At 59.7% G+C, this 56,695-nt stretch carries 56 protein-coding genes (2 of these 56 running past the window's edge); 36 read left to right on the top strand and 20 right to left on the bottom strand.

All coding sequences use genetic code 11. From position 1 onward, the window contains the following. From ADN00_RS10815 to ADN00_RS10800, 4 genes are all read left to right on the top strand, one after another. Positions 1-1,719 carry the 3' portion of a glycoside hydrolase family 31 protein gene (locus ADN00_RS10815; protein WP_075062988.1) on the top strand. The gene continues 939 nt to the left of window position 1, outside the view, so the window shows 1,719 of its 2,658 coding nt (coding positions 940-2,658); its start codon lies off the left edge, out of view; its stop codon occupies positions 1,717-1,719. A 614-nt stretch (positions 1,720-2,333) separates the two neighbouring features. Further along, the gene (locus ADN00_RS20135) at positions 2,334-4,397 is read left to right on the top strand and encodes a hypothetical protein (protein WP_075062987.1); all 2,064 of its coding nucleotides are present in this window, start codon (positions 2,334-2,336) and stop codon (positions 4,395-4,397) included. Positions 4,398-4,830: 433 nt separating this feature from the next. Then, positions 4,831-6,309, top strand: coding sequence for a hypothetical protein (locus ADN00_RS10805; RefSeq protein WP_152966328.1), 1,479 nt, complete (start codon positions 4,831-4,833; stop codon positions 6,307-6,309). A 124-nt stretch (positions 6,310-6,433) separates the two neighbouring features. Next, positions 6,434-7,102, top strand: a complete 669-nt coding sequence (locus tag ADN00_RS10800; protein ID WP_082390063.1) for a helix-turn-helix domain-containing protein — start codon at positions 6,434-6,436, stop codon at positions 7,100-7,102. 64 nt (positions 7,103-7,166) lie between these two features. Here ADN00_RS10800 and ADN00_RS10795 read toward each other — a convergent pair whose 3' ends face one another. The 13 genes from ADN00_RS10795 to ADN00_RS10735 form a co-directional block, all read right to left on the bottom strand. Next, the gene (locus ADN00_RS10795) at positions 7,167-7,643 is read right to left on the bottom strand and encodes a YbhB/YbcL family Raf kinase inhibitor-like protein (RefSeq protein WP_075062985.1); all 477 of its coding nucleotides are present in this window, start codon (positions 7,641-7,643) and stop codon (positions 7,167-7,169) included. A 25-nt stretch (positions 7,644-7,668) separates the two neighbouring features. After that, positions 7,669-8,472 (bottom strand): DUF92 domain-containing protein, encoded by an 804-nt coding sequence (locus ADN00_RS10790; RefSeq protein WP_075062984.1) that lies wholly within the window; start codon positions 8,470-8,472, stop codon positions 7,669-7,671. A 126-nt stretch (positions 8,473-8,598) separates the two neighbouring features. Then, the gene (locus tag ADN00_RS10785) at positions 8,599-9,015 is read right to left on the bottom strand and encodes a VOC family protein (protein ID WP_075062983.1); all 417 of its coding nucleotides are present in this window, start codon (positions 9,013-9,015) and stop codon (positions 8,599-8,601) included. Positions 9,016-9,053: 38 nt separating this feature from the next. Beyond that, on the bottom strand, positions 9,054-9,956 hold the full coding sequence (locus ADN00_RS10780; RefSeq protein WP_075062982.1) for a PH domain-containing protein: 903 nt from the start codon (positions 9,954-9,956) through the stop codon (positions 9,054-9,056). Positions 9,957-9,965: 9 nt separating this feature from the next. Next, a complete protein-coding gene (locus ADN00_RS10775) occupies positions 9,966-11,150 on the bottom strand; it encodes a DegT/DnrJ/EryC1/StrS family aminotransferase (protein ID WP_075062981.1) in 1,185 nt (394 codons plus the stop codon). A 44-nt stretch (positions 11,151-11,194) separates the two neighbouring features. Beyond that, positions 11,195-11,647: a bactofilin family protein gene (locus ADN00_RS10770; RefSeq protein ID WP_075062980.1), complete on the bottom strand. Its 453-nt coding sequence runs from the start codon at positions 11,645-11,647 to the stop codon at positions 11,195-11,197. Between the two features lie 85 nt (positions 11,648-11,732). Continuing rightward, positions 11,733-12,341: a DNA-3-methyladenine glycosylase gene (locus ADN00_RS10765; protein ID WP_075062979.1), complete on the bottom strand. Its 609-nt coding sequence runs from the start codon at positions 12,339-12,341 to the stop codon at positions 11,733-11,735. Positions 12,342-12,372: 31 nt separating this feature from the next. Next, the gene (locus ADN00_RS10760) at positions 12,373-13,305 is read right to left on the bottom strand and encodes an NAD-dependent epimerase/dehydratase family protein (RefSeq protein WP_075062978.1); all 933 of its coding nucleotides are present in this window, start codon (positions 13,303-13,305) and stop codon (positions 12,373-12,375) included. 68 nt (positions 13,306-13,373) lie between these two features. Then, a complete protein-coding gene (locus ADN00_RS10755) occupies positions 13,374-14,177 on the bottom strand; it encodes a PhzF family phenazine biosynthesis protein (RefSeq protein ID WP_075063046.1) in 804 nt (267 codons plus the stop codon). Between the two features lie 552 nt (positions 14,178-14,729). Then, positions 14,730-15,932, bottom strand: coding sequence for an ABC transporter permease (locus ADN00_RS10750; RefSeq protein ID WP_075062977.1), 1,203 nt, complete (start codon positions 15,930-15,932; stop codon positions 14,730-14,732). 13 nt (positions 15,933-15,945) lie between these two features. After that, positions 15,946-17,214, bottom strand: a complete 1,269-nt coding sequence (locus tag ADN00_RS10745) for an ABC transporter permease (protein ID WP_075062976.1) — start codon at positions 17,212-17,214, stop codon at positions 15,946-15,948. Between the two features lie 10 nt (positions 17,215-17,224). Beyond that, positions 17,225-18,178, bottom strand: a complete 954-nt coding sequence (locus ADN00_RS10740; protein ID WP_075062975.1) for an ABC transporter ATP-binding protein — start codon at positions 18,176-18,178, stop codon at positions 17,225-17,227. 1 nt (position 18,179) lies between these two features. Continuing rightward, positions 18,180-18,362 (bottom strand): hypothetical protein, encoded by a 183-nt coding sequence (locus ADN00_RS10735; protein WP_075062974.1) that lies wholly within the window; start codon positions 18,360-18,362, stop codon positions 18,180-18,182. Positions 18,363-19,085: 723 nt separating this feature from the next. Between ADN00_RS10735 and ADN00_RS10730 the strand changes: the two genes are divergently transcribed. Beyond that, positions 19,086-20,324 (top strand): sensor histidine kinase, encoded by a 1,239-nt coding sequence (locus ADN00_RS10730; protein WP_075062973.1) that lies wholly within the window; start codon positions 19,086-19,088, stop codon positions 20,322-20,324. Beyond that, positions 20,321-20,983, top strand: coding sequence for a response regulator (locus tag ADN00_RS10725; RefSeq protein WP_075062972.1), 663 nt, complete (start codon positions 20,321-20,323; stop codon positions 20,981-20,983). Before ADN00_RS10730 ends, ADN00_RS10725 begins: the two co-directional genes overlap by 4 nt. On the opposite strand, the gene ADN00_RS10720 is transcribed toward ADN00_RS10725, so the two are convergent. Next, positions 20,980-22,113, bottom strand: coding sequence for a Rossmann-fold NAD(P)-binding domain-containing protein (locus tag ADN00_RS10720; protein WP_075062971.1), 1,134 nt, complete (start codon positions 22,111-22,113; stop codon positions 20,980-20,982). The two genes, ADN00_RS10725 and ADN00_RS10720, sit on opposite strands and share 4 nt — an antisense overlap. Before the next feature lie 186 nt (positions 22,114-22,299). Between ADN00_RS10720 and ADN00_RS10715 the strand changes: the two genes are divergently transcribed. From ADN00_RS10715 to ADN00_RS10700, 4 genes are all read left to right on the top strand, one after another. After that, a complete protein-coding gene (locus ADN00_RS10715) occupies positions 22,300-22,779 on the top strand; it encodes a CBS domain-containing protein (RefSeq protein WP_075062970.1) in 480 nt (159 codons plus the stop codon). Positions 22,780-22,783: 4 nt separating this feature from the next. Then, complete coding sequence (locus ADN00_RS10710) at positions 22,784-24,076, top strand: ArsB/NhaD family transporter (protein WP_075062969.1); 1,293 nt, start codon at positions 22,784-22,786, stop codon at positions 24,074-24,076. A 127-nt stretch (positions 24,077-24,203) separates the two neighbouring features. Further along, entirely contained in the window at positions 24,204-25,208 is a 1,005-nt protein-coding gene (gene add, locus ADN00_RS10705) for an adenosine deaminase (RefSeq protein WP_075062968.1), read from the top strand. Positions 25,209-25,383: 175 nt separating this feature from the next. Further along, positions 25,384-25,821 carry an OsmC family protein gene (locus tag ADN00_RS10700; protein ID WP_075062967.1) on the top strand — a complete coding sequence of 146 codons (438 nt, stop codon included), beginning with the start codon at positions 25,384-25,386 and terminating at the stop codon, positions 25,819-25,821. Between the two features lie 49 nt (positions 25,822-25,870). Here the strand turns inward: ADN00_RS10700 and ADN00_RS10695 are convergent, their stop codons facing one another. The 3 genes from ADN00_RS10695 to ADN00_RS10685 all read right to left on the bottom strand — a co-directional run bounded on the left by ADN00_RS10695 (position 25,871) and on the right by ADN00_RS10685 (position 28,320). Continuing rightward, positions 25,871-26,263: an SAM-dependent methyltransferase gene (locus ADN00_RS10695; protein WP_082390061.1), complete on the bottom strand. Its 393-nt coding sequence runs from the start codon at positions 26,261-26,263 to the stop codon at positions 25,871-25,873. 66 nt (positions 26,264-26,329) lie between these two features. Beyond that, entirely contained in the window at positions 26,330-27,688 is a 1,359-nt protein-coding gene (locus ADN00_RS10690; RefSeq protein ID WP_075062966.1) for an alpha-amylase family glycosyl hydrolase, read from the bottom strand. A 59-nt stretch (positions 27,689-27,747) separates the two neighbouring features. Further along, the gene (locus tag ADN00_RS10685) at positions 27,748-28,320 is read right to left on the bottom strand and encodes a TetR/AcrR family transcriptional regulator (RefSeq protein WP_075063044.1); all 573 of its coding nucleotides are present in this window, start codon (positions 28,318-28,320) and stop codon (positions 27,748-27,750) included. 467 nt (positions 28,321-28,787) lie between these two features. On the opposite strand from ADN00_RS10685, the gene ADN00_RS10680 reads away from it, so the two are divergent. The 11 genes from ADN00_RS10680 to ADN00_RS19525 all read left to right on the top strand — a co-directional run bounded on the left by ADN00_RS10680 (position 28,788) and on the right by ADN00_RS19525 (position 39,388). Next, entirely contained in the window at positions 28,788-29,213 is a 426-nt protein-coding gene (locus ADN00_RS10680; protein ID WP_075062965.1) for a hypothetical protein, read from the top strand. A gap of 159 nt (positions 29,214-29,372) precedes the next feature. Next, positions 29,373-29,825: an SRPBCC family protein gene (locus ADN00_RS10675; RefSeq protein WP_075062964.1), complete on the top strand. Its 453-nt coding sequence runs from the start codon at positions 29,373-29,375 to the stop codon at positions 29,823-29,825. Between the two features lie 34 nt (positions 29,826-29,859). Further along, the gene (locus ADN00_RS10670; RefSeq protein ID WP_082390059.1) at positions 29,860-30,879 is read left to right on the top strand and encodes a TolB family protein; all 1,020 of its coding nucleotides are present in this window, start codon (positions 29,860-29,862) and stop codon (positions 30,877-30,879) included. 49 nt (positions 30,880-30,928) lie between these two features. Then, complete coding sequence (locus tag ADN00_RS10665) at positions 30,929-31,498, top strand: adenylate kinase family protein (RefSeq protein WP_075062962.1); 570 nt, start codon at positions 30,929-30,931, stop codon at positions 31,496-31,498. Next, positions 31,495-31,989, top strand: a complete 495-nt coding sequence (locus ADN00_RS10660) for a GNAT family N-acetyltransferase (protein ID WP_075062961.1) — start codon at positions 31,495-31,497, stop codon at positions 31,987-31,989. The genes ADN00_RS10665 and ADN00_RS10660 overlap by 4 nt, the downstream gene beginning before the upstream one ends. Before the next feature lie 116 nt (positions 31,990-32,105). Then, positions 32,106-32,714, top strand: coding sequence for an inorganic pyrophosphatase (locus ADN00_RS10655; protein ID WP_075062960.1), 609 nt, complete (start codon positions 32,106-32,108; stop codon positions 32,712-32,714). A 253-nt stretch (positions 32,715-32,967) separates the two neighbouring features. Next, positions 32,968-33,714, top strand: a complete 747-nt coding sequence (locus tag ADN00_RS10650) for a pirin family protein (RefSeq protein WP_075062959.1) — start codon at positions 32,968-32,970, stop codon at positions 33,712-33,714. Between the two features lie 207 nt (positions 33,715-33,921). Next, a complete protein-coding gene (glyS, locus tag ADN00_RS10645) occupies positions 33,922-36,912 on the top strand; it encodes a glycine--tRNA ligase subunit beta (protein WP_075062958.1) in 2,991 nt (996 codons plus the stop codon). Between the two features lie 6 nt (positions 36,913-36,918). Continuing rightward, positions 36,919-37,821 carry a methylenetetrahydrofolate reductase [NAD(P)H] gene (gene metF / locus ADN00_RS10640; RefSeq protein ID WP_075062957.1) on the top strand — a complete coding sequence of 301 codons (903 nt, stop codon included), beginning with the start codon at positions 36,919-36,921 and terminating at the stop codon, positions 37,819-37,821. Positions 37,822-38,183: 362 nt separating this feature from the next. Next, positions 38,184-38,891, top strand: coding sequence for a DUF3800 domain-containing protein (locus ADN00_RS10635; protein ID WP_075062956.1), 708 nt, complete (start codon positions 38,184-38,186; stop codon positions 38,889-38,891). After that, positions 38,891-39,388, top strand: a complete 498-nt coding sequence (locus ADN00_RS19525) for a hypothetical protein (RefSeq protein ID WP_082390056.1) — start codon at positions 38,891-38,893, stop codon at positions 39,386-39,388. The genes ADN00_RS10635 and ADN00_RS19525 overlap by 1 nt, the downstream gene beginning before the upstream one ends. A gap of 134 nt (positions 39,389-39,522) precedes the next feature. Here the strand turns inward: ADN00_RS19525 and ADN00_RS10625 are convergent, their stop codons facing one another. Then, the gene (locus ADN00_RS10625) at positions 39,523-40,968 is read right to left on the bottom strand and encodes a hypothetical protein (RefSeq protein WP_075062955.1); all 1,446 of its coding nucleotides are present in this window, start codon (positions 40,966-40,968) and stop codon (positions 39,523-39,525) included. 229 nt (positions 40,969-41,197) lie between these two features. On the opposite strand from ADN00_RS10625, the gene dnaG reads away from it, so the two are divergent. The 15 genes from dnaG (at position 41,198) to ADN00_RS10550 (ending at position 55,871) form a co-directional block, all read left to right on the top strand. Then, positions 41,198-43,090, top strand: a complete 1,893-nt coding sequence (gene dnaG, locus ADN00_RS10620) for a DNA primase (protein WP_075062954.1) — start codon at positions 41,198-41,200, stop codon at positions 43,088-43,090. A 25-nt stretch (positions 43,091-43,115) separates the two neighbouring features. Continuing rightward, on the top strand, positions 43,116-44,771 hold the full coding sequence (locus ADN00_RS20490) for an RNA polymerase sigma factor RpoD/SigA (protein WP_075062953.1): 1,656 nt from the start codon (positions 43,116-43,118) through the stop codon (positions 44,769-44,771). Positions 44,772-44,824: 53 nt separating this feature from the next. Further along, a complete protein-coding gene (locus ADN00_RS10610; RefSeq protein WP_075062952.1) occupies positions 44,825-47,074 on the top strand; it encodes an adenylate/guanylate cyclase domain-containing protein in 2,250 nt (749 codons plus the stop codon). Further along, the gene (locus ADN00_RS10605; RefSeq protein WP_152966327.1) at positions 47,058-48,047 is read left to right on the top strand and encodes a hypothetical protein; all 990 of its coding nucleotides are present in this window, start codon (positions 47,058-47,060) and stop codon (positions 48,045-48,047) included. The genes ADN00_RS10610 and ADN00_RS10605 overlap by 17 nt, the downstream gene beginning before the upstream one ends. A 391-nt stretch (positions 48,048-48,438) precedes the next feature. After that, positions 48,439-48,951, top strand: coding sequence for a ribonuclease HI (gene rnhA, locus ADN00_RS10600; RefSeq protein ID WP_075063042.1), 513 nt, complete (start codon positions 48,439-48,441; stop codon positions 48,949-48,951). 11 nt (positions 48,952-48,962) lie between these two features. After that, on the top strand, positions 48,963-49,346 hold the full coding sequence (locus ADN00_RS10595; protein WP_075062950.1) for a hypothetical protein: 384 nt from the start codon (positions 48,963-48,965) through the stop codon (positions 49,344-49,346). Continuing rightward, complete coding sequence (locus tag ADN00_RS10590) at positions 49,333-49,866, top strand: GNAT family N-acetyltransferase (protein ID WP_075062949.1); 534 nt, start codon at positions 49,333-49,335, stop codon at positions 49,864-49,866. The genes ADN00_RS10595 and ADN00_RS10590 overlap by 14 nt, the downstream gene beginning before the upstream one ends. 27 nt (positions 49,867-49,893) lie before the next feature. Continuing rightward, entirely contained in the window at positions 49,894-50,442 is a 549-nt protein-coding gene (locus tag ADN00_RS10585; protein WP_075062948.1) for a flavin reductase, read from the top strand. Further along, positions 50,439-51,023 carry a hypothetical protein gene (locus ADN00_RS10580; protein WP_075062947.1) on the top strand — a complete coding sequence of 195 codons (585 nt, stop codon included), beginning with the start codon at positions 50,439-50,441 and terminating at the stop codon, positions 51,021-51,023. Before ADN00_RS10585 ends, ADN00_RS10580 begins: the two co-directional genes overlap by 4 nt. 30 nt (positions 51,024-51,053) lie before the next feature. Continuing rightward, positions 51,054-52,046 (top strand): aldo/keto reductase, encoded by a 993-nt coding sequence (locus tag ADN00_RS10575; RefSeq protein ID WP_075062946.1) that lies wholly within the window; start codon positions 51,054-51,056, stop codon positions 52,044-52,046. A 26-nt stretch (positions 52,047-52,072) separates the two neighbouring features. Next, complete coding sequence (locus tag ADN00_RS10570) at positions 52,073-52,537, top strand: GNAT family N-acetyltransferase (protein ID WP_075062945.1); 465 nt, start codon at positions 52,073-52,075, stop codon at positions 52,535-52,537. Positions 52,538-52,556: 19 nt separating this feature from the next. Then, a complete protein-coding gene (locus ADN00_RS20005; protein ID WP_075062944.1) occupies positions 52,557-52,772 on the top strand; it encodes a PLDc N-terminal domain-containing protein in 216 nt (71 codons plus the stop codon). Positions 52,773-52,843: 71 nt separating this feature from the next. Beyond that, complete coding sequence (locus ADN00_RS10560) at positions 52,844-53,965, top strand: 6-phosphofructokinase (protein ID WP_075062943.1); 1,122 nt, start codon at positions 52,844-52,846, stop codon at positions 53,963-53,965. Between the two features lie 225 nt (positions 53,966-54,190). Next, complete coding sequence (locus ADN00_RS10555) at positions 54,191-54,538, top strand: SH3 domain-containing protein (RefSeq protein WP_075062942.1); 348 nt, start codon at positions 54,191-54,193, stop codon at positions 54,536-54,538. Positions 54,539-54,566: 28 nt separating this feature from the next. After that, entirely contained in the window at positions 54,567-55,871 is a 1,305-nt protein-coding gene (locus ADN00_RS10550; protein WP_075062941.1) for an SDR family NAD(P)-dependent oxidoreductase, read from the top strand. A gap of 45 nt (positions 55,872-55,916) precedes the next feature. On the opposite strand, the gene ADN00_RS19770 is transcribed toward ADN00_RS10550, so the two are convergent. Next, positions 55,917-56,279 carry a hypothetical protein gene (locus tag ADN00_RS19770; protein WP_152966325.1) on the bottom strand — a complete coding sequence of 121 codons (363 nt, stop codon included), beginning with the start codon at positions 56,277-56,279 and terminating at the stop codon, positions 55,917-55,919. Positions 56,280-56,684: 405 nt separating this feature from the next. Further along, a protein-coding gene (locus ADN00_RS20000) for a hypothetical protein (RefSeq protein ID WP_160317515.1) crosses the window boundary here: on the bottom strand, positions 56,685-56,695 show its end. 133 nt of this gene lie beyond the right edge of the window; the window shows 11 of its 144 coding nt (coding positions 134-144); the start codon falls outside the window, past its right edge; its stop codon occupies positions 56,685-56,687.

The raw sequence follows: 56,695 nt of genomic DNA, 5'->3' as shown, positions 1-56,695 counted from the left end.
GAGTTCGCCATTGAGAACCCCGATTTCGCGCGCGCTTACCTGGAGATTCTGCACCACCGCAAAGAGCAGCGCGAGGGGATTGATTTTTGGTGGATGGACTGGCAGCAGGGCACGCGTAGCGGCATGCAGGGCCTCGACCCGCTGTGGTGGCTCAATCACCTGCATTTTTACGACCTGGGCCGCGATGGCCGCAAGCGCCCCTTTATTTTCTCGCGTTGGGGCGGGCTGGGCAATCACCGCTACCCGATTGGTTTCTCCGGCGACGCGGAGATCACCTGGGAGTCACTGGCCTATCAGCCCTACTTCACCGCCACGGCCGCCAATGTGGCCTATGGCTGGTGGAGCCATGATATTGGCGGGCACTTCAAGGGCTTTCCCAGCGCGGAGCTGTACACGCGCTGGGTGCAGTTTGGTGTTTTCAGCCCGATCTTCCGCCTGCACAGCACCAAGAACGCCTTCATTGACCAGCGCCCGTGGGGCTATGACGCGCGCGTGGAAGAGATCACCTCTGCTGCCATGCGCCTGCGCCACCGCCTGGTGCCGTACCTGTATAGTATGGCCTGGCGCAATGCCAGCCAGGGCAGCGCGCTGGTGCGCCCGATGTACCACACCCACCCGCAGCACGATGAGGCCTATCACCTGCCGCATCAATACTGGTTTGGCAGCGAGCTGATCGCCGCGCCGGTAACCCGCCCAGCCGACCCCGAGCTGGGGCTGGCGCAGCCGCTGGTGTGGCTGCCCGAAGGCAACTGGTTCGACTTCTTCAGCGGGCGGCAGTACGCGGGCGGCAAAATTCACAGTCTGCTGGCCGGGCTGGAAGAGACGCCGGTCTTCGCGCGCGCGGGGGCGGTGGTGCCGCTGGCCGGCGGCGAGAGCGCGTTGCGCACGGATCTTCCCGCCGAGCTGGAATGGCTGGTTTTCCCCGGCGCGGATAACACTTTTGCGTTATATGAAGATGACGGCGAGAGCACAGACTACCTGCGGGGCGAGCACGCCCTGACGCGGGCGGATGTGCGCTGGCAGGCAGACGAAATGCGCGTAACGATCTCTCCGGCGCAGGGGGCGGTTCACCTGCTGCCTGCGGCACGGCGCACGCGCTTTACCCTGCGCGGATTGGTCGAGCCGGAGATGGTAACCCTGCTGGTCAACGGCCAGCCGGTAACCTGCGATTGGCAGTACCGGGAGGCAGAGCGCTCACTGGAGGTGCAGGGTGTAAACACCAGCCCCGCGGATGAGGTGAGCCTGACGGCACGGCGCGCGGGCGGTTTGCTGCCGCGCGAAGACGGGCGCAAAGCCGATTTCGAGCGCCTGCTGCGCGCCGCGCGCATCCGCACCGACCGCAAGCAGACCCTTGCCGACCAGGCGGAAGCGATTGTGGAGCAGCCGCTGCGCCTGGGACGCTACGCCAGCGTGTTGAGCGAGGCGCAGATAGCCGCCTTCCTCGAGATTCTGTGCGAGGCCGGCGCGCGCGACCTGTCGCTGGAGTGCGGTGAGGAGAAAGTGGTTTTGTGGAACAACCAGGGGCTGCCGGGTTTTCGCTACCATTTTGCCCACATCCCCGCGGGGTGGATGGAGAGCGGGGTGGCCGAGAGCGGCGAGCTGCCGCGCTTCCGCGCGATTGTTCCCGGCGAGCTGGCCAACCGCCGGGGCGGGCCAGACTGGCGCCTGGCGGTTAGCCTGGCCGATATGGCGCGCTTCACACGCGGGCAAACGCAATAAAGATGCTCCTGCGCCGGCTCCCAACTCCACGGGAGCCGGTTTTTTTTTCTGAATAGCAGCCGGTAAAAAGGGGACAAATTTGACTTGAATTTTTTAAGCGGATGACGGTATGATAAGCGTACACTCCCTTAGGGGAAGCTTTTGCGCTGGATGCGGCGCCGCAGCGGACAGGCAACGGCGCCGGACGGCAGAATTAGTTTGAAATTGGATGGAAGAAAAGCATAAAAAGTAATAAATTGGTCGAAATTGATTAACCATTTTCAAAAATATTGTGCTAGAATATATTTACCAAATCAATATAATCACTTTACGATCGCATCTCAACAGGCTGTCGTTGTTGTTTCATCTCTGCATACTGCCGGTGATTAGCATGGGGAAGGAGGTTTGCCGCAGTTAAGTAACATTTCAGATAGTAACTCGTCTTAAAATACATAACCAAGGCTGTTATCTTTTTCGTCGTCTTGCGGAAGGCATTGATCTGTTCACCTGATATGGTCGCTTTGTCCTGAGGGGAAATTCAGGCGGGGTGGGCAGGGAGCCGAGTAGCGAACCCGACCGAAAGACAGTCAACCTGGAGAACCAGGAGCAGTTGACTCGATTTCGGAGGAATCACAATGACCGCAATAAGTCTGCATTTGCGCAGAAAGCTGGCTCGTGGGTTTTACACGGCCGGAGTCATATTTTTACTGGCTGGGCTGGTATTGTCGCTGGTGAACCAACCTGCCCGCGCCCAATCGGATTTTTCTTTCCAATCTTCTTCTCAATTGAATAGTGGCATGCTGCAAGATGAGCAGCCTACTGAAGAAGCGCCTGCTGAGGAAACCCCGGAGGTAACCGAGGAGGTTACTGAGGAAGTTACCGAAGAGCCGACTCAGGAGGCAACGGAAGACCCCGGTGAAGAAACCGGCGAAGCGCCGACCGTGGAAGAAACCCTGGCGCCCACTGAAGAGGGCGGAGAGCTGCCTACGCTGGAGCCAACCGTTGAAGTTACCGCCGAGCCGACCCTTGAGGCAACCCTGGAGCCGACTCTGGAAGTAACCCTGGAACCGACCCTCACGCCGACCCTCGAAATGACCCCCACGCTGGAGATGCTGGCCGCCCTGCCTGCCGACATCACCGGAGAGGTGAACTTCTCTGAGGAAGATTACGCCCTGTGCCGCTTCTCGGCTGGCGAAATCACCACCGACGTGACCGTAACCCTTCCCGAAGGGGTAACCGGGCGGCTGCTGCTGGAGTTCCGCATTGTCAACCCGCCCTACAAAGCCACCCCGCCCATGTATGCCGGGTTTGATGTAGTCAACGGCCAGACCATCACCGTGCCGGGCACCTGGCCTGGTGTGGATCCGGGCGATGAGGTTGTCGAAATCCATTTTGGCGCTCGCCTTTCGTACCAGGAAAATAACCACGATCATGAGCTGGACACTGATGGGCTGGATATTTACTGGTACCCCTGGGTTTGCCAGGCCACTCCCACCCCCACCACCCCACCCCTGCTGCCCCTGGAGCTGAGCTGGGAATGCGGCGTGGAAGGCACGACCGTGCACACCTGGCGGGTAACCAACCCCAACGACCAGAAAGTGGACTTTAACTGGGCGGTGGAAGGCGGCGGCGAGTCGGGTAGCGGTTCAGTGGATGCCAATGGTGAGGCTTTCTTCACCACATCCATGGACAACCCGCAAACCGTGGTGCTTACCACTCTGCCCACCGGCGCTGAGGATTCGGCTGAAGCTGGCAGTGAATATTGCTACGAGTCCTTATCCTTTGGGTATCTTTGCACGGAAGACAACCAGATCGCCTTCTATGTGAACAACCCCAACGATCAAACCTTTACCTATACCAGCACCGTCAATGGCGCGCCCGGCCCGAGCGGCAGCTTTGGCGGCGGGATGACCACCCTGGCGATTACCCCCCATGGCGCCAATCAGGTGATCGTTAACTGGCAGCAAGGCCCCTTCAACGGATCTGGTACGATTACCACGCCGGAAGACTGCTGCACACCGCTGGACCCCGGCGCTGATCTGGTCTTGACTTACCGTTGCATGGGCACGATGATTGAATGGACTGCCCTGAACCCCAACGCCTTTGATATTGAATTCGCCTGGAGCGCGCTGACCGGCGGTTCGGGCAGCCAAACCGTGGCGGCAGGTCAAAGTGTGGTGTTCTACAGCGCCACTGATTGGGCAGCCAATACCGTTACGGCCAACTGGACAGACCCCGATGAAAATCCACGCACCGTGAGTGTCTCGAATGAGGAAGACGTCTGCCGGGTTCCAGAGACCCCAGAGACCCCAGAGACGCCTGAGACCCCAGAGACGCCTGAGACCCCAGAGACACCAGAAACCCCTGAGACGCCTGAGACGCCCGTACCCTCCGGAACTCCCACCGTCCCGGTTACCACGGTAACGCCAGATGACAACGAAAAGACCCCGGTTGGGCAGCAAACGCCTGCTTCGCAGCGCACGCCCGCACCCGGTGAGAACATCACCACCCAGGGCCAAGGACTGCCCACCCTGGCCGCTCCCGTGGCGCAAGGCGACGCCCTGCTCATTCCGGTAACCGGCGCAGACCTGTCGGGCGGGCCGCTGGGCCAACTGCGAACGCTGTTCGTCTACTTGGGAATGGTCTGCTTTGGCGCGGCTTTCCTGGTGCAGGGCAGCATGAAGAAACGCTCTGAGTAAAAATTGCGGTCGGTCAACTGCCCGGAAGTGATCAACGGGTGAATCAATTCACAGGTGCGCTGGCAACGGTGTGCCTGTGAATTCTTTTAAGGAAATTGGTGTAAATTCTTCATTAAACTTGTTCATTTTCAACTGACTTTTCGCGCTGAACAGGGTAAACTATAAGTAGTGGAAGTTCGCTGGACAACTTGAACTTGAGCGGTTTTATAAACCCTGAGACGAATTCAATGTACTGAAGGATCGAGGGGGAAGAAAAAAATTTTTTGAGGGATGAATGAAAATCGATCTGCTGGAAAGCGGATCGAGTTGTGTGTTGAAATGAAAAGAAACCGAAAATCTGGAGCGGCTCGTATTGCTTAATCGGTGCACCTTATTGAAAACCTGGACAGATTTTCAAAGAATTGCTGCCATAGGGATAATCCTGGCGGTTGGTTTGCTTTTAAGCGGTTGCGCGGCAGGCGCGGTTTCTCCGGCGGCAAACACTAGTTTCTCCGATCTGTACGCGATTGACCCGGCCTTGCGAGAGTATTACCAGGACCTGGGTGGCAAGGATGTGGTCGGCGCGGTGATCTCTCAACCGTATAAAGAAAACGAGATTACCTGCCAGTACGCGGCCAACGCGCTGCTGTGTTTCAATCCGTCTGCCACGGGCGAGCGGCGCTTCTTCCTCTCACCGATCAGCTTAAGCTTCAATGTTCCGCCAGGCCATCACCAACCCGATGCGCCTGTTTACCCGCCCTTTCAACTGGTGATTGATAATTTACTGGGGCGCGAGCAGGCCGGGCGCGTGCTGACCGAAGTGCTGTACGACCCGCACATGCGCCGCATTGAGCAGTATTTTGAAAACGTTGGCTTTTATCAGGACGTGTCTGTCAGTGGCGGCAGCAGCGTGCGCCTGCTGCCCTACGGTGCGTATGTGATGAGCCAGAATCAGCCGATGAAATACCCCGAAGTGATGCACCCCGAAAACCAGAAGGTGGCCATGCCGTTTGCCACCGCGCTGGACCGGCTGGGCGGGTTCAGCTTTTTGGGTCAGCCGATTAGCGAGCCGCACACCGCGGCCGACGGCAGCCTGGAGCAGGTGTTTGAAAACGCGGTGCTCTACGCGCCGGGCGGGCAGCCGCAAGCTGTGGGGCTGCGCAATCTGCCCATTCAGCTGCAGATGATCGCCCACCCGCCGGTGGAGAAGAAATACGACTTAAGCCAGAACGTGGTGTTTTACCCCACCGAAGGCAAACTGGGCTACCATGTGCCGGTTTTGTTTGATACTTATATTGCCCAGCATGGCGGGGTGGAAATTTCGGGCAAGCCCATCGCCGACACCTTCCGCTACGATGACCAGATTGACCGGCAGTGCTACGAGAATTACTGCCTGGAATACTTCCCGCAGGCAGCGCCCGATCAGCGCGTGCGTCTCACACCGCTGGGCTACCGTTACTTGCAGATGGCCGGCATTCCGGCGCTCGACAGCCGGCCCTCGGTGCTGGCCTCCAGCGCTCCAGCCTTGCCCACTCCCGCTGAAGAGGCCGCCGCGCAGCCGCCGCAAGAGGCCGTCAGCGTTCCCGTCACGGCCATAGAAGCGCCTGCCCCGCCATCCAGCGAGGTTACCCTGCGGATTTCACGCCAGTTTGCCGAGATTCCTCCGGATGGAACCCAGGTGATTCACCTGACCATTCATCAGGCAGTGGACTTGCAGCCGGTGAGCAGCGTGCAGGCCAGCATCAGCCTGGATACACCCAACGGGTTGATTTATTATTATGCCCCACCGACCAACGCCAGCGGCCGGGCCAGTTTCGCGGTGCCGCCCATCGAAGGGATTGAAAGCGGCAGCGTGATTGGGTTCGATGTTTGCCTGGAGCAGGCCGGGGGCGCGCCGGTGTGCGAGCATGGCTCGTACCTGGTGATGCAATAGCATGGCTGCGCTGGCTTTCCCATTTTTACAAAAAAAACCGCCTGTAAGCAAGAACCCATCCGATTGGAAAAATTTGCCAATCGCTACTATAATTTTGGTTAAATAGATCACCCGTGGAGAATGTATGCCAAGAAAACGCAAGCTTGTGATATCGGAACCCCCGCAAGGAGCGTTGAACCCGGCCATTGGTTTCGCCTCTGGTTCAGCGGTCAACGTGGGTGAAAAGTTATACCAGCTGCGCTCCTGGCGGGGTTATTCCATCCGCCATCTGGCCGAAATGAGCGGCCTGGCGATTAATACACTGAGCCTGATTGAGAACGGAAAAACATCCCCCAGTGTAAGCACCTTGCAGCAAGTTGCGATGGCGCTGGAAGTGCCCATTACCGCGTTTTTTGAGATGGATGCGGAAAAACAAGCGGTAATCTGTTCCAGCAACCAGAAGCGCGAACAAGCCCAACTTCAAGACACAACGATTGAAGACCTGAGCCTGGGGAAATATTCCGGAAATGTTCAGGCGCTGTTGGTCACGCTTCCGCCGGAGTCACAATGTGGAGAGAGGAATATTGTGCACAACGGGCATGAGATCGTTTTTTGCCTGTCGGGGCGGGTGCATTACCGGGTGGATGGGCAGATCTATGTGCTGGAAGAGAACGACAGCTTGATGTTTGAGGCGCACCTGCCGCACTGCTGGAAGAACGAAGAGAACGTTCCGGCACGCCTTCTGCTGGTGATGGTGCCCAACGATCCGCGGGAAAAAGCCATAGAGCGTCACTTTGGTCCGCTGAATGAATAGTGCCGGAAATGCAGAGATAAACGAAATGCCCGTGAAAAACGGGCATTTTTCTTTAAGGTGTTGTTTAAGCTTCTCCGCAGCGGGCGTATTCGCCGGTGTAGTGCGCGCTGGCGATGATATGCCCCTGGATGGCTTTCTTCAGGTCAGCGCCGGGAAGGGCGGCGGGAAGCTGCGGGGGCAGGTCGAGGGCATAAAGGTCGAAGGTGTAGTGATGCGAAGACCCACAAGACGGGCAAGGGCCGTCGTAGCCCACGGCGTCGAAGTCATTCAATCCCTGGGTGCCGATGCCTGGCAGATGCGTGAGCTTTTCCAGGGCTTCGGGCAAGGCGGTGAGGGTTGGTTCAATGTTATATAAAGACCAGTGCACGAACACGCCCATCGGGCTATCGGGGTCTTCCATGATCAACGCCAGGCTTTTAGCGCCGGCGGGTACGCCCTGCCATTTGAGCCGCGGCGAAACGTTCTTGCCATCACAGGTGAGCTGAACGGGAATCATTTCGCCATTGGCAAAGGCTTCCGCCTGAAAATTAAATTGAGACATAGGTACACTCCTTATACACAATTGGTCAGATCAAAACCAGTCCGCCCAGCAGGGCCGCCGCGCCGCCAGCCAGCGTGCATAGCGAATTGACCCAGTCATTATTGAGCCAGGGCCAGCCGCGCTTGAACTGGGTGGGCGCGCCGCAGCTGTGCAGTGGGTGGCGCTCGGTTTCTTTGCCGCAGGCCGGGCAGACGTACATGGCCTGCAGGCTGGCTGCCAGAAGCGAGTCGATCAGACTGCCCAACAACCCCGCCAGTCCGATCAGTGCGACCACGGCCAGCGATGAGGACGCCATCGGCCCCACCAGCACGGCCAGCGCGCCGATCAGCAGCCCGCCGGCCAAGGCGGCCAGCGTGCCGGGCAGGGTAATCGCCCCGGCGGTGCCGCGCTCCACCGGGCGCAGGCTGGTGATGAGGTAGGGCTGCGCGCGGCTGAGCACGCCCAGTTCGGTGGCCCAGGTATCGGCGTTGGCCGCCGCCAGGGTCCCGGCAAAGCCCAACCACGGCCAGGTGGCCTGCGGCTGCAGCAGGTGGAGAAGCACAAACAACCCCGAAAGGCCGCCGTTGGCCAGAACCTGGGCCCAGTCGCGGCGCGACCCCTTGGAGAAGGAGGCGTCGAGCGCGGCTTTGCGGCGTCCCAATAGTTTGGAAAGCGCGCTGGAGGTGATAAAGAACCCCAGCAGCAGCACGGCCCAAGGCAGGCCGCCCAAACCAAACACAATGGTTCCCAGAATGGTGGCGGCCAGCGCGCCGCTGGTGGAAAGATTTTGCGTTTTCCAGGCCAGCAAAGAGATCAGGACGGCGGCGGTGAATCCGATGAACAACTGCATAGGCGCTTTCTCCCTTGCGCGCGGCGCTGAGGCAGGATCGCGGCAATGATTATATGACTAATTTTATCTCAATTTTAATCATTTCAGGCTGCCCGCGCGGGGCATCCTTATACAACTTGGCGGGGTTTACAGCTCTTGAAACAGCTCCACCGATTCGCCGTTGGGGCCGGTGAAGAAAGCCACCACGGCCTGCAGCTTGCCGCCCAGGTTCACTTGCTTGGGCTCCATGGTGATGGGGCAGCCCGCCTGGCGCACCATCTCAACCGCGGCGCGCGTGTCGGCGGCAGCCAAGGCGAAATGCGCCAGGGGAACCGTCTCAGATGGGATGGGCGTGCCGCCTTCCGGCTCTTGCAGTTCCACAAAGCTGCCGTCACCGCAGTCGAGGAGCACAAATCGCCGGCCGCCAACCTCAAATGGCTGGTGCTCGCGCATGCCGAGCGTGTCGCGGTAGAAGCGCAGCGCGGCGTCAAAATCGACGGTTTGGATGGAAATGTGGTGAAATCCACAACCGGGCAAGGTGGAATTGTGTGTGCCTTTGGGCATAATCTGGTTTCCTTTCAATCGTAATTAAGGGGAACAGCTCAGCGGATGAGAAAGAAGGTGGCGATGATGAGCAGCAGGGCGGTGAGGCCGGAAGCCGACCAGATGAAGTAACCGGCCAGGCGTTGATCTTCATGGCGGTAAAAATACAGCCCCAGGGCCACGTCGGCGGCGGTAACCAGGCCGGCCAGCACGGGCAGCAGCAGCAGGCGTTCTGATGGGCCGGGTTCCACGGGCGCGCCGTTGGGCAAAAAGCCCAGCGAGATCTGCGCGCGCGAAGGGATCAGCAGGGTAACGAGGATGAAGAGCGCCAGGGTGAGGCCTACACCGGCCAGCAGCATGCCGCGCGCCAGATGGTCGCTCCACACTTCTTGCAGAAAGGCGGCCGGGCGCGAGGAGACAGCCGCCACACGGCTGAGGCTGCCCATTTCGGCGGAGCGCAAAAAGGTGTTGATAAAGTCGCGGGGCTGGGTGGGCGAGATGACGTATATGCGCTCGGGGGTGGCCACCAGCAGCATGCCGTCTGTCTCAGCGGCCATAAATTCCACCAGGCCCAGGCCTTCCACTGAGCGGGCGCCCAGGTAAGCCCCCGGCCAGCCCAGCCGGGGCAGGGGTAAATGAAAGCCCAGCTCATCGGCCGGGCGAATCCATTCCACGTCGTAAATAGGGATGACCTGCGAGCGCAGTCCCCAGCGCAGGGTGAGGCTTTCGCGGTCGAGGGTGTAGCCTGATTGCAGCAGGGCGTAGATGCGGTAAGCCACAAGCGGCAGGGGCGCCAACAAGGCCAGAGCCAGCAGGAGCAGCAGTAAAAAGCTGGAGCCTACCTGCTGCTGGGCCGAGAGCCAGATGAACGCTGCGCTTCCGCCCAGCAGCAAAACGGCAGCCGGGATGTTGATCAGAAGGCCGGTGCGCCGGGCGGGGTGGAAAACAGTGGCTTGGGGCATGGCGGCAGGTTAGAGCAGCTCGCGCAGGCCCTGGCAAACGTAGGCGACCTGCTCTTCGTCCATTTTGCCAGAGAAGGGCAAAGCCAGCCCGCGGCGGCCCAGGTCTTCGGTGATGGGGAAGTCGCCCTCGCGGTAGCCAAAACGCTCAACCATGTACGGCTGCAGGTGAATGGGCAGGAAGTACGGCCGCACGGGGATGCCACGCTGCGCCAGGCGGGCAGCCAGGGCTTCGCGGTCGACGCCGCGCGCCACACGGATCACATACACAAACCAGCTAACCCGTGTGGTTTCGGGGGCCAGGTAGGGAATCTCGATACCAGGCAGACCGGCAAGGTGCTGGTTGTACAGGTCGGCCACGCGCTGGCGCGAGACGAGCAGTTCTTCAATGCGCGCCATCTGAGCCGTGCCCAGGGCGGCGCTCATTTCGTCCATGCGGTAGTTATAACCCAGATAGGTGTGCGAGAGCCAGGTGTCGCCGGGGGCGCGCCCCTGGTTGCGCAAGGCGGTCATCAGCTCGGCGGCGGCGCTGTCGTTGGTAACGATCATGCCGCCTTCGCCGGTGGTGATTTGCTTGTTGGGGTAAAAAGCGAAAACGCCGTAATCGCCCAGCATGCCGGCCATGCGGTTTTTGTACTGCGCGCCCAACGCCTCGCACGAATCTTCGATCAGCTTGAGGTTATGCTGGCGGGCGATGGGGCTGAGAAGGTCGTAATCGGCGGGCTGGCCGAACACGTCCACCGCCAGCAGGGCTTTCAGCGCGCCGCTCTGCTCCGCGCCGCGGCGCGGCAGCCAGCGTTGGGCGGCAGCGCCGCCTTCGGCCAGGTCCGCGGCGGCCTGGGCAGTCAGAACCGGGTCGAGATTGCCGGTGCGCTCGTCCACGTCCACAAAGACGGGCACGGCGTTCTCGAAGAGCAGCACGTTGGTGGAAGAGACAAAGGAGAACGGGCTGGTGATCACGCGGTCGCCCATACCAACCCCGGCGGCGCGCACGCACAGGTGCAGGCCAGAGGTGCCGGAATTGACGCCGATGGCGTGCTGGCAGCCGGTGTAGCGGCGGAAGCTCTCTTCAAAGGCCTGAATTCTTGGCCCGATGCTGAGCATGGGGGTGTTGATCACTTCCCACACCGCCTGGCGCTCGGCGTCGGTCAGGTCGGGGGCGGACATGGTAATTTTGGGGGAGTTGTTATGGGTCATAGGGTTGGTTTTCAAGGGGTGAAAAAAAAAGGAAGCCGCGCCGATTACGCGGCGGGCTGACTGGCGGAAGGGCCGGATTCTTCGTCGGGGGTGAGTTTGGGGGCGGCTTCTTCGGTAAAGTCGAAGCTGACGGTTTCTTCCATGGTAACCTGCCCGCGCAGGAAGGCGCCCTCTTCGGTAGCGAAGGCCACGGTGGTTACGTCGCCCCACACCCGGCCGGTGCTGCGAATTTCCAGCTTTTCGGCCAGAATGCTGCCGCGCACGGCCCCGGCGACGATGACGGTGTTGGCTTGCAGCTTTTCGCAGGTAACGCGCCCGGTTTCGCCGACTACAATCAGCCCGCGAATGCCGATCTCGCCTTCAAACGCGCCTTCAATGCGCACGCCGCCGCTGCCGCGCAGGTTGCCTTTCCAGTTAATGCCTGGCCCCAGCACCGAGGTAACGCGCTCGATGGGCTGGGTGACGGCGGGTTGTTGGGTGGTGCTGCGTTTGAACATTTATTCCTCCTGCGAAAAGCGCATGGTGTATGTTCGTTATACCAGAGAGGGACCGATTTTGCAAAGGAATTGGAAAAGGGGTGCTTCAGGCGGCTGGCCAGAAGTTAGGTGGGGGCGTGGCCACAAAGCGCCAGGGGATGCTGCGCCAGGGTTCGGGCGTGCTCTGAATGCCGATGCGCGGGCTGGTTTGCACCCATTCGTCGGGCAGGGGCAGGCCGTGCTCAATCCACAGCTCACCGCCCGCCGAGAGCAGGCTGGCGCCGTTTTGCTGGCCGTCAATCTGCAGGGCGCGGCACAATTTAGCAGGACCGTCGCACCAGCGCGCGCGGGCCACACCGGGTCGGCGCGCGGCGATTTGCTCCAGCCCCTCCTGCGGCCAGATGGCACGCAGCAGCACGGCAGCGGCCAGGCCCTCCGCGCCGGTAACGCAGTTGAGCAGCCAGTGCATGCCGTAGGTGAAGTACACATAGGCGCGCCCCGGCTGCCCGTACATGACAGCGGTGCGCGGGGTGCGCCCGGCGCGCGCGTGGCAGGCCAGGTCTTCTTCGCCGTAATAGGCTTCGCATTCGATGATATAGCCGGAAACACGCTGGCCGTTCAGGCGGCGCACCAGGCGGCGGCCGAGCAGGTCGCGTGCCACGGTAACGGCGTGGCGGTCATAAAAAGATTGGTCGAGCAAGTCGGTGGAAGACATAAGGGTGAAGAAAAGCCGGATTTGGGGCGGCTTAGCCAGACTGGCTGAGGCGCGCGTCTTTTTCGAGGGTGAGCTGCAGGCCGGCTGTGAGGCTGAGACGCGGCTCAAAGCCCAGTTTTTCGCGTGCCAGGCTTAAATCGGCGCATAAACGCCCCGGCCCGCCCGCGTTGCGGGGGTTAATCACGATCTCGGGCTGCTTGCCGGTTACCTCGCACACCAGGTTGGCCAGGTCTAAAACGCTGGTCTCTACCCCGCTGCCGACGTTGATGATGTCGTGATGAATATCGGGGGCGGTGGAGGCGGCTACCATGGCGCGCACTACGTCGTCAATGTAAGCGTAGTCGCGGGTTTGCTTGCCGTCGCCGTGGATGACCAGGGTGCCATTCATTAACGCCTGGCGTAAAAAGTTGGGGATGACAGGGGTGTAAACCGGCGGCATCTGCTGGCCGGGACCGTAGGCGTTAAAAACGCGCAGGCAGACGGTTTCCATACCCCACAGCTCGCCGATGGTGCGCACATAGTATTCGGCGGCCAGCTTGGAGACGGCGTAGGGCGAATGCGGGCGGGGGGCGAACTTCTCGCGCACGGGCTGCACGCTCTGGTTGCCGTAGATGGCGCCGGAGGAGATAAAGACCACGCGGCGCACACCCACATCGCGCATGGCTTCCATCAGGGTGACGGTTCCGCCCACGTTGACCTGGTTGTACTCGCGCGGGTAAAGCACCGATTCCTGCACCAGCACGCGCGCCGCCAGGTGATAAACGCAGTCCACGTCTTGCAGCAGGGTCCACAGCTTGGGTCGGTCATTGATATCGCCGCGGGTGAAGCGCACTTCGGGCAGCAGGGCGGTGGGGTCGCCGGTGGAAAGGTCATCCAGACCGCGCACGGCGTGGCCGTCTTGCACCAGTTGGTTGGACAACGCGGAGCCCAGAAAACCGGCTGCGCCAGTGATGAGATATTGCATACGCTCCTCTTGTCGTGAAGGCAGTCGAATCGGATTATAGCATAATCCCGCGCCAGTCCCGGGGAAGGTTAGAAGTGCAGGCTGCCGCTGAGCACGGTAACCGCTTCACCGCTGATGAACACGCGCTCACCATCCAGGCGCACGCGCAGCTCACCGCCGCGCGCTGAGGCCTGGTAAGCAGAAAAGACAGTTTTGCCCATGCGCTCAGACCAGTATGGGGCCAGGTAGCAGTGCGCCGAGCCGGTTACCGGGTCTTCGTTCACGCCCCAGCGCGGGGCGAAGAAGCGCGAGACAAAATCATAGCGGGTGGATTGGGTGGCCTCGCTGGTGAGAATGACGCCGTGAATGGGGTAGGCCTTGAGCTGGTCGAAATTGGGCTGGGCGGCACGCACCGGCGCTTCGCTGTCCAGCTCGATGAGGAAGTTCTCGCCCTGCGCGTGCCAGGCGGCGGCGCGCGGCGCGGGGATGCCCAGGGCGGCGGCCAGGCCGTCGGGCAGTTCGGCGGGCTGCATGGGGCGGGCGGGAAAGTCCAGCTCGACGCGGTTGGCCACCTTGCGCGCGGTGAGCAGCCCGCTGCGCGTGTAGAAGCGCGCCGGTTCTTCGGGGGGCAGCTTACCCGTCTCCCACAAGATGTGGGCGCTGGCCAGGGTGGCGTGACCGCACAAGTCCACTTCGAGAGCGGGGGTGAACCAACGCAGGCGGTAGCCGTCGCCTTCGGGCAGAAGGAAAGCGGTTTCAGAGAGGTTCATCTCGCGGGCAGTGTTAAGCATCCACTCGTCGGAGCGTTGAGAGGTGAGCAGGCAGACCGCGGCGGGGTTTCCGCTGAAGGGCTGGCTGGTGAAAGCATCCACTTGATAGATTGGGGTTTTCATCATGGCCGTTTTAACCATCAGGTATTCAGATTGATGGTTCTATTTTAACCGATCTTGGCGGTTGGATTCGACCCTGTCGAAATCGAAATCCCCAAGCCCTCCCCAAAATGATGGAAAGCGGGTCTCTCTTGTAGGGCGGGTAAAGGGCGGGCGAGCTGCTTTGCGTCAAAACCATTTTGTTCCCGCCCGAAACCCGCCGGTAGTGGATAGGCGCAGGTGCAGCGCCGCACCCTACGGAAGAACCAGACCGCCATTCTTATGTAGGGGCGCAGTTCAGTTCAAGGCCTTGCGCCCCTATTTTGGGTGTTGCGCCCGTGATTTTCGGGCGGATGGCCATCCGCCCCTACCGAAGAACGGACCGTTCTTGTAGGGCGGGTAGAGGGAGGATCGGCTGCCTTTGAGGTAAAACCATCTTGAACCCGCCCGAAACCCGCCGGTAAACCCAAACACGATGGATGGTGGGTTCCGGGGCGGCAAACTTGTCGAATTACCAACATTCTCATGCCCCTGCACCACCCTGCGGGTGGCCTCCCACCCTACCTGAAACGTTTTCTAAGAGCGGCGCAAGCGCAGCAAGGCCAGGCCGAAGAAACCGCCAGCGTAGGCCAACATCACCGCGGCAGGGACGAGCACGCTGGAGAAGCCCAATCCGCGGACGATAAGATTCTGGAAGGCGGTCATGGCCTGAGCGCTGGGCAGCAGGCCGCCGATGCGGGCAAACAGCCCGCCGGTGGCTTCGAGGTGGAACCAGGCCCCACCCAGCGCGGAAAGCAGGAACATGGCCGCCATGGCGTAGAGGATCACCTGCTCTTCACCGCGCGCCAGCACGCCGATGAGCATGCCCAGGGCGGCGGCCCACAGCGCCACGCAGACCATCACCAGCAGCAGGGCGGCTGGTTGGGCGAGATACTTCACCCCGAAGGCGAACTGGCCGAACAGCACCAGAATGGCTTGCTGCAAGAACACCACCACGAACATGGCCAGCAGGTGCCCGGCAATGATCTGCGCGCCCGACGCGCTGGTGGTTTGCAGGCGCTGCAGTGCGCCGCTCTGGCGCTCCAGCACCAGCACATTGGCCGAGGTGATCAGCCCAAACACGGCGAACTGCACCAGCATGCCCGGCGAGGTCTGGGTATAGGGGTTGGACTGGCTTTCCTGCGCGGCAGGCGGGGCAACTCGCTCGACCTTGAGCGCGGGAGTTTGCCAGGCAGTTTCGGCGGCGTGCACCAGACCGTCCGAGTCGAATTGGCCGGCCGGCAGCCCGGCGCTTTGCGCGGCGTCCAGGGTCAGGCGGGCGATCTCGGCTGAGCTGAGGGCGCGGATGAAGGCGGCCTGCACGGCCTGCGAGGCGTTCTGTCCATCGGCGCTGCTGGTATCCGCCACCAGGCGCGCCTGCGGCCGCCCGCCGTTCAGCGCGGCGGCGCTGAAGCCCTGCGGAATGATCAGGGCGGCGGCGAATTGGTTACGCCCGACCTGTTCTTGCAGATCGCTTTCGCTCAGCGCCGCGTCAACAGGCTCCACGCGCACCACGGTCGAGCGCTGCAGGTCTGCCACCAACTCGCCGGCTGCCACACCGTCCGCGTCCAGGTTGAGCACGGCCAGCGCCAGGCGCGGGTCTTGCGGCTGGTTGCCCTGTCCGTAGGCAAAGCCCATAAAGACGGTAAAGATGATGGGCATGGCGACCAGAAACAGCAGGGATTTTTTATCGCGCAGAATTTGCGCCAGGTCTTTGAGTGCCAGATAAAGAATACGCATGATAAACCTCGACTTACGCGAAACGCTTGCGAAAGATGAACGAACCGGCGGCGTAACAGGCCGCGCCGATCAGCGCCAGCACCAGCGCGGGGAATAAAACATCAGCAAAACTTGCGCCCTGCAGGGTGAGCTTCCAGGCACGCAGCGCCCAGCCCTGCGGCACCAGCAGATTCAATTGGGTGAAAAGGCCGGGCATAGGCACGGCGGTGGTCATCAGGCCGCCCAGCATGCCTGTGGCGCTGATTACCCCACCGATCACCGGGCCGGCCTGGCGCATGGAACGCACGCCAGAGAGCAGCAGCAGGCCAAAGCCGGTGGCCGCCAGCGCGGTAGCCAGCACCGCCAGCAGCACACTGGCCGGGCTGCCCCACTTCACCCCAAACAGCAGGCTTGAGGCGGCCATCAGCACCGCGCATTGGGCCAGGATGGTCAGCAGGCCGGAAAGCAGCTTGCCCGCCAGAATGGCGTCGCGGCCGCCGGGGGTGGTAAAGAGGCGCGCCAGGGTGCCTTCTTCCTGCTCTTTGAGCAGCAGTTCCGCGGAAGACGCGCCGGTGAAGAAGGTGAAGAAGATCAACATGCCGGCCATCGTCTGGGCGATGACCTGCTGGAAGGTATTGGCGGCATTGTCTTTTTCCACGCCCAGCGGGGAAACGATTTGTAACTGCGGCTCGGCGCTGTGATTGAGATTCTGCTGCAAGGCTTTGAACCAATCGGTGTAGGCCAGCAAGGCGGTCTGGGTGATGCTGCCATCGACCTGCGCCCCGGCGCTGGCAAGCTGGTCTGTAATGACCGTCAGGCCTACCTGCGCGCCGGAAATGCCGTCGGTGAAGATGTGCAGCAGGTTTTCCAATACTGCCGGGCCAATGGTGAGGGTGGGGTCTTGCAGAATGGTAATTTGGGCGGGCTGCCCGGCGGCGATGCTGTCTGAAAAATTGGCCGGGATCAGCACCAGCGCGCCGGCCTGGCCTTCATCCAGCGCCTGGCGGGCGGCGGTTTCGTCTGCGGCGGCTTCGGCTTGCAGCCAGGCGGGCATTTTTTCATCTTGCAGGAAGGGCAGCACCATCGCGCCGATGTCCATCTGTCCCTCGGCGGGTTGGTCGGCGTTGAGCACCAGCACGCGCAGGGCGGTCATGTCGCCGCTGCCAGAAGCGGCCAGGCCGCCAAACGCCAGGGCGATCAGCCCGGTGATGAGCAGCGGAGCGGCGACCATCATCCCCAGGGCGAAGAAGCTGCGGGTGGAGCGCAGAAAATCTTTATAAGCGATTGCCAGGATCTGAGCCATGGGTAACTCCTTAAGACTCGCTATCGCGCAGGGCGCGGCCGGTGAGGTGTAGAAAAACGCTTTCCAGGTTGGCTTCCTGAATATCCACGGCCTGCACGCGCGCGCCCAGCGAAGCGGCGGATTCAAACACGCGCGGCAGCACGCGGTTGCTGTCGGTCACCATCAGGCGCACCACCTGATGATTGGGGATCACCTGCGCCACGCCCTCAATGTTCCGCCAGGCTTCGGCCAGAGCGGCCGGGTCGGCGGTGACGGTCAGGTCTACGCGGGTGTGCTCACCCACCAGACGCAGCAGCTCGCTGTGCGTGCCGCTGGCGATCATCTGCCCGTGATCCATAATGGCGATGTGGTCCGAAAGTTCTTGTGCTTCTTCCATGTAGTGAGTGGTGTACAGCACCGTCATACCCTGGCGGTTGAGTTCTTTGACGTTGTCGAGGATGTGGCGGCGGCTCTGCGGATCAATGCCCACGGTAGGCTCGTCCATGATCACCACCTGCGGGCGGTGCAGCAAGGCCACGCCGATGTTGACACGGCGCTTCATACCGCCGGAGAAGGAGCCAATGCGCCCGTTCTGGCGTTCGCGCAGGCCGATCATCTCCAGGGTTTCATCCACGCGCTGGCGCAGCAGATTGCCGCCCAGGCCGTACATGCGCCCCCAGAAGAGCAGGTTTTCACGCGCGCTCAGGTCGGGGTAGAGGGCGATGTCTTGCGGCACCACGCCCAGGGCGGCTTTGGCGGCTTTGGGGTCGCGGCTCAGGTCAAAGCCGCACACACTCACCCGCCCGGCGCTGGGTTGCAGCAGGCCGCAGATCATCGAGATGCTGGTGCTTTTGCCCGCACCGTTGGGACCTAAAAGGCTGAAGATTTCACCCCTGGCCACACGCAGGTCCAACCCGCTTACGGCTTCCAGGCTGCCAAAGCTCTTTTTTAATCCCGTTGTTTCAATTGCGAATGAGGTGTCCATCTTATTCCTCCGACTGCATCATCGCCAGCGCCAGGCAGAACAGGCCAATCGCCAGCAGCGGCACCTGCGATTCAATGTCCATCACCTTTAAGGCGTTGAGTACGATCACCGCTACCGGCATGGCCAACCCCACGGCTTTGAGCACCAGGGTAACAATTTTTTTAATCGATTCGTCTTTATTCATGGCATTTTTCTCCCGCGCAAGTTATTTTTTGATCTATGTTGAGTATAGGCGGCGGGGGGCGGGCGCGCATCGGGCGGAGGGGCAGGCGCGTATTGTACCTTTGGACATTGTACGGGTGGTGTGTAGATGGTCGTCCGCCCTCCACACCACCCTACCAAAGAACCCAATCCGCGGTAAGGTGGGAGCAGGGCGGGTCAGTCTGTTCAATGGTAAACCGGCGTGCCCACCCGCCCGAATCCCACCAACCAAAGCCAATGGTGGGTTGCGGGCGGCGTCAAAATGATTTTGGCGCAAAGTGAATGGGCCGCCCTCCACGCCACCCTACCAAAGAACCCAATCCGCGGTAAGGTGGGAGCAGGGCGGGTCAGTCTGTTCAATGGTAAACCGGCGTGCCCACCCGCCCGAATCCCACCAACCAAAGCCAATGGTGGGTTGCGGGCGGCGTCAAAATGATTTTGGCGCAAAGTGAATGGGCCGCCCTCCACGCCACCCTACCAAAGAACCCAATCCACGGTAGGGTAGAAGCAGGGCGGGAAAACCCATACAAAGGTAAACTTGCGTAACCACCCGACCGAATCCCACCAACCAAAGCCAATGGTGGGTTGCGGGCGGCGACAAAAAAGGTTTGACGCAAAGTAAATTGTCCGCCCTTCACGCCACCCTACGGAAGAATAGGGCATTGTATAATCAAGGATGAGACCCCTGACCGCGTGAGAAAACAATATGCCCAAACAGAACTGGTTGCGAACCCTATTGAGCCTGGATGACCCCGAAGTGCGCACCGTGCGGCCTTTCTTCTGGCTGCTGACGGTGGTGCTGCTGGGTTTATTTGGAATGACCCTGGCGCAAAACCCGCAGATGCTGCGCCGCCCCGGCCTGTTTGCGGTATTCAGCCTGCTGTTCGCGCTGCATTTGCTGCTGCATTGGCTCAGCCCGTGGGTCATTTATATTCAAAAACAGGCGTTCACCTATCTGGCGCTGCAGGGTGTGCTGGCGTTTACCCTGTCGCTTATCCCGCCCGTTCCCAGCCTGGGGCAGGGATTGTTTCTGGCGTTGGTGGGCGAGACGGTGGGTATTTTTCGCCGCAGCCGTGTGACCGTGGTGGGGTTGGTCATTTTTCTGGCCCTCTCCTCGATCAGTATCTGGGTTAAAGGCGGTTGGGACGCCGCGCGCGGCTGGTTGATTCTGGCCGGGCCGATGACCCTGTTTGTGGTGGTCTATGTGCTGCTGTATGTGCGCCAGAGCGAACTGCGCGAAGAAGCCCAGGCGCTGGCGGCTGAGCTTGCCAAAGCCAACCAGCAGTTGAAGGAGTACGCTGAGCAAATTGAGACGTTAACGCTGGCGGCCGAGCGCCAGCGCATGGCGCGCGAGCTGCACGATACCCTGGCGCAGGGACTGGTGGGGCTGACCCTGCAGCTCGAGGCCGCCGATTCGCACCTGGGCCATCAGAATCTGGAGCGGGCGCAGGCCATCATCCGCCAGGCGATGGAGCGCGCGCGCACCACCCTGGCCGAAGCCCGGCAGGTGATTGATGCCTTGCGCAGCGATCTGCCCGGCGGACCCAACCTGGAAGCGGCGCTGCGGGATGAGATCAACCGCTTCTGCGTGGCCACCGGCATTCATTGCGAGGTCTCGCTCGACCTGCCACCCAGCCTGCCGCAAGCGGCGCGCGAGCACCTGCCGCGCATTGTCGGCGAGGGACTGGCCAACATCGCCCGCCATGCCCGCGCCAAAAACGCCTGGGTGCGCCTGGAGACCACTGAAACCCGCCTGAGCCTGGAAATAGGCGACGATGGTGAGGGATTCGATACGCTGGCGGTGGAAGGAAGCAGCGGCCATTACGGCCTGGTGGGGATGCGCGAGCGGGCGCGCCTGGCGGGCGGCAGCCTGGAGGTCTTCAGCCAGCCGGGTCAGGGCACCCGCCTGGCGGCGCAATTTCCGCTGTCCGCGGAGGACGCATGAACCAGCCGATCCGGATTTTAATCGCGGACGATCACCTGATTGTGCGTGAAGGCATGCGCCTGATTCTGGAAACGGAAGCCGATTTCGAGTGTGTGGGCGAAGCGGCCGACGGAGCCCAGGCGCTGCGCATGGCCGCTGAGCTGCAGCCGGATGTGGTGCTGATGGATTTGCGCATGCCGGTGATGGACGGTCTGACTGCCATTGAGCGCCTGCACGCCGAACAGCCGCGCATTGCGGTGGTGATTCTGACCACCTACAATGAAGATGATCTGATCTCCCGCGGATTACGCGCCGGGGCGCGCGGCTACCTGCTCAAAGACACCGGGCGCGAGAAGCTCTTCGCCACCATTCGCGCCGCGGCGCGCGGCGATCTGCTGCTGGACCCCGACCTGATGGCGCGCCTGTTGGCGTATTCCGGCGCGGGGCAGCCAAAAGCCTCTTCCACCGGGGCGGAAGAGGCCGGGTTAACGGAACGCGAGCTGGAGGTGCTGGCGGCGGCCGCGCGCGGCGCGACCAGCAAAGAGATCGCCTTGCGTCTCAATATCACCGAGCGCACCGTCAAAGCCCATCTTACCAATGTCTACACCAAACTGGGTGTGGATTCACGCGCGGGGGCGGTCACGGCGGCCGTGCAGCGCGGCCTGTTGAAGCTCGATTAATTCTCCTGAGACGCTAAAAAGGCCTTCAGCGTGGCGCGGTACAGCGCGCGCTCGAAGTAGCTGCCATACGGCGAGAGGTCGGAGCAGCTTTTCTGCGCCAGCACTTCCATCAGCGGCAGAATCTGCTGGGCGTAGTGGCGCATGCAGGCCTCGGGGTGAATGCCCGGCCAGGAATAGCAGGTTACTGTGGAACGGCGCTGCGCGGTGGGAATGGAGGCGGGAATCTTGTCGCACCAGCGCGGGTCGTTAGGGTGGAAGATGTACTGGTTCAGGTCGCCCTGGGGAATGCCCTCAATCCCGCGCACCACGGGCGGGTCCTGATCCAGCTTGTAGGGATCAACCGACAGATCAACCACCACGGCGTGCTCGGGCAGCCAGGCCAGCCACTCGTTGGGCACCACGGGCTGTGAAGCGTCGCGGCGCTGCGAGGCATCTACCAGCACATCCACCTGCGAAAAGAGCTCGCGCATCTGCTCTGGTTTGGGGCTGATGTTGCGCCCCACGCTCCAGGCAATCGCGCCGGGGCCGTTGTTCTCGATATGCTCATTGTTGCGCTCAATGTTGCCCAATTTTGTCGCCGCGTCGATGGCGTGCTTGCCCACCATGCCGGTGCCCAGAATCAGGCTCTTCCAGGGATGGCCGTCGGGTTTGACCAGGCCATTGAAGCGTGTTTCCAGCACATCAAAGGCGGCTTCCAGACCGTTCCAGGCCACGGCTTTCATGTTTTCCACCAGGCGCAGGTTGTAGTCGTCCACAATGCTGTCCAGTGAGATGGCCTGAATGCCTTTTTGGCGCAAGATTTGCACGCGGTTGGCCCGCGTGGGGTAATGCAGCATGGAGATCAGGCAGGTTCCGGCCGGGATCAGGTCGAACTCTTCGGGGTTGGGAGAGCGCAGAATGAGGACGCAGGGCTGCGCGAAGGCGTCTTTGCGCGACACGCGGTGCACCATCGGGCTGCCCTGCTGGTAATCGTCGAAGGTGTAGCCGCTGCGCGAGCCGTACCCTTCTTCAATAAACATCTCAAAGCCCAAACCCACCAGTTTGTTGACAAATTCGGGCAAAAACACACGTTTTTCACCGGCTTCCGCTTTCATGCGCGGCAGACCGATTTTTTTGGATCGGGATGGCATCGGATTCTCCTTTTGAAGTGATGGACGCCCAAATCAGCGGGCGGGGAGCGCGGAATCGCGCTGTTCGGGGTGGAGCAAAGTGGGTTGCCTTATTTATAGCATTGAAGCGCCCAACCGGCAACTTGCCGCATTTGGGGATATAATCAGGGGGCTTGGTGGTAGTCCAGCAGGCTTAAGGAGGCGGCAATGAATTCGGTTTCAAAATGCATGAAACGAAAAGTGGTTTGCATCAGCCAGGACGCGCCGGTGCGCGAGGCGATTTCGCTGGTAGTGGAAAATAAGGTTGGCACTCTGCCGGTTTTGGATGAAGCTGGCAGGTTGGTGGGGGTGGTAAAACTGCGCCACCTGCTCAGCCTGGCAATGCCCAACTTCCTTAACTTTATGGAGCATTTTGAATTTGTGCACGGCTTTGGGGCGATTGACCTGCGCATGCCCTTGCCGGAAGACCTGAACCGTAAGGTACGCGAGATTATGGATGAACCGGTCTACGCGGAAGAGAATTTCAGCCTGATGCACGCGGCCGCCATTCTTAACCAGAACGGATTGAAGGACCTGCCGGTGGTTAACCTGGAGGGGAAATTGATCGGCCTGGCCTCGCATGTGGATATTGGCACGGCTTTGATGAAAAGCTGGTTGAACGCTCCGAGCAATACACTGGGTAAGTGAAACGATGACAGCCATTGTGGTTTCTTCGAGTATTTTTGTTTTTGCGCTGGCTTTGATTTTCTCTGAAAAAGTGAATCGCACGATTGTGGCCCTGGCAGGGGCGGTATTGATGGTCACCGCCGGCATGATTTTTGGCTTTTACCACGAAGAACAGGCGCTGGAAATGATCGACTTCCCGACTCTGTTCTTGTTGATGGGGATGATGATCCTGGTTGCGGTGCTGGAGCCAACCGGCTTTTTTCAGTACCTGGCGGTGGTAGTGGGCAAGCTCTCGCGCGGGCGGCCGGCGCGCCTGCTGGTGCTGCTGGGCACGGTCACCACGGTGATTTCCATGTTTCTCGACAATGTAACCACGGTGGTGCTGATCGCCCCGGTAACCATTCTGATCTGCGAGATACTGGGCCTGGAATCCACGCCGTTTCTCATCGCGCTGGCGCTGCTTTCCAACACCGGCGGCGTGGGCACACTGGTGGGTGACCCGCCCAACATTCTGATTGGCTCGGCGGCCGGGTTGACGTTCACTGATTTCCTGCTGCACGCTTTACCGATTGTGGTGGTGGTGTGGGGCGCGGCGCTGTGGCTGCTGCTGCGCATGTTCCAAAAGGATTTTGAATCCGCTCAATTATGCGATCCAAAAGTGCTGGACCAGTTGAATCCGCGCGAGGCGTTGAAAGACGCCAAAACCGCCAAACGTGCCCTGGTGGTGATCGCGCTGGCAGTGCTGGCGTTTTTAATGGAAGAAAAAATTCACGTCAGCCCTTCGTATGTGGCGCTGAGCGCGTCGGCGCTGGGTCTCACCTGGGTGCGCCCGGATATTCGCAAGACGCTGAACCGCGTGGAGTGGGACATTCTGGTGTTTTTTGCCGCTCTGTTTGTGATGGTCGGCGGGCTGGAAGCGGCCGGTGTGATGCACCTGCTGGCCAATCTGGTGGCCAGCGCGCGAGGGCTGCCGCCGGTGCTGCTGGGCGTGGCGGTTTTATGGCTGGCGGCGATCATCGCGGCGGTGGTGGACAACATTCCCATCACGATTGCCATGATCCCGGTCATTCAGCAGTTGGGCGCGGCGGGGATTGATATTGCCCCGCTGTGGTGGGCGCTGGCGCTGGGCACCGGCTTTGGCGGCAACGGCACCATCATTGGCGCTTCGGCCAATGTGGTGGTGGCGTCTCTTTCCGAGCGCACGCGCAATCCCATCACCCCGGCGCTGTGGAGCAAGCGCGGTCTGCCGGTGATGCTGCTGGCCTGCCTGGTGGCCACGCTGATGTATGTGCTGGTGTTCTATACTGTGGGGTTTTAACCCGCGTTTCATCATACAGGCAAAACCGGGTTTGCATGCCCGGTTTTTTATTTGCATCGGCTTGCTGGCTGGCGGCGGAAATGGCATAATCCTTTTATCTACCGTATTGAGGAGGTGCCCTGTGAGCATGATTGACCTTTCTTACCCGCTGGCGGATCTGCACCGCCATTTGGATGGCAGCGTGCGTCTGCAAACGATTCTGGAACTGGGCGAGCAGCATCACCTGCCGCTGCCGGCCTGGAGCGTGGAGGAACTGCGCCCGTATGTGCAGGTAACCGCGCCGCAGCCGGGCGTGATGGCTTTTCTCTCCAAGTTTGAGTGGATGGTGGGCGTGCTGGCCGATGCGGACGCCTGCCGCCGCGTGGCCTATGAAAACGTGCTGGACGCGCAGGCGGAGGGACTGGATTATGTGGAGCTGCGCTTCAGCCCGTGTTTTATGGCCGAGGCGCACAACCTGGACCCGGCCGCCGTGGTGGAAGCGGTGGCAGACGGTGTGGCAGCCGCGCGGCGCGACAGCGGCATGCACGCCAAACTGATCGGGATCATCAGCCGCACCTACGGTCCGCAAAAAGGCCGCGAGGAATTGGAGGCGCTGCTGACCCGGCGCGAACAGATCACCGCCCTGGACCTGGCCGGTGATGAGGCTAATTACCCCGCCGAGTGGTTTGAAGAGCATTTCCGCCGCGCGCGTGACGCCGGGTGGCATATCACCGTGCACGCGGGCGAATCGGCGGGACCGCACAGCATGTGGACGGCGATTGACCGCCTGGGCGCCGAGCGCCTGGGGCACGCCGTGCGCGCCGTGGAAGACCCGGCGTTGATGGACGCCCTGGCAAAGCGGGGCATTGGCATTGAAAGCAACCTGACCAGCAACGTGCAAACCAGCACCGTGCCCGATTATGCCAGTCACCCGCTGCGCCAGTTTTTAGAGCGCGGGCTGGCCGCCACCATCAACACCGACGACCCCGGCATCAGCGGGATTAATATCGCCTACGAGTACGAGGTGGCCGCGCCGGCTGCCGGCTTGAGCGCAGAGCAAATTCACCAGGCGCAGCGCAACGCGCTGGAGCAGGCCTTTTTGAGCGAAAGCGAGCGCGCGGAGCTGAAAGCCAGGGCGGCCCGGCGGGCCTGATTTTTGTGAAAAACAAACAATAATTTGGCTCTTTATCAGATTAGTAATCATTAATGTTGGATAAAAATAGATGACAGGTTAGAAATTTATGCTATACTCATTTTGCGTTTTAGACATGAGCCTGAAACGCATTTTTTTTGAACCCATATTTCTATTGACAAGGAGATCTCTGTACATGCCTATCAACAAAACTGTTACCATCTCAGCCAAAAGCGTTGAAAACTTCCTTATCGAACTCAACGCCGGCCCGCACAAACAATACATTGATCAGCCTGAGACCATGGGCGGCAAAAACGCGGCCCCCACTCCCCTGGATTACTTCTTCTTTGCTCTGGGCGGCTGTATCATCACCATCGCCAAGATTGTGGCCAAACAGCGCCAGATCGAAATTCGCGATATGTCGGTAACGGTGGAAGGCGGATGTAACACCGCCGTATTAATGGGTAAATCCAAAGAAGACCGCGCCGGTTTCCATCATGTGGTTGTCAAAGTCAACCTGGATGCCGATATGACCGATGAAGAGAAAATTGCTTTCCTGGAAGAGGTTGACAGCCGCTGCCCGATCTCGGAAAATATTGTTAACCCCACTCCTGTCAAAATCGAATTGGTATAAGGTATTTGTCAAGCAAAAAAACAGCCCCGCGCGCGGGGCTGTTATGCTTTTATAAGCTTTTGAATGCGGGTTTGATGTCTAAAATGGGCGTGCCGTTGACCGCGTCCAGGCCGGCGACCAGCAGAACATTCCCTTTGATTTCCAACAGGTCTACCACCGTGGCGCCGATGGGGTTGGGGCGGCGCGGGCTGCACAGGGTAAAAACGCCCTGCGGCGCGCGCGCGGGGTCTTTTCGCGGGTGCTGCATCAACTCGTAACCGTCTTCGATGAGATGGAAGACGAACAGCACCAGCAGGCGGTCACCCGGTTGGAAGCCGCTCAGCCCTTCGGTCAGAGCAGGATGAATGATGATGCGCGATTGCAGCGCGCGAATAACCGACGGCTCAGCCAGCTCGTTGCAGGTGTTTTCCACATGGCCGATTTCGTGAAAGGTAAATTCCAATGCCCGCCTCCAGAATGAGATGCAGCCATTATAGCAGAGGTGGCCGGGCGGCACGAATCCCGACGCTCAACTTTCCACGCGCAGCACGCGCCCCCAGGCGGCGGGCAGCGGCATTTGGGCGCGGCCGCCCCGCAGCGGGAAGCGCTCGCCGGGGTTGAGCAGATCGATCAGGCTGCCGTTGGGCTGGGCAGGAAGGTTGATTTCGATCTCCGCTGGGGTTTGGGCGGCATTCAGCGCCACCACCAGGCTCTCTTCGGGCGATGAGCGCAAAAAGGCGAACTGCTCGTGCCGCACCACTAGCTGCTGGTAATCACCGCGGCGCAGGGCGGGCGAGGAATGGCGCAAGCTGGCCAGACGCGAGATGGCCTTTGCCAGGTGTGGATGCGGCGGTGCGGCTTCGCCGGGGGCGGGCAGGGCAGGGCGCAGGGCAGCGTCGCTGCTGGGAGTTTTTTCTCCGCTCAGACCCCACTCGCTGCCGTAATAAATGGATGGCACGCCCGGCATCGTGAACAGCAACAGGTAGAGCGGGTAGAGGTGCGCCGGGTTCTTCAGCACGCTGGCGGCGCGGTTGACGTCGTGATTGTCCACAAAGTTGTAGAGCGGCAGGCCGCCATACAGACCCTGCTCGCCGAACTGGCGGTTAAGCGACCAGGCGATCTCGAAGTAGTTCTGGTCGTTGAGCGAGGAATACAGGCCTTTGTAACACTCGTAGTTGGTAACGGCGTGCAGAGTTTGCGGGTTGGCCCAGCGGGTGTAATCGCCGTGCACTACTTCGCCCATCAGCCAGAAGTCTGGGCGGCGCTGGCTGGTGAAGGCGCGCAGCGCGCGCTGGAAGCCCAGGTCCACGCAGTCGGCGGCGTCGAGGCGCAGGCCGTCAATATCGAACTGCTCGATCCAGCTTTCCACTGCCTGGAGCAGGTGATCCACCACGCGCGGATTGGTGAGGTTGAGCTTGACCAGGCTGGCGTGCCCCTGCCAGTCGTCGTAGCGCAGGCCGTCACCGTAGGGGTTGTTGCCGTTAAAGCGCAAGCCGGCGAACCAGTCGCGGTAGGGGGAGTTTTCCCGGTTGTGCAGCACGTCGCGGAAGGCCCAGAAATCGCGGCCGGTGTGGTTAAAGACGCCATCCAGAATCACGCGCATGCCGCGCGCGTGACAGTCGTTGACCAGGTTACGCAGGGTATCATCGCTGCCCAGGCGGCGGTCAACGTGAAAATAGTCGGCGGAGTCGTAGCCGTGGGTGGATGATTCAAACAGCGGGCCGAGGTACAGAGCGTTGACCCCCAGACCCTGCAGATGATCCAGCCAGCCATGCAGGGCGGCCAGGCGCGGTTGGGATGGGCTGGCAAAGTCGTTGCGCGGCGGCGCGCCGGTGAGGCCGAGGGGGTAGATGTGGTAAAAAACAGCGTCGTAACTCCAGTGGTTCATGAGTGTCTCCTTGAATGTACATACCGTTCGGTATAATTTTGTGATAAAAAAACATGCCCTTATGAGAAAATACCGTGCATGAACTGGTGCACCACCTGGTAGGCCAGCGCGTCGTCCAGCTCGCCGTAGTCGTTGAGCGCCAGGCCAATGTAGGTGTGCACAAGGCCCAAAAAGGAAGCGGCGTAGGCCTGCTGTCGCCCGCGCATGTTGCCGTGGTCGTTGGCGGCCTGGGCGAAGAGGGTTTCGAAATCGCTGTGCAGGCGCAGGTGGTAGGGGCTGGCAGTCTGAAAGGCCTCGCTGGCGGGCGGGGCAAACCATAAGGCCAGGTACAGGCGGTAGAAGGTTGGATTGGCGCGCGCGAAGCGGAAGAGCGCCAGGGTGATCTGATTGAGGCTGTGAATCAGATCGCCGCGATAGGCCAGCACCGGGTTAAGCAGGGCGTCGCGTTGGGCCAGGTGGGTTTGCAGCAGGGCTTCCAGCAGGCCGAGCTTGCTGCCAAAGTAGTGGTAGAGGGTCGGTTTGGTGATGGCAGCCTCGTCCACAATTTCCTGCACGCCCACGGCGGCGTAGCCGCGCGCGGCAAAGAGGCGCAGGGCGCAATCGAGAATGCGGTCACGGTTTTCGCTGGACATAGGGATATTGTACCGATCGGTACAATTTTTGTCAAGCATTTTAACCCCATCCCCGCGGCTGGGCCGCGCCGCATTCCAAAACCGGCGGGTTTCGGGCGGGGGAATGATTGGTGGATTACGGAATCGCCGCGCGAAAGCCGACGATTCCTGGAGTAATCGGCAAGGTTTGCGATTCGTAAAACTCCTTCCCGGTCTATGCAGCGCTGCAGGGATGGGTGAAAAGAGTGGAAGTCACCTCCCCTGGCTTGCCGGGGGAGGACGGGTGGGGGTTCCATAACGCGAATGGCCGTTGTTTGCTTTGAAGTGTAAGTCATGCAAGCCCCATCCCCGCGCCGTTGGCGCGACCCTTCCCCGCGCGGCAGGGACGGGTGAAGAAAGAAGAGCCTGGGACTCCGATTCGCGCCGCGGAACCGCTGGGGCTTGCAGTTCGTCTTAAAAGTGTGAATAATGAAAGAGGAGTGCGAATCATGAAACCCAAATGGATGTTGATGATCATCGCGGCCGCGCTGGCGCTGGCAGCCTGCGCTCCGCTGGCGGGTTCAAAATCCGAGCAGACGGAAATGGAATACGGCGAGGGCGCCACCGTGGAGAAGATCGATCTGCTGGCGCTCGAATCCTTTCCGGTGCAGATCAATGCCGCGTTGAGCGGTTATCTGTCAGACGGCTGCACCGAGATCGAGCGCGTGGAGCAGGAACGCCGCGAAAACGTCTTTGAGTTGAAGGTGATCACCCGCCGCCCCAAAGACGCGATCTGCACCATGCAGCTGGCGCCGTTTGAAGAGAGCGTTGCGCTGGAGGTCAACGGCCTGCCGGCCGGAGAGTACGTTGTGCGGGTTGGCGATGTAGAAACCGCCTTCACGTTGAACGCGGATAATATTTTGAAGAGCGAATGATGCTCTTAACCCCGCCGCCCTTTGGGGCGCGGATTGGCCAGGGCAGGTGAGAAGCGCATTGCCTGGCAAAACCCTTCATTGCAGTCTTTTCATTTTTGTTCCCCGTTTTCACCTGCTGCTGTGGGCTGTTTGGGCCGGGATTAGGCCAGGGGAAGCCTGATGCACTTTAATCTCACCATACCCATCCGGCGCACGCCGGAAGAAGTTTTTGCTTTTCTGCGGGATAAACACGCTTTCCCGCGGCAGCGCGGATCGCCGGTGTTGGAGTTGGAAAAGATCACGCCCGGAGCGGTGGGCATTGGCACGCGCTTTCGTGAGGTGGTGCGCATGCTTCCGCTGGTGCGCGGCGAGATCTTCTCGCGGGTAACGCGCTTTGAGCCGTACCGCTGCCTGCAGGAGGAGTTCTGGGGGGCGGGGATGAGCGGCTGGCTGACCTACACGTTCAACCCGCACGAGGGTGGCACCCTGTTGGTGCAAGACCAGATCATTGAGGTGGATGGCCTGCTGAAGCTGCTTATGCCGCTGATGCGTGCCGTGCTCGTCCGGCGCTTGCGCGGGCGGCTGATTGAAATTCACAATCTGCTGGAAGACGGCTGGCCGGTGACGGTGTAAAACGACGCGCGTTCCAATTTATCAGGAGGACAGCATGAATCGAGATCGCTATCTTCGATGCTGGATGGTTTTGATGGGGCTGCTTTCTGCCTGCCAGCCGGCGGCGACGGCCGCCCCGCCCGCCACCCCTGAGGCGTTGCCCACCGCGCTGCCCGCGCCCAGCGCCACGCCCCTGGCGGTAACAGTGGAAGCCATGCCCACCACGCCGCCCTGCAAGCGCATTGCCTTTGCCCTGGCCGATTTCAACAGCGACAGCCCGCAGTCGGAGATTTACACCGCCTGCCCGGACGGAACCGGCCTCACCCGCCTGACGGATGACTCCGCCGCCGACCTGGCCCCGGCCTGGTCGCCGGATGGAACGCGCATCGCTTTCGCTTCCGCGCGGGCGGGGGGCAGCCGCATCTTTGTGATGGGCGCGGCGGGCGGCGAGGCCGAGGTGCTGAGCGCAGAGGGCCAGCACGATATGCCGCTGTGGATTCCCGGCGGTGAAGAGCGGGTGGCCTACCGCTGCACCGACGGGCAGGGCCGCTGGTGGTGGGAGGCGCTGACCCTTTCCAGCGGCGCGGTGGAAAGGCTGAGCGAGCCTTCCTTCGACTTTTTCTTCCAGACCCCGGCCTGGTCGCCGGATGGAGCGTGGCTGGCGGTTATGTCGCTGGCCGAGCAGGCGGCGCGCAACGACGGCGCCAGCCAGATTCACATTCAGCGCGCGGATGGTTCGCAAGAGCGCGTGCTGACCAGCGATGCCTGGGCCAACATCTCGCCGCAGTGGTCGCCCGACGGCCAGCGGATCGCCTTTTTATCGGAGCGCGACGGGGTGTATAACCGCTACGGCCTGTATGTGATGGATGCTGACGGCAGCCATCCCGAGCGGATTGGCGCAGGATTCTATTCAGAGGGGGCCGAGTTTGCCTGGTCGCCGGATGGGATGGAAATAGCTATCAGCGAGCCGGGCAGCGGGGGAATTGTGATTTTAGACCTGACCAGTGGGGCGGGCCGCCCGCTGCTGGCGCTGGAGCCCGGCCAAAGTGCCTTTTCACCGGCCTGGCAGCCTTAAACGCGGCGCGGCGTGATAGAATCAATGCAGTTGACCCAAAGGAGACGCTATGAAGAACATCATCCTGGGCGGGGTGCCGCGCTCGGGCAAGTCGCTGCTGGCGCAGCGTTTGTGCCGCGACCTGGGGCTTTCCCATCTCAGTCTCGACAGCCTGGTATCGGCTTTCAGCCGCGTATTTCCGGGACTGGGAATCACCCATGCCGCCACCAGTCCGATTGAGACGGCGCGCCGCCTGAGCCCGTTTGTGCTGGAATGGCTGCGCCATCTGGAATTTGAGGGCGTGCCTTTTTTGCTGGAGGGGTATCACTTGCTGCCTGAAGACCTGCGCAGCCTGGATGCGCGCCGCTATGTGGTGGCGTTTATTGGCTACCCATCCCTTAAAGCGCCTGAGATTAAGCTGCGCCAGGTGCGCGCTTTTGCCCGAGCCAACGACTGGACGCGCGATTTGAGCAACGAAGAGCTGCTGCCGATTATCCGCCGTTATATCAGCGAGAGCCACATGCTGGCCGACACCTGCTCCGCGGAACGCATGCTCTTTGTGGACACGGGCGAGTTCTTTGACGACGCCCTGGAAGAGGCGTTTGAGGTGCTCAGCCTGCGCGCCGAGGACACGCGATGAGAGTGATCTACCGCCTGGCAGCACCAGGCGACCAGGATTTTCTGTGGGAGATGCTCTATCAGGCTGTTTATGTGCCGCCCGGCGAGCCGGCCCCCGGGCGCGATATTCTGCGCCTGCCAGAAATTGCCCGCTACGCGGAAAACTGGGGGCAGCCCGGCGATTTGGGTCTGGTGGCGGCAGCGGAAGACGGCCAACCGCTGGGCGCGGCCTGGCTGCGCCCGCTGACCGGTGCGAATCGCGGTTACGGTTATGTGGCGGATGTTTACCCGGAACTGTGCATGGCCTTGCTGCCAGACTTCCGCGGGCAGGGAATTGGTGAGCCGCTGCTCAAGCATCTGTTAGACCTGGCCAAAACGCGCTGGCGCGGCGTTTCGCTGAGTGTGCAGCGCCCCAACCCGGCCGAAAAGCTCTACCGCCGCCTGGGGTTTGTAGCGCTGGAACAGCATGGCGATTCCATCACCATGCTGCTGCGCTTTTCCCCGTCAGGTTAACACGTTGTAAAATAACTGGATTTTTTTCGAAATCTGGTATACTGAAAAAGCTGATGTTCATAGAGGTTCAGCGACCCCCTTTTGAATCCCCACAAAACTGATCAGGAGAAGATGGCATGTTCCCTAAACCGTTTTTCCGCTGGCGCCCGCACCCCTGGCACGGCCTGGACGTTGGACCCAAACCGCCGAAACTGGTCAACGCCTATATTGAAATTACTCCCTATGACCTGGTGAAGTACGAAATTGACAAAACCACCGGCTACGTGCGCATCGACCGGCCGCAGCGCACCTCCTCTCAACCACCCACACTGTACGGCTTTATTCCGCGCACGTACTGCGGCGAGCGCCTGCATGCCCTGTCTCCCGTCTCGACCAAAGGTGACGGCGATCCGCTGGATATTTGCGTGATCAGCGAGCGGCCGATTGCGCGGGCCGAGATTCTGTTGACAGCGCGGGTGGTGGGCGGCATTCAGATGGTAGACCGTGGCGAGGCTGACGACAAGATTGTGGCGGTGATGGACAACGACACCTTCTGGTCGGGCGTAACTGATATTTCGCAGATCCCGCACGTGCTCATCGACCGCCTGGTGCATTACTTCAGCACCTACAAATTGGTCAAAGGGGAAGATATTAAAGTCTCCATTGAGCAGGTCTATGGCGCGGAACACGCTCTCAAAGCGGTCAGCGCCTGCATGCAAGATTACGAAGACATGTTTGGTGGGTAGTTAAAGCGCCGCTTTTGCAATCTCCCCTCATTTCACCGCGAAATGAGGGGAGATTTTTTAACATAAGCGTCATTGAATCAGGATTTTATTTATCCTATAATACAAAAGGCGGATCAGGTGGTCTCTTCACAAATGTCTGGCAAGAGCGCCTGTAATTTCTGGAAGAAATAATTCCGCGTCCTATCCCCCCATGGCCGCGCCCGCGGAAACTATAAATAACTATACAAGACTGCCTGTTCAAGGAGGATCTCTTATGATTCAACGGATTCCTGCCGAAAAACGGCATTTCTCAGATTTTGGCTGGTTAAAAACCTACTGGTTGTTCTCTTTCTCCAATTACTACGATCCCAACAACATTCAATTTGGGCCGCTGCGCGTCTTCAACGATGATGTGGTGTTGCCCGGCTACGGCTTTCCCACCCACCCGCACCGCGAAATGGAGATCATCACCCTGGTATTGAGCGGCGAAATCACCCACGAAGACAGCATGGGCAACCGCAACGTGATCTGCGCCGGGGATGTGCAGCGCATGAGCGCCGGGGTGGGCGTGACCCATTCGGAGTTTAACCTCAGCGAGCACTCGACGCGCTTCTATCAGGTGTGGATTTACCCGGACGTGCCCGCGCTCACTCCTTCGTATGACCAGCGTACCTTCCAGCCCGCGCAGTGGAAAAACTGCCTGCTGCCGGTGGCTTCGGGGGTGGGGATGGAGAATGTGGTTACCTTTAATGCCAACGCGACCATTTACCGCGCCGAACTGGACGGTCACCACGCGATTGAGCTGGCCAGCAACGACCACCGCCGGACGTTTTTGTACCTGACTGCCGGCCGCCTGTGTGTGAATGGGGTAACGCTGCACAGTAATGACCAGGCGCGCATCGACCTGGAAAGCGAGATCAAGATCGCCGCCGAAGAAGATTCCAGCTTCGTGCTGCTTGACCTTCCCAGTTGCAAGGGCTGGGGCTACGACGAAAAAACATTGAAAGGCACACCCGTTTAAGGGGTTTTTGGAAGAATAAATTAAACCTACACGAATGAATTTCTCCACCAACCGGCTGCTTTGAGAAAAGCGGCCGGTTGGAGTTGAATCAGACAGTCCCCCATTTTGCCCCATCCGTTTTTTGCGCGGGTGTGTGAATCTTAAAAGATTGGTATAATTTGGCATCACGCACTCGTTAGATTTCTTCATCTTATGGACGGAGCGGTTATGAATACACCCCTAGATTTCCAAAGCATTATTATGAGCCTGCAGAACTACTGGGCGCAGCAGGGCTGCATGATCTGGCAGCCGTACTACACCCAGGTAGGCGCTGGCACGATGAACCCGGCTACCTTTTTGCGCGTGCTGGGACCCGAGCCGTGGAATGTGGCCTACGTGGAGCCTTCCATTCGCCCCGACGACGGGCGCTACGGCGAAAACCCCAACCGCATGCAGCAGCATTACCAGTTCCAGGTCATCCTCAAGCCCGATCCGGGCAACCCCCAGGAGCTGTACCTCAAATCACTGGAAGCCATCGGCATCGATCCGCTGCAGCACGATATCCGCTTCGTGGAAGATAACTGGACCTCTCCGGCGCTGGGCGCGTGGGGCCTGGGCTGGGAAGTGTGGCTGGATGGGCAGGAAATTACCCAGTTCACCTACTTCCAGCAGGCGGGCGGCATGGTGCTGGAGCCGAACGCGGTGGAGATCACCTACGGGCTGGAACGCATTTGCATGGCGCTGCAGCGCGTGCGCAGCTTCCGCGACATCCGCTGGAACGAACAGCGCACCTACGGCGACGTGAACCTGCAGGGCGAGCAGGAGCATTCGACCTATTACTTTGAAATCGCCGACGTGGACAATATGCGCAAGCAGTACGATCTGTTTGAGGCCGAGGCCGAAACGGCGTTGAAGAACGGCCTGGTGCTGCCCGCGCACGATTATGTGCTCAAGTGCTCGCATACTTTTAACATTCTGGATACGCGCGGCGCGGTGGGCGTGACTGAACGCCAGGCGCTCTTCTCGCGCATGCGCGATCTGGCGCGGCGCGTGGCCGAGGCGTATGTGGAAAAACGCCGCGAGCAGGGCTTCCCCTGGCTGAGCGGCGGACAGGCGCAGGTTGTGGAAACCGCCGCGGAAGAAGCCGCGCCCCAGAGCGGCCCGCAGACCTTCCTGCTGGAGATCGGCACCGAAGAGATTCCCGCGGCGGATTTGATCAGCGCGCAGCAGCAGCTCGAAGAGCTGGCCCCCAAACTGCTGGCCGACCTGCGACTTAGTTATGACAGCCTGAAAGTGCTCACTACCCCGCGCCGCCTGGCCGTGGTGGTGGAAGGCCTGGCCGAGCGCCAGCCCGACCAGACCGTGGTGGTGAAAGGCCCGCCCGAAGCGCGCGCTTTTGACGCGCAGGGCAACCCCACCCCGGCGGCGGCCGGCTTCGCGCGCGGCAAGGGATTGGACGTGAAAGACCTGGAAGTGCGCGAGATCGACGGCGGCCGCTATGTGGCCGCGGTGGTGCACCAGGCCGGGCGCGCGGCGGTGGACGTGCTGAGCGAAACCCTGCCGGGCATGATCGCCGCCCTGAAATTTGAAAAGACCATGCGCTGGAACAGCAGCGGGGTGAGCTTCTCACGCCCCATTCGCTGGCTGCTGGCGCTGTTTGGCGCCAATGTGGTGCCGTTTGAATACGCCGGGCTGCGTTCTGGGCGGGTAACGCGCGGGCTGCGCTTCATTTCCCCGGCCGAGTTCAGCGTGCAAAATGCCGCCGATTACTTCGCGCGCATGCAGGCGCAGGGCATCATCCTCGACGCGCAGGAACGCCGCGCAACGATCTTCGAGCAGGTGCGCAAGCTGATGCTGCAGGCCGGCGGCGATGGTGAGATTGAAGAAGCCCTGCTGGATGAGGTCAACCAACTGGTGGAAGCCCCCACCGCGCTGCTGGGCGAGTTCGAGCCTGAACACCTTAAGCTGCCGCCTGAGGTGCTGATCTCGGTGATGAAGAAACACCAGCGTTACTTCCCGGTGAAAGACCAGGCCGGCAAGCTGTTGCCGCACTTCATTGTGGTGCGAAACGGCGGCGACCAGCACCTGGATGTGGTGGCCGATGGCAACGCCCAGGTGATCCGCGCGCGCTTTGCCGACGCGGCTTTCTTCATCCGCGAAGACCAGAGCACTACGCTGGAACAGCTTGTGCCGCGCCTTTCGACCCTCACCTTCCAGTTCAAACTGGGCTCGATGCTGGATAAAACCCAGCGCATTGAAAAGCTGACCGGTGATCTGCTGCGCTTGATGAAGATCGACGGCGAGGCGGCGCCCGTCGCGGCGCGCGCCGCGCGCCTGTGCAAAGCCGACCTGATGTCGCACATGGTGGTGGAAATGACCAGCCTGCAGGGCACCATTGGCCGCCATTACGCGCTGCGCGACGGCGAAAGCCAGGCGGTAGCCGATGCCATTCTGGAACATTATCTGCCGCGTTTCGCCGGAGACCGCACCCCCGCCAGCAAGGCGGGCCTGGTGGTGGGCCTGGCCGACCGGCTGGATTCGTTGAGCGGCCTGTTCGCGGCCGGGCTGGCGCCTTCGGGCACCAAAGACCCGTTTGCCCAGCGCCGCGCCGCCCTGGGACTGGTGCAGAACCTGATCGCCTGGGACATGGACTTTGATCTGCGCGAGGGCCTGGCACTGGCCGCGCAGAACCTGCCGCTGGAGGTCAAAGAATCCAGCCAGAAGGAGTGCCTGGAATTCATTGTCGGGCGCTTGCGCAGCTTCCTGATCGAGTCCGATTACCGCTACGACGTGGTCGACGCGGTGCTGGCGGCCCAGCAGCACAACCCGGCGGGCGTGATGCGCGCCGTGAAGGCGCTCAGCGCACAGGTGGCGCGCGCCGATTGGAACGAAGTGCTGCCGGCCTACGCGCGCTGCGTGCGCATCACTCGCGACAAGACCGAGAAGTTCGCCATCGACGCGGCCGCCTTCAGCATGGACGAAGAGAAGCAGCTCTACGCCGCCCTGCTGGCCGCGGAAGAAAAACCGCGCCGCGCCGGGTCGGTGGAAGACTTCTTCACCGCCTTCCTGCCCATGATCCCGGCGATTAACACCTTCTTTGACAAGGTGCTAGTCATGTCTGAGAAGGAAAGCGAGCGCGCCAACCGCCTGGGCCTGCTGCAGCGCATCGCCGCGCTGGCCGCGGGTGTGGCCGATTTCTCTCTACTGGAAGGTTTCTAACATCTGATGAAGATTGCCGACCTGCTGAAAACCTATAAAACTATTTTCAGCTTCGAGTTTTTCCCGGCGCGCACGCCCGAAGCCTCGGAAGAGCTGTATCAGACCATGACCGAGCTGATTCCGCTGCAGCCCTCGCACGTCAGCGTTACCTACGGGGCGGGCGGGTCCACGCGCGAGCTGACCCACAACCTGGTGCTGCGCCTGCACAACTCGGCGCAGCTCACGGTGATGCCGCACCTCACCTGTGTGGGTACCACCCGGGATGAAGTTTTTGAGATTCTGACCCGCTACAACGACGCCGGAATTGAAAACATTATGGCCCTGCGCGGCGACCCGCCCAAGGGCGCGGAAGAGCGCGCCATCCCCGCCGGAGAGGGTTTCCCTTACGCCGCAGACCTGGTGGCGTTCATCAAGCAGCATTTTCCGCAGCTGAGCGTGGGGGTAGCTGGTTTTACTGAAGGCCACCCCGCCACCCCCAACCGCCTCAAGGAGATTGAATATCTCAAGGCCAAGGTGGATGCCGGCGCGGATTTCATCGTGACGCAGTTGTTCTTTGATAACCGTGATTTCTACGATTACTGCGAACGCTGCCAGCTGGCCGGGATTCAGGTGCCGGTGATCGCCGGGATTATGCCGATCATCTCGAAGCGCAATATGCTGCGCATGGCCGAGCTGGCGGCTGGGGTGCGCTACCCGGCGCGGCTGCTGCGCGCGCTCGCCCGCGCCGAAGATGATGAAGATTTCGCCAAAATTGGCAGGCATTGGGCCACCGAGCAGGTGCTGGATTTGCTGGACCACGATGTGCGCGGGGTGCATTTTTACACCCTCAACAAATCGCGCAGCACCATGCAGATCTACGACGCGCTGAATTTACGCAAGGTGATGCACTCGCCGGAAAACCGTTTTTAGGAAGAAGTGACCGCCTCCCCCGCCTATTTACAGACCTTTTATTATTTGACTTACCACCATAAGTAAATTAGGTCTTTAGCTCGATGCATTGAAATCGATACTGTACACACTGCAATTGAGCCTGTCTCTAGACATGGATTATCAGTTATATTACCTGGGTTGATTTGTTTTGTCTGCTAGTATATAAGAGACAATAAATCAAGCGGCAGGTTTAGATTTAAAATACAGCTTTTTTTATTGAAGAGGTATTTATTTGTGTTCACTATATTTTGGGGGATAGCAATATTATTAATTGATAGACAAAAAATTTGAAAAAATTAGTATTATTCAGTCCATGAAGAAAATTTCTTCAGGAGAAAAGAATGAGCAAAATCTACAATATATATTGTGATGAAAGTTGTTATCTTCAAAATGATATTTCGAGAGTTATGGTAATAGGGGCTATTTGGTGTCCAAAGAGTCAAGTAAAAGAAATTAACAATGATTTACGGTTAATAAAAACCGAGCATGGTTTTCCTGTAACTTTCGAGACTAAATGGATAAAAGTCTCTCCAGCTCAGTTAGTTTTTTACCAAGAATTGGTGAACTACTTCTTCTCAAATAACCACTTACACTTTCGCGCGTTAATAGTACCGGATAAATCGAAACTTCGCCATGAAGATTATAACCAAACACATGATGATTGGTATTATAAGATGTATTTTGATATGTTAAAGATAATATTTGACCCGGAAAACCAATATCAAATTTATGTTGATATAAAGGACACTCGAAGCGCAATAAAGGTCGCGAAATTACATGATGTTTTGTGTAATAATCTTTTCGATTTTTCAAGGGATATTATTGAGAAAGTCCAAATTGTTCGATCCAACGAAATTGAGATTATGCAATTGACAGATTTATTCATAGGGGCTATTTGTTACGCGAATCGGGGTCTGACCACAAGCCAAGCAAAATTATCATTAATTGAATTAATACGCAGAAAATCAGGTTATAAGCTAACAGAAAAAACGCTATTTAGAGCGGATAAAATCAATCTCTTTAAATGGAATGCGCAGGAGAATGGATAATGTGTAATAGACCATTTTGGCTTCCAGAAATCATAAATATGGATGGTAATTGGGAAAAGAAAATAATTGAATTATTTGAAATCTTTTGCCGAGACTTTGAAATTGGTAAACCATATTATGAGGGACTTGAAGTTTGGTGGGACAAGAGAAAAATTGATGGCAATTATCCAGAGGGTTTTTGGCATATAACCACCAAGGGAAAACCGTTTAATAGAATACCCGATTTTCGAAGATCAGAGAGATTACCTTGGTGTGGACCTAGTATCAACAATTCTGGTGATCCGATCATTTTAAAATGGGATTACCAAGAAAATAAAAAAATACGAACCTATGTTTGGCTAGAGAATTTTGATTATGTGATTATTCTAGAAAAAAAGCACATTGGAAATAGAGTTATTGCGTTTCTGGTAACTGCTTTTCATGTCGATGGGAGTAGAACAAAGTCTCAATTGAAAGATAAATACAGAAATCGGATTTTAATGCATTCATCGCCATAAATGATGGCGATGAAAGATCTCTTTCTACACATGGTAGATGAGGCTATTTATATTATAGTATATTGTAATTCAATGTCAAATTAGAAAAGTTGTCTTTTTAAGTAAAATCAGAGAGGCTTTGATAATTTGTCATCTTACGGGATCACTTCGAGCCAATAGCCTTTTTCGTCGCCTTCGGCGGTCCAGCCCACCAGGCCGGTGTCGGCTTCCACTTTCCACCAGACCCAGTTGTTGGAGCATTGCGGCCCTTCCAGAATGGTCATGCCAACGCCGGGTTGAATGTAGCCCAGCGTTTCAGCCTCAATGTTCGGCTCAGAGCGCACGCGGTTGGCCTGGGGTGGAATCTCTTTGACTCTGGCTTTGTCGCCAACGTGCAGGCGCGAGAGGTAGGCCGCGTCGCAAGCGCCGTAAGCCGGTTTGGTGGGCGCGGCGGTGGGGGTAGGGGTGGGCATCGCCTGGCCGGTTACAAAATTGGCGCTGACGCGGTTTTGGGCCACATCCACGCGGAAGATTTTGCCCTCAAACTGGCTGGAGACGTAGATCGCGCCGCTTTGGGCGAAAATTTCATCCACAAAGCTGGCCACCGGAATGATGGAATAGACTTCCAGGCGCTGCGGGTCAAAGCGCGCCACGGTGCCGTTATCCATCAGCACCCACACTGCGTCTTGCGAGGCCACAATGTCGCGCGCCGTGCCGGGCACGCGGTCGAGCTTGGTGGCCGAAAGCAGGTTGCCGCTGGTCAGGTCGATCTGCTGGACGGTGTTGGGGGCGGTGGTGTTGATCAGCCACAGGCCGTAGGCGTTGGCAGAGATGTGGCTGGTTTCGTACCAGATGGACGAGTCGCCGCGCGTGGATACGGTGTTGGTGGCCGGGTCGATCTGGCTGAGGGTGTTAAAGCCCTGACTGGTGGAGATGATCCACACCTCGCCGGGGCGGAAGGCGAAATCGGTTACCGGGGCAGAGGTTTCGATGTACTGCGAAATCTCGTCGCTGCCGGGGTTAAGGCGCAGCACACCGCCCAGCGGGGTGGCGCTGGCCGCGCCTTCCAGGGGCACTTCTTCCACGCCCACCCACACCGAGCCTTCACCGGCGGCGATGGCGCGCAGCTTAAAGCCGGGCGCCAGCAAGGTGGCGGCCACGCTGTTGGTGGCGGGGTCAATGCGCAGAATGCGGTTACCGCTCACGTCCAGCACCCAGGCGCCCTGTTCGGTGACGGCCACGCCGCCCGGCTCGCCGTCCATAATCAATTCGTTTTTCAGCTCAAAGGTGCGCGCGTCCAGGCCGATCAGCTTCTGGTCGAGGCGGTTGTAAGCCCACACGTCCAGGGCGGCCGGTTCGGGTTGGCCGGGCGCGGGCGGGGTGGGCGACTGCAGCACCAGTGGTTTGGGGGTGCTGGTGGCCAGCGTGAGGCCGCCTTCGGCGTTGGTCGAGACGGGTTGAATCTCGCCGGCTGGCTCGCCAGAGGCGGGCTGGTTGGGGGCAGAGGGCGACAGGCCGGGGATGGGCAAGCTGGCGCAGGAAACGCTGATCAGCAGCAGCGCGCAGCAGACCAGCAGGAGGATGGGAGTTTTCTTCTTCATACGCTTCACCGTTTGAATGTTAATGGCGTTTCAGGCTGCCGCCCGCGCGGCAGACCTCATGTTTTAGTATAGCGATTAATACCGCCAGGCACAAATTGTCTTTGCAACGGCGTGATGGAAGGGGCGCAAGGTAAGTATTTTCTAATATTCGCTCACTTGCGGGCGCGGCGCAGCGAATCTATAATACCTCTTACCCCGCAGTGCAGATATGGCGCGGGGAAGGGTGAGCATGTCTGTCATAGATGAGATCAAGGCTCGAATCGATATCGTTGATCTGGTTTCGGAGTCGGTAAAATTGCGGCGGGCAGGCCGTAACTATACAGGTTTCTGCCCTTTTCACACCAACACCCGCACCCCCGCGTTCGTGGTCTTTCCCGATTCAGGCACCTGGCGCTGCTTCGGCGAGTGCAATGAAGGCGGCGATATCTTCAAGTTTGTAATGAAGAAAGAGGGCTGGGATTTTCGCGAGGCGCTGCAGAACCTGGCTTTGCGCGCCGGTGTGGAGTTGGAGCCGCAAACCCCCGAAAGACAGGAACACGATGACCATCTCGACCGGCTGCGCAATCTGCTGGAAGAGGCGGTGATTTTCTATCGCCACCAGCTGCTGCAAAGCGAGGCCGGCGCGCCGGCGCGCGCCTACCTGCAAAAGCGCGGCCTGCAGGCCGAAACGATAGAGGTGTTTGGCCTGGGCTATGCCCCCGAAAGCTGGGATGCCGCCCTCAACCATTTCAAAAACAAGGGCTACAGTGTGGAAGAGATGATGCAGGCCGGCCTGCTCAGCGAAGGGCGCGGCGAAAGCGTCTACGACCGCTTTCGCAACCGCATTCTCTTTGCCATCCGCGACGCGCGCGGCGGCATGGCCGGTTTTGGCGCGCGCGCCCTCAACCCCGATGACATGCCCAAATACCTCAACTCGCCCCAATCTGACCTGTTCGACAAAGGCCGCCTGCTTTACGGGCTGGACCGCGCGCGCAAGTCGATCCGCGCTCTGGACCAGGTGGTGATTGTGGAAGGCTACATGGACGTGATTGTGCCGCACCAGGCCGGGTTTACCAATCTGGTGTCGCCAATGGGCACCGCCCTCACTGAAGACCAGCTGCGCCAGTTGAAACGCTACACGCGGCGGATTGTGCTGGCCCTCGACCCTGACGCCGCCGGAGAAAAAGCTACTCTGCGCGGCCTGGAAATTGCCCGCCAGACGCTTGACCGCAGCGATGAACTTTCCTTTGACGCGCGCGGTTTGCTGCGTCACGAGGCGCGACTGCAGGCCGATCTGCGCGTGACCACCCTGCCCGAAGGTCTGGACCCGGATGAGGTGGTGCTGCGCGATCCGCAGGAATGGCAGCGGATTGTGGAGGCGGCCAAACCGATTCTGATTCATGTGATGGAAACCCTGGCCGCCCAGCGCGACGTGGACGACCCGAAAACTAAAGCGGAAATTGCCTCTCAGATCCAGCCGTTGATTGAGGATGTGCCCAACCCGGTGGAGCGCGAGGCTTACCGCCAGCGCCTGGCGCGCCTGCTGAAGATTGATGAACGCGCCCTGGTTGGCGCGCGCGTCGCCGCTGCTTCTGGAGCGGTGCGCCGGCGCGCCTCGCGCCCGGCTGCCTCGCCGCCCGACGCCGCCCCGGCCCTGGAAGGCAGCGCGCTGCGCGCTCACCGCCTGGAGCGCCACATTGTCAGCCTGCTGCTGCGCATGCCGGAGATGCTCTTTAAGCTCGATCTGAACCTGCAAGACAGCGGCCTGGCGCGCCTGAGCAGCCAGGATTTTGACGACACCGAACTGCAAGGGCTGGTGGAGCTGGTTCAGCAGTCGGTGGTGCAGGCCGAACATGACCCGCAGCCCTACATTGAGCGGCGCCTGCCGGATGAGCTGCAGGAGCGTTATGAAGCGCTGCGCGCGCCCCTGGAGAAAGGCGAACCGCAGCCCGACAAGCTTTTGGAAGATTTGTTTCACAGTATTTTGGATTTGCGGAAAATTCGCATCAGCGATCAGATCAACCAGCTGCAGTTTTTGGAGCCGGAATTTCGCGGAGAGACGTTTCAACAGCAAGTGGGGCAGATTGCCCTCACCAAAGCGCGCCTCGATGCGGCATTTGCCCGTCCCTTGCAGGTGGACTAAATCCAAATCATGGTATAGTTAAAACATGCCCAGAAAGAAACCGCCCTCAAATCTTACCGATCCGTCTGAAAATCCGCAGGACCTGCTCAACCAGGAGAACACCCCTGTAGAGAATGGCTCCACGCGGGGCCGTAAGCCTACCAAGAAAGTCGCCCGTCCGGCCAAAGGCAAGGCGGGGGCGGCGCGCGCCGTGGTTCCATCCGAAGACGCCGCTTCGGATGACGATTGGCCAGCCGCCATCGAGGCTGAAAGCGAAGAGCTTACCATTGAAGACCCCATCGAAATCCTCGAAGACCCTTCGCTGGCGATGGAGCTTTCCGAAGACCCGGTGCGCCTGTACCTGAAGGAGATTGGGCAGATCAACCTGCTGGATGCGGAATCGGAGTTTCGCCTGGCCACGCGCATTGAAGCGGAGCGCCTGATCGAAAGCCTCGATAAGCAGTCCAAGCCGAAAACCCGCCAGCCCGACCATTTCCACCAGATTTACCTGGAGGTGCTGCAAAAAATGCACACCGCCTGGCAAAATGTGGAGAAGGAAGTAACTGATATCGACATGGGCGCTGTGCCAGACCTGGCGCTTACGCTTTCAGAGGCGCAGCTCTTGCAGCGCAGCTGGCAGTCAGACGCGCCCTCGTACCTGCGCGCCTACCTCGATAATGGTATGTGGGGCCGCGACGCGGTGTGGGACAGCATGGTTGGCCAGATGTTTGTCGTCTTTCTGGGGTTGTATATGCTGCCGCCCAAAACCGCCGCGCGCCTGATGGACGCGCTGCAAGAATCAGGTGAGCTGCCCGGAATGGATTTCCTTGAAGCCAGCCTGCCCTCAGAAGATGAATTGGAAATCGAAGTGGAGCGCATTCACTGGCGCGCCGAAGAGGCCAACCAGGCCCTCATCCGCGCCAACCTGCGCCTGGTGGTAAGCATTGCCAAGCGCTATTTGGGACGCGGCATTTCCTTTTTGGATCTGATCCAAGAAGGCAACCTTGGCCTGCTGCGCGCGGTGACCAAGTTTGACCCCACCCGCGGCTTCAAGTTTTCTACATATGCCACCTGGTGGATTCGCCAATCCATCAGCCGCTACATCGCCGAGCAGGCGCGCACCATTCGCATTCCGGTGCACCTGTTCGAGGCCATCACCCGCCTGCTGCGCATGCAACGCCAGATGGTGCAAAAACTGGGCCGCGAACCAACCAACGAAGAACTGGCGCTCGAAGCGGGCTTCCTCTCGGAAGAGGATACCATCCGCATCAAGCGCGCCATCAAAGACGACTTGACCCTTGACCTGGAAACCCAGCGGCGCTGGATGTGGGCGACTGCCAAAGTGCAGCGGGTTTTACAGTCTGCCGAAGAACCCATTTCGCTTGAGCGCCCGGTGGGCGATGAGGACAGCTCCTCGCTGGGCGATTTCATTGAAGACGACGACGCTCTTGAGCCAATGGATGCTGCCGCTCGCGAAATGCTGCGCGAGCAGGTGCAAAACGCTCTGGCCGCCCTTTCAGAGCGCGAGCGCCAGGTATTGGAATTGCGATTTGGATTGATTGATGGCAAGGATCACACCCTGGAAGAAGTCAGTCGGTACTTCAATGTAACCCGCGAGCGGATTCGCCAGATCGAAGCCAAAGCGCTGCGCAAGCTGCGCCACCCCACCCGCAGCCGCAATTTACGCGAATACCTTATGTGATCGCGCCTTCCTCAATCCCCTTGTACCCACCCTCGGAGTGAGAGAAGCCGCCGATGTCGCTTCAGGTTTTATTGTTGCAAAAAGAGACCAGGCCTGCGCGCGCCCTCACGCGCTTCTTTAAGCAGCGCGGAGACGCGGTATGGCAGGCCTGGCAGTTCAAACAGGCTGAGGGGCTGCTCAGCCAAATGACGTTTGACCTGATTCTGCTGGAGATGGATTTTCCCCAGGCAGAATGGCGCGCTTTTATCCAGCAGGTGCGCGAAAAATACCCTTCCATCCGCCTGATTCTCACGCAAAGTTACCCCGATCTGCCGCGCGAAATGTTCGCCCGCGAGCAGGGCTGCGATGTGATTGTGCGCCAGCCCTTTGATAAATTGTGGCTCGAACGCGCCCTGGTGAAAGCCGGGCTGGTTGCCGTGCAGCGCAGCGCGGCGGTGGATGTGCCCACCGCCAGCCAGCGCGTGCGCACGCCGGTGCGTTTCAAAATCACCATTCCGTATGTCATCCTCGCCCTGCTGTTTGCTTTGGCCGGGGCTTACATTGTCAGCCAGGTGGTGTTAGAGTCGGTGCAAGACCGCTACCTCAATCAATTGGTGGAAACCCGCCTGCAGGCCGCTGATTGGATGGTGCGCAAGGAAGAAAGTATGCTAGCCACCCTGCGTCTGATTGCCAACACGCAGGGCATGATTGATGCCGTGCGCGACCGAAACGCCGAAGCCCTGCGCGAGCTGACCCTGCCGCTGGCGGTAAACGCCCAAGAAGAGGCCGTGGAAGTGCTCAACACGCAGGGAATCAGCCTGCTTTCCATGCGCCGCGCGCCCGGCGCGGCTGCCGGAGAATACATTTTCTCCAGCAGCGAAGCAATTTTCCAGACGCTGCCGTTTGTGCAGGCGGTTCTGGAAGGCCGGCAGGACGAGTTGGGCGATAAATTCGCCGGGCTGGCCATCACCGAGCAGGGCATCTACCTGTACATGAGCGGCCCGGTCTATGACGAGCGCAACCAGGTGATTGGTGTGCTGCTGGTGGGCCGCTCGCTGAACACCCTGACCCGCGAAATGAAGCAGGAAACCCTGGCCGAGATCACCGTTTATGATTTGCAAGGCGCGGCCCTGGCTAGCACGCTTTCTGCCCCCCAGGCTGACCTGAACCTGCCCGGTGATGAAGTGCAAACCGTGCTGCTGCGCCAGGGAGAATCGGCCCCGCTGCGCGAGCTGCGCGCCGCCAGCATAACCTACAACGAGTTGCTGGGCCCTTGGGAGGTGCGCGGTGGCAGCGATGTGGGCGTGCTGGGTGTTTCGCTGGCGCAGGCCTTTTTGGTGCGCACCAGCCAGGTAACCCGCCTGCAAATTTTTGGATTGGTAGCCGGGGCTATTTTGCTGGTAGTGCTGGTTGGCTCATACCTGGCGCGCCTGATCACCGCGCCCCTCGAGCGGCTGGTGGCGGCTACCGGTGAGGTGGCGCGCGGCAACCTGGAAGTGAAAGTGGAAGCCAAAGGCGACGACGAACTCACCGCTCTGGCGCATTCGTTTAATTATATGATTGCCGGATTGCAGGAAGGTGTGATCTACCGCGACCTGCTGGGGCGCACCGTATCGCCGGCCGTGCGCGAGCAGCTGCGCGAGACATTCTCCTCTGGCGACCTGCGCCTGGCCGGTCAGCAGGCGGTGGCCACCGTGATTATGGCCGATATTCGCGGCTTCACACCCATTTCCGCCCAAACTGAGCCGGCTTTGCTGTTTGCCTGGTTGAATGAATATTTTGGCCGCCTGGTGCCGATTGTTACGGCGCACGGCGGTGTGGTAAATAAATTCGACGGCGACGCCATGTTGGCCTTCTTTGGTATTTTACCGGTGCCGCAGACGCCCGCCGAAAGCGCGCAAGATGCCTGCCAGGCGGCGATGGAGATGATCCAATCGATTGAGGAATTTAACCGCCAGCGCGAAGACCAGGGTTTGCCGCCCTTCCATACCGGCATCGGCGTGCATACTGGCCCGGTGATGGCCGGCGGCCTGGGCAGTTCGGACCGGATTCATTACACCATCATTGGCGACACGGTTAACACCACTCAGCGCCTCGAGGCGCTGACCCGCGACTTGATTGAGAACAGCGGCATTCTGATTAGCAGCGCCACCTGGGACGCCCTGGGAGAAAACCAGCGCATGCATTTTTCACTCTGGTCATTAGGTCAATTTACCGTAAAAGGCAAAGTGGAGCAGCTGGAAGTCTTCAGATTGCTGCCCCCCGAGCCGATAATAAAGGTAGAGGACGTGCAGGATGCAGCGGAACATGAAACGGACGAATGAAGCGCACATGCCATCTTTTTGGCGCATGATGATCTTACTGGTGCTGGCCGCCGGGCTGGCGCTGATCGCCTGGCTGTTGTTTAACCCCAACCGCACCAACGCGCTTGGCGCAACCGAACTGCCGGTCAGCCTGCATTCGGGGCTAGTGGCCAACTACAGCGCGGACCTGCGCGAATATGTGGTCCCCGCGGTGCGCATGGAACTGGTGGAAGAAGCTCTGGCCGACGCGGCCGCCCAGGAAGAGCAGGTAAGTGAAGTGCTGCAAAACCTGGAGACGCCGGTTCCCACTGTAACGCCGCGGCGCATTGATCCCACCGCGACCCCACGGGAAGAAGATGACGACGATGACCAGCAGGAGCAGAAGCCAGCGCCGCCCACCGCGGCGCCTCCGGCCGCTACTGCCACATCACAGTCCCAACCCACTCAGGCGGCTCCCAGCAGCACGTCCGTGCCGCCCACCCAGGTGGTGAACGCCACGCCGACATCCATAAAACCAACCGCCACCCAGGCCGTGCCAACCAGCATCATCATCGCGCCCAGCGCCACCAAACCGGCGCCAACCGCCACCAGCCAGTGGAGTTGGCCGTATTGGACGCCGATCTGGACGCCGCGCTGGTGGCCCACCAGTACGCCGGTTCCCCCCACTGCAGTGCCTTCCCGAGTGCCAACTCAGGCACCCACCCAGGCGCCGACTCAACCGCCAGCGCCGACCAGCCCGCCGCCTGCGCCGACCAGCGCGCCGGTGCAGCCTACCTCCGCGCCGGTTGAGCCGACCCCAGAGAACACCCGCCGCCCGCGCTGGTGGCCAACGCGCAGCAGTTATTTTGCCCCCTTCGATGTGCCGGATGAACGAATGGCGTCTCAGGCCACCCTGCCGGTAGCGGTTACCGGCACCCAAACACCGCCAAACTCGCTTTGGAGCAATCTTGAAAGTTTCTGGCAGCGGGTGGTGGATTGGTTAACCCCCGATTAGACGCCGGTTTCTCGCGAATTTTTCTCGCGGGGCTGCCATCCAGCAGCCCCGTTTTGCTTTTTGTGATGCGAGAAAGCAAGGAAGCAGCGGTCTGACTGCTATAGGGTCAACGCATCATCGATAAGGCATTCCGTGATGGATAGAAAACCGGGCAGCTTTGAGACAGCCGCATTTTAATTTTGAGCTTTTGGCCTCCCCTGCTGTCGAAAAGCTCGGAAAATTCTGCTCATGAGCGGGAGAGCAGGGTGGGGGATAACCGAAAATGTGGCGAATCGGCAAGGGATTCGTAGAATATCAATCTATGGATGCGTTCACCTGTTGGGAAGGCAACGCGCGCGCCTTTCTGACATTGTTGTATTACAATTGTTTCAAAAAGAGATCGGAAACCCTTTTGAGCAAACCGCAAGTCATCATTTACACCGACGGTGGAGCGATTGGTAACCCTGGTCCCGGCGGCTATGGCGCGGTCATTTTGCAGGCCGGGCAGCGCAAAGAGCTTTCCGGCGGCTATCGCCTGACCACCAACAACCGCATGGAATTGACCGCCGCCGTTGAGGCGCTTCGCGTTCTGCCTGTCTCCAGCCAGGTAACTTTGCACACCGATTCGAAATATCTGGTGGATGCCGTTACCCAGGGTTGGGCCAAACGCTGGCGCGCCAACGGCTGGAAGCGCAACAAGAAAGATAAAGCCCTCAACCCCGATCTCTGGCAGCAGCTGCTCGATCTGCTGGAAAAGCACCAGGTGGAATTTGTGTGGGTGAAAGGCCACGCCGGTAACCGCGAAAATGAGCGCTGTGACCGCCTGGCCGTGCAGGCTGCCAGCGGCAAAAACCTGCCCGCTGACGCTGGTTACCGCCCGGATGATGAAACCGGCGGCGAGCCGCGCCAGCTCAATTTGATCTAAACCGGGGTAGCATGCAGAAGGCAGACGCATTTCAATTTTTAGGCCGCCGCCTGCGCGCCGTCATTGACCGGCCGCTGGGCTGGCAGGATGCGCGCTTCAAATGGGCCTATCCGCTCAATTACGGCTACATCCCCGGCGTTTTCTCCGCGGATGGCGAAGAGCTGGACGCCTATGTGCTGGGTCCGCGCCAGCCGCTGGCGGAGTTTGACGGTGTATGCGCGGCGGTGATTGAGCGCCTGGATGATGTGGAGTGCAAACTGGTGCTGGTGGAACCCGGCGCGCGTTGGAGCGAGGCCCAAATTCGCCGCGAGGTGGATTTCATCGAGCAGTATTTTTGTTCCCGGCTGAAGATGGCCCCCGGGTTGGACGGAGTGGGTAAGGATGCTGATTCGTAACGCCCAACAGGAAGACGCGCGTGCCATCGCCCTGGTGCGGGTGGACAGCTGGCGGACCACTTACCGCGGGCTGCTGCCGGCCAGCTTCTTGAACGGCCTTTCGTACCGCGATGTCGAGCACTATTGGAACGGCATTTTGGCCGACCCCGCGCAGCACGGCTGGGCGTTTGTAGCCGAAGCGGATGGCGGCCAGGTGGTGGGGTTCTCGCTGTGCGGCCGCACTCGCGACCCGCTGCTGCCGCTGGAAGGCGAATTGTTTGCCCTCTATTTGCTGCAAAGCCATCAACGGCGCGGCATTGGCCGGCAGTTGTTTTTGGCCGCGGTAAACCAACTGCGGCGCGCCAAGCTGCGCGGCATGCTGGTGTGGGCGCTGGAAACCAACCAGACGGCGCGCGCATTTTACGAGCGCATGGGCGGCGTGCCTGCCGGGCAAAAGAATGCTGTTTTCGGCGGTATGCGCGTGATTCAAGTGGCCTACCGCTGGGACGATCTCTCTCAGTGGGATGCCGAGTCCCCTTAAGGATGGCAAACTGACAGCGAGGTGAAAATGATCCCTGAACTTTCCTTACCTTCCATTCCGCTGGACTCTCTGCGGGTTGCCCCGCATGCCTTATTCGATCAGCAGTGGCTGCTGCTCACTGCCGGTGATTTTGCGGCAGGCGATTTCAACAGCATGACCATTTCTTGGGGCGCGTTGGGCACCATCTGGAACCGCCCGCTGGTTATGGTGGCCGTGCGGCCCACCCGTTATACCTATGTCTTTATGGAGCGCTATCCCAATTTCACGCTCTCGGCTTTCGCGCCAGTCTACCGCCCGGCGTTGAACCTGCTGGGCAGCCGTTCGGGGCGCGAGATGGACAAGATTGCCGCCTCAGGCCTGACCCCGGCGGCGGTGCCGGGCTGCTCTGCGCCGGCGTTTATGGAAGCCGAACTGGTGCTGGTTTGTGAAAAAATGTATTGGCAAGATGTAAACCCCGCCCAAATGTGCGATCCGTCTTTCTATCTGGATTCGGCGCAGCCAGATCCGCACCGCGTCTACTTTGGCGAAGCGCGCGCCGCCTATGGGCTGGCTCGCTTTGCGGGAGAAGCAGCATGAGACCGCGGCGCGGTCTGCGTTGGAGCTTGTGGCTGGCGGCTGTGCTGCTGCTGGCGGCCTGCCGGCCTTCTGCCCCTGCCGCGCCAACGCCCCCCGGTGGAGAGGAAAACACGCCCACCCCGGCGGAAACCACCTTGCCCACGCCACTGCCGCCCTTTAACATGGCCGGGGTCAGTGTGGATGTGTATCCGGAAGAAGATGACCAGGCCAGCTACCTGGCTGTGTACCTGAACCTGTATAATGACTTCTTCTCCTATTTTGGAATTGCCCAGAACGAAGGCGCGGAATGGGTCAACAATCCGCTGGAAGTGGCGCTGCGCTTTCAGGAATGGCCGCCCGCCGAACCGAACTGCAGCAGCCGTAAAGTGTATTATCTGCCCGGTGAAGACAGCCGCCAGGTTACCATTATTCTGGTGCTCAGCGGCTGCCCGGACGAGACTATCAGCGAGATGAAGCTGCGCGTGGAACTGCAGCAGGTGGAGTCGTATTGGAATATCAAGTGGGCCGGAAAAATGTGGAAGTGCTCGCGCAGTGAATACGCCGAGTACCGCGACAACTGGAACCTGTTTCCCTGCCCCTGAGATGACTTTAAGCGTGATAAGGAGAGCAAAATGGAATACCGTTTCTTAGGAAAGACCGGAGTGCGCGTTTCTAAACTGTGTTTTGGCGCGATGTCGTTTGCCAAAGACGCCGATGAGGCGGAATCGGCCGCGCTCTACCGCCGCTGCCGCGAAGCCGGGATCAACTTTTTTGACTGCGCCGATGTGTATTCTAACGGCCAATCGGAAGAATACCTGGGGCGCTTCATCGCCAGTGAGCGCGACCAGGTGGTGATCACCTCCAAGGTCTACTTTCCCAGCGGGGCGGGGGTGAACGACCGCGGCTCTTCGCGCTATCACATTGTTCGCTCGGTCGAAGGCAGCCTGCGCCGCCTGAACACTGACCGCATTGACGTGTACTTCCTTCACCGCTTTGACGATTTCACCGACCTGGAAGAAACATTGCGCGCCCTAGATGATCTGGTGCGCCAGGGCAAGATTCTCTACCCGGCGGTGAGTAATTTCGCCGCCTGGCAGGTGGAAAAGGCTTTGGGCATCTCTGCCCGCGAGGGGCTGGCGCGCCTGGTGTGCCTGCAGCCGATGTACAACCTGGTTAAGCGCCAGGCCGAGGTGGAACTGCTGCCGATGGCGCAGGCCGAAGGCCTGGGCGTGATCGCTTACAGCCCGCTGGGCGGTGGTCTGTTGAGCGGCAAGTATGACCAGACCCACCGGCCAGAGGACGGCCGCCTGATGACCAACAAAATGTACATGGCGCGCTACAAGGATGATTGGATGTATGCCGCTGCCGGAGACCTGAACGCCTTCGCGCGCCAGAACGGCTGGGAGCCGGCCGCGCTGGCCGTGGCCTGGGTGATGTCGCACCCCGCCATAACCGCTCCGATCATTGGCGCGCGCAATGTGCGCCAGTTGGAAAGCTCGCTCAAGTCGCTGGAGATTGAGATGACCACCGAACTGCGCGAGCGCGTTTCGGCGTTTACCCCCGAACCGCCGCCCGCCACCGACCGCAACGACGAGCGCGATATCGATTTTATGGGCAAGCGCTGATCGCGGCGCGCCACACGGAGACCGGCATGAATCGAGGGATAAAAATTCGCAAAGCCGCCCCGCGCGACGTGGAAACCCTGGCGTTTTTTAACACCGCCATGGCCTGGGAGACGGAAGGCAAACGCCTCGACCCGGAGACCATCACCCGCGGCCTGCAGAACCTGCTGCGCCGCCCCGAGCTGGGCTATTACCTGGTGGCCGAACTGGATGGCGAGGTGGCCGGGGCGCTGATGATCACCACCGAGTGGAGCGATTGGCGCAATGGGCTGTTCTGGTGGATTCAGAGCGTGTATGTGCGCCCCGAATACCGCCGCCAGGGTGTCTTCAAACGCCTGTTTGTGGAGGTGGAAAATCTGGCGCACCAGGAAGCGGAAGTCTGCGGCTTGCGCCTGTATGTGGAACACACCAACCACACCGCCCAACGCACCTATCGCGCCCTGGGCATGCAAGAATCGGGTTACCGGTTATATGAAAAGGAATTTGACCGTTAAGAGAAATGGAGATAAGAAAATGATGGCAAGAGCTGGGTTTGTTTTCGCGAATGTTTTATTTTTCATGCTGATGCTGATCTGGCCGGTGTTAAGCCTGGCGGCGCTGTTTGTGCTGCGCGGCAAGCCGATCAAAGATACCGCCCGCGCCCTGTGGGCTTTGGTTATTACTGCTATTCCGCTGTTGGGCGCGCTGGCCTTTTTCATCGCCGCCGATGAGCCTGATTCGGCTGCCTAAACGCGCGCGATTTCGCTACAATTAAAGCATCTACAAGCAGCACAGACGGAAACCCGTCAAGGAGGAAGGCAATGACCGGAAAAATGGTTGGAGTCCTGACCGCCGGGGGAGACACCCCGGGCCTTAATGCTGCCCTGCGCGGCTTGGGTAAGGCCGCTTTAGGCGAATACGGCATGCACCTGATCGGTTTTCAGGATGGTTTTCGCGGGCTGATGCAGAACCGCATGGTGCGTCTGGATGAGCACGCCCTCTCCGGCATTCTCACGATTGGCGGCACCATTTTGGGCACCAGCCGCGACAAGCCGCATAAAATGCCGGTGGGCGGCAAGCTGGTGGATATGACCGACGAGATTGTGGCGGTGTACCAGTCGCACCACCTGGACTATCTGGTGTGCCTGGGCGGCGGCGGAACCCAGAAAAGTGCCCTGCGCCTGAAGAACAAGGGACTTAACGTGGTCACCTTGCCGAAAACCATCGACAATGACGTGGCCGGCACAGACACCACGTTTGGGTTCGATACCGCGCTCAGCATTGCCACCGAGGCCATCGACCGCCTGCACAGCACCGCCCACAGCCACCACCGCATTATTGTGGTGGAAATTATGGGCCACAATGCTGGCTGGCTGGCGCTGGGCGCGGGGCTGGCGGGCGGCGCGGATGTGATCCTGGTGCCGGAAATTCCGTACGATGTGGAAAAAATTGCCGAAGCCATACTTCAGCGCAGCCGCGGTGGCAAGCGTTTTAGCATTGTGGCCGTCTCAGAGGGCGCGCTTTCGGTTGAAGACGCGCAGGTGAAGGGCGCCCTGCTGAAACAGCTGGAAAAAGGCGACAAGGCCGACCGCAAAAAAGCCGAAGAAGACCTGGCACAGTTTGAGCTGGCGCATGTTGGCAACACCATGCGCCTATCGGCCAAATTGGAAGAGCTGACCGCGCTGGAGTCGCGTGTAACCATTTTGGGCTACCTGCAGCGCGGCGGCGCGCCTTCGGCGGCCGACCGCCTGCTGGCCACCAAGCTGGGCACCAGCGCGGCCTGCTTTATCCATGAAGGCAAGGCGGGTGTAATGGCGTCTGTGCGCGGTGAAAAAGTGATTCCGGTGCCGCTGGAAGAGGTAGCTGGCCAGCGCAAGCTCGTTCCGCTCGACCATGTGTGGCTCGACAGCGCGCGCAAGGTGGGTACCTGTTTTGGTGATTAACAAAGGGAGATTTCATATTTCCGGTGGCGGCTGAGTTCCTCTTGCCTCTCCGGGCAGCGAAAAAGGGGCGCGTGGGCACGTCCCTTTTTCAATTTTGTGAATTCAATTCGATTTTGCTACAAATTCTGCCGTTTTCACGCTACAATGATTCCAGGCAAGCGGGCGCGAAAGCGGCTGGATGCCCTGGCATGCATACCCGCTTTTCTTCCAGATGGATGGTGTCAATTGAAAGGATATTATCGGGCCATTGCGGCGCACCAAGCCGCGCCTTATGGAAACTTGATTATTTCCAAGGGAGATGTTTTACAGGCGGAAACGCGCCCAAGTGAATGGCCGGGCTGGGTGTGGGTAACCACCTCCAACCAGGTAAGCGGGTGGATGCCGCTGGCCTATTTAGATCCGGACGGCGCGGCCTGGCGTGCGGTTTGCGATTACCGCGACGTAGAACTGAGCGTGCAACCCGCCGACACGCTGGAAGTGCTATATACGCAAGACCAATGGGCCTGGTGCCAGCCGGCGCAGGGCGAGCCTGGCTGGGTTCCGCTGGCGGTATTGGAAAGGCTGAATACTTAAACGATTATTTGTTGTTGAGGACTGCTGAATGAACACGATTGAAACACTGCGGCAAATTGGCCTGTCCCCAGAATTTCTCAGTGGTAAAGTGGCGGTGGTGAGCGGAGCGGGGCGCGGAATTGGCAAAGAGCTGGCCCACGCACTGGCCTGGTGCGGCGCGCGCGTGATTCTGGCCGAGATTTTTAATGAAGGCTTACAGGTAGAAGAAGAGATCCATGCCGCTGGTGGTTCGGCGCGCTTCGCGCGCACGGATGTTTCTGACGCAGCGCAGGTGGAACGGCTGGTAGAATTCACGCGGAAAACGTTCGGCCCGGTTGACCTGCTGGTGAATAACGCCATCGTTTGCCCGGTCGCCTCTGTGGTGGAGATGGAACCCGCGCTGTGGGATAAAACCATCGCGGTGAATCTGCGCGGGGCGTATCTGATGGCGCGCGCGTTTGTACCGGAGATGATCTCCCGCCACAGCGGGGTGATCATCAACATGGTTTCCACCGACGCCATGCCCGGCCTTTCGGCGTATATTGCCAGCAAGCAGGGCCTGGTGGGTTTTTCGCAATCGCTGGCGGCCGAGGTAGGCGCGCAGGGTGTGCGGGTGATTGCGTTTGCGCCTGGCATGGTCGATACGCCCGGCATTCGCGGTGTGGCGCGCGACCTGGCCCCGCGTTTGGGCGTTACAGAAAAAGAATTTCTCAACCTCTCGCTGCACCCGGCCTACACCGGGTTGATGCCCGCGGCGCACGCCGCTACCGCTGCCGTTTACCTGGCCGGCGCGTTGGCAGAGGAATATCACGGTGATGTGGTGGACGGTTACGAGATTTTGCAGCGCTGTGGACTGATTGCGGCCCCTCAATCGGCGTTGAAAGAGACGGATGCCCCGCCTACCGGCAGCCCGGTGCGAAAGATGACCCCCGGCAGGATCGAGCTGATCCGTCAGGGTATTTTGTTGTGTCAGGGATTGGTGAAAATCCTCGAAGAAACCAGCGATGAGTTCAATCACCTGCCGGTGTTCGCGCGGCCGATGGCGCGCGCGGGGTTTAAGAATAAGGCGGGCGCCAGCATTCAGGAATGGATCCGGCTGGCAGAAAACACCTGCGCGCAATTGGAAGAAGTGGAAGGGCTGGACAGCCAAACCGAAAGAGAGCTGGGCGACTGCTATCCGCGCCTCAAGGAGTTGATGGGACGGCTGATTCAGTATTTGCGCGAGGTGCCGGACGAAACGGCGCGCTTTACCCGCGACGCCGCTCTGCTGCGGGAAGTGGCGCAGCGCGCCGCGCAGCGCGAATCATTAATCCGCTCGTTGATGGCCGTTCTGGATACGCTGCTGGAGGTTTAACCGCCAGCGCGCTTTTTGCTTCCGCGTTGTGGAAAAGGCAGGAATTTAATATCCAAATTCGTCGTCAAAAGAGGGCTTGCGCAGCTTGCCAGTTTTATGGCCGCGCTTGGCGGGTTTGCCTCTTTTGACGCCGCCAAATTCTTCCAATTCGAATTCTTCGTCGGTATCCCGGTTTTGGTCTACCCGGTTGAAGCGCTCCTGGCGGCGCCTGGAGAGTTTATCCGGGCTGGCCGCGCTTTCCACCGGATTCATTCCCCAACTAACCGATAACACTTCCAGTCTCAGCGGGTGGAGCGAGATAACTTTGGTCATCTTTTGACAGTTGGGGCAGGTTACATATTGGCCCAATCTTGGCTCTGTCTTGATGCGCACTAATCCATTGCAGGACGGGCACATAACCGTGAACATTTCAGAGACTCCCATAAATGATTGTGTTTTTGGTGTTTGGAATTGGAAAGATGTGAGTGGCCTGGATGCAGACGCGTTGGAAGGGCGAGGGCGCAGCCCTCAACGCGTGATAACGCAGTTCTAAAATCTATGGATGGATTCATCAAAAAGTGGAGTTTGTTTCTCGTGGTCGAAGATACCTGTCACTAGCGTTTAATTCTCTCTAATTATAATCGAAATTGAAGCGAAGAAAAGCGTGTTGATCGGGTTTGTAAAAGTTAAAACCAGCCGCGGCAGCTTTCGTTGCGCGCCGCGCGCGCTTTGGTTGCATGGTTTCTGCCTTTTGGGTTAGCCAGCCTGGTTGCCTGCGCCGGGTTTCAGGCGGCAAATATCCATTAAAACCCACCCGGTATTATAATTAATCTACTAGATGGTAC

Source organism: Ornatilinea apprima, from assembly GCF_001306115.1.
Classification (GTDB): domain Bacteria; phylum Chloroflexota; class Anaerolineae; order Anaerolineales; family Anaerolineaceae; genus Ornatilinea; species Ornatilinea apprima.
Note: the sequence above shows the minus strand (reverse complement) of the source record. Positions and strands in the feature narration are given on the sequence as shown.

Bases quoted from the DNA above. Each gene is read 5' to 3' on its own strand.
- ADN00_RS20135 (WP_075062987.1), top strand. From the start codon at position 2,334: ATGACCGCAATAAGTCTGCATTTGCGCAGAAAGCTGGCTCGTGGGTTT.
- ADN00_RS10800 (WP_082390063.1), top strand. From the start codon at position 6,434: ATGCCAAGAAAACGCAAGCTTGTGATATCGGAACCCCCGCAAGGAGCG.
- ADN00_RS10795 (WP_075062985.1), bottom strand. From the start codon at position 7,643: ATGTCTCAATTTAATTTTCAGGCGGAAGCCTTTGCCAATGGCGAAATG.
- ADN00_RS10790 (WP_075062984.1), bottom strand. From the start codon at position 8,472: ATGCAGTTGTTCATCGGATTCACCGCCGCCGTCCTGATCTCTTTGCTG.
- ADN00_RS10785 (WP_075062983.1), bottom strand. From the start codon at position 9,015: ATGCCCAAAGGCACACACAATTCCACCTTGCCCGGTTGTGGATTTCAC.
- ADN00_RS10780 (WP_075062982.1), bottom strand. From the start codon at position 9,956: ATGCCCCAAGCCACTGTTTTCCACCCCGCCCGGCGCACCGGCCTTCTG.
- ADN00_RS10775 (WP_075062981.1), bottom strand. From the start codon at position 11,150: ATGACCCATAACAACTCCCCCAAAATTACCATGTCCGCCCCCGACCTG.
- ADN00_RS10770 (WP_075062980.1), bottom strand. From the start codon at position 11,647: ATGTTCAAACGCAGCACCACCCAACAACCCGCCGTCACCCAGCCCATC.
- ADN00_RS10765 (WP_075062979.1), bottom strand. From the start codon at position 12,341: ATGTCTTCCACCGACTTGCTCGACCAATCTTTTTATGACCGCCACGCC.
- ADN00_RS10760 (WP_075062978.1), bottom strand. From the start codon at position 13,305: ATGCAATATCTCATCACTGGCGCAGCCGGTTTTCTGGGCTCCGCGTTG.
- ADN00_RS10755 (WP_075063046.1), bottom strand. From the start codon at position 14,177: ATGAAAACCCCAATCTATCAAGTGGATGCTTTCACCAGCCAGCCCTTC.
- ADN00_RS10750 (WP_075062977.1), bottom strand. From the start codon at position 15,932: ATGCGTATTCTTTATCTGGCACTCAAAGACCTGGCGCAAATTCTGCGC.
- ADN00_RS10745 (WP_075062976.1), bottom strand. From the start codon at position 17,214: ATGGCTCAGATCCTGGCAATCGCTTATAAAGATTTTCTGCGCTCCACC.
- ADN00_RS10740 (WP_075062975.1), bottom strand. From the start codon at position 18,178: ATGGACACCTCATTCGCAATTGAAACAACGGGATTAAAAAAGAGCTTT.
- ADN00_RS10735 (WP_075062974.1), bottom strand. From the start codon at position 18,362: ATGAATAAAGACGAATCGATTAAAAAAATTGTTACCCTGGTGCTCAAA.
- ADN00_RS10730 (WP_075062973.1), top strand. From the start codon at position 19,086: ATGCCCAAACAGAACTGGTTGCGAACCCTATTGAGCCTGGATGACCCC.
- ADN00_RS10725 (WP_075062972.1), top strand. From the start codon at position 20,321: ATGAACCAGCCGATCCGGATTTTAATCGCGGACGATCACCTGATTGTG.
- ADN00_RS10720 (WP_075062971.1), bottom strand. From the start codon at position 22,113: ATGCCATCCCGATCCAAAAAAATCGGTCTGCCGCGCATGAAAGCGGAA.
- ADN00_RS10715 (WP_075062970.1), top strand. From the start codon at position 22,300: ATGAATTCGGTTTCAAAATGCATGAAACGAAAAGTGGTTTGCATCAGC.
- ADN00_RS10710 (WP_075062969.1), top strand. From the start codon at position 22,784: ATGACAGCCATTGTGGTTTCTTCGAGTATTTTTGTTTTTGCGCTGGCT.
- add (WP_075062968.1), top strand. From the start codon at position 24,204: ATGATTGACCTTTCTTACCCGCTGGCGGATCTGCACCGCCATTTGGAT.
- ADN00_RS10700 (WP_075062967.1), top strand. From the start codon at position 25,384: ATGCCTATCAACAAAACTGTTACCATCTCAGCCAAAAGCGTTGAAAAC.
- ADN00_RS10690 (WP_075062966.1), bottom strand. From the start codon at position 27,688: ATGAACCACTGGAGTTACGACGCTGTTTTTTACCACATCTACCCCCTC.
- ADN00_RS10685 (WP_075063044.1), bottom strand. From the start codon at position 28,320: ATGTCCAGCGAAAACCGTGACCGCATTCTCGATTGCGCCCTGCGCCTC.
- ADN00_RS10680 (WP_075062965.1), top strand. From the start codon at position 28,788: ATGAAACCCAAATGGATGTTGATGATCATCGCGGCCGCGCTGGCGCTG.
- ADN00_RS10675 (WP_075062964.1), top strand. From the start codon at position 29,373: ATGCACTTTAATCTCACCATACCCATCCGGCGCACGCCGGAAGAAGTT.
- ADN00_RS10670 (WP_082390059.1), top strand. From the start codon at position 29,860: ATGAATCGAGATCGCTATCTTCGATGCTGGATGGTTTTGATGGGGCTG.
- ADN00_RS10665 (WP_075062962.1), top strand. From the start codon at position 30,929: ATGAAGAACATCATCCTGGGCGGGGTGCCGCGCTCGGGCAAGTCGCTG.
- ADN00_RS10660 (WP_075062961.1), top strand. From the start codon at position 31,495: ATGAGAGTGATCTACCGCCTGGCAGCACCAGGCGACCAGGATTTTCTG.
- ADN00_RS10655 (WP_075062960.1), top strand. From the start codon at position 32,106: ATGTTCCCTAAACCGTTTTTCCGCTGGCGCCCGCACCCCTGGCACGGC.
- ADN00_RS10650 (WP_075062959.1), top strand. From the start codon at position 32,968: ATGATTCAACGGATTCCTGCCGAAAAACGGCATTTCTCAGATTTTGGC.
- glyS (WP_075062958.1), top strand. From the start codon at position 33,922: ATGAATACACCCCTAGATTTCCAAAGCATTATTATGAGCCTGCAGAAC.
- metF (WP_075062957.1), top strand. From the start codon at position 36,919: ATGAAGATTGCCGACCTGCTGAAAACCTATAAAACTATTTTCAGCTTC.
- ADN00_RS10635 (WP_075062956.1), top strand. From the start codon at position 38,184: ATGAGCAAAATCTACAATATATATTGTGATGAAAGTTGTTATCTTCAA.
- ADN00_RS19525 (WP_082390056.1), top strand. From the start codon at position 38,891: ATGTGTAATAGACCATTTTGGCTTCCAGAAATCATAAATATGGATGGT.
- ADN00_RS10625 (WP_075062955.1), bottom strand. From the start codon at position 40,968: ATGAAGAAGAAAACTCCCATCCTCCTGCTGGTCTGCTGCGCGCTGCTG.
- dnaG (WP_075062954.1), top strand. From the start codon at position 41,198: ATGTCTGTCATAGATGAGATCAAGGCTCGAATCGATATCGTTGATCTG.
- ADN00_RS20490 (WP_075062953.1), top strand. From the start codon at position 43,116: ATGCCCAGAAAGAAACCGCCCTCAAATCTTACCGATCCGTCTGAAAAT.
- ADN00_RS10610 (WP_075062952.1), top strand. From the start codon at position 44,825: ATGTCGCTTCAGGTTTTATTGTTGCAAAAAGAGACCAGGCCTGCGCGC.
- ADN00_RS10605 (WP_152966327.1), top strand. From the start codon at position 47,058: ATGAAACGGACGAATGAAGCGCACATGCCATCTTTTTGGCGCATGATG.
- ADN00_RS10595 (WP_075062950.1), top strand. From the start codon at position 48,963: ATGCAGAAGGCAGACGCATTTCAATTTTTAGGCCGCCGCCTGCGCGCC.
- ADN00_RS10590 (WP_075062949.1), top strand. From the start codon at position 49,333: ATGCTGATTCGTAACGCCCAACAGGAAGACGCGCGTGCCATCGCCCTG.
- ADN00_RS10585 (WP_075062948.1), top strand. From the start codon at position 49,894: ATGATCCCTGAACTTTCCTTACCTTCCATTCCGCTGGACTCTCTGCGG.
- ADN00_RS10580 (WP_075062947.1), top strand. From the start codon at position 50,439: ATGAGACCGCGGCGCGGTCTGCGTTGGAGCTTGTGGCTGGCGGCTGTG.
- ADN00_RS10575 (WP_075062946.1), top strand. From the start codon at position 51,054: ATGGAATACCGTTTCTTAGGAAAGACCGGAGTGCGCGTTTCTAAACTG.
- ADN00_RS10570 (WP_075062945.1), top strand. From the start codon at position 52,073: ATGAATCGAGGGATAAAAATTCGCAAAGCCGCCCCGCGCGACGTGGAA.
- ADN00_RS20005 (WP_075062944.1), top strand. From the start codon at position 52,557: ATGATGGCAAGAGCTGGGTTTGTTTTCGCGAATGTTTTATTTTTCATG.
- ADN00_RS10560 (WP_075062943.1), top strand. From the start codon at position 52,844: ATGACCGGAAAAATGGTTGGAGTCCTGACCGCCGGGGGAGACACCCCG.
- ADN00_RS10550 (WP_075062941.1), top strand. From the start codon at position 54,567: ATGAACACGATTGAAACACTGCGGCAAATTGGCCTGTCCCCAGAATTT.
- ADN00_RS19770 (WP_152966325.1), bottom strand. From the start codon at position 56,279: ATGTTCACGGTTATGTGCCCGTCCTGCAATGGATTAGTGCGCATCAAG.